This window comes from Maritimimonas sp. 2210JD6-3, assembly GCF_056591795.1.
Genome location: NZ_JBWQOJ010000010.1, coordinates 1 through 57,671 on the forward strand (window position 1 = coordinate 1; position 57,671 = coordinate 57,671).

Below are 57,671 nucleotides of genomic sequence, written 5' to 3' on the forward strand. Positions count from 1 at the left end.
CTAATCCTTCATTGTAAGCCATTATGTGAGGGTAAAGTTAGTAAATACATTAAAATAAAAACCCGAGAAATTTTTCTCGGGTTTTACTAAAATTTAAGAAGAATGATTACTTTTTATCATACTCTCCTGCATTAACTACCGTCCATTGATCAAATGGTTTGAAGTACTTTTTAATTGCTTTATTTACTTTATCAACAGTTAATGAAGTAACTTGAGCTTCAATATTCTTATGGAAACTCATATCTCTATCATAAAATATATTGTTATTAATCAAAGAAGATAATTCATTGTCTTTGGCCCTAGACACGCTTTGCGCTTGTACCCATCCTTTAACTGCATTATCTAATTCTTCTTGCGTAATTCCGTCTTTAATAAAACGTGCAATTTCTTCTTTAAATCCTAACTCAACTTTATCATAATTATCAGGATTGTAAATTGCATAAATTGAAATTGTTGAATTTGAATCTTTTTTATCACTATCAACACCAACATTGGCACCTGCACCATAACTTACTCCATCTTTTTGACGTAAGCGAGTGGCAACTCTAGAATTTAAAAATCCACCACCAAAAATTGAGCCAGCTATTTGCATAGCAGCATAATCCTCATCAGATTGACTTAATTTAAAGCTTAAAATACCAACGGTAAACGCATTCTTTTTATCTGGTGTATTAATTTTCTCATTCGCTACTTTATTAGCGCTGTGCGGATTGCTAATTTGTGTGAATGGTAATTTAGAAATATATCCTGTAAAAGATTTTTCAAAAAAGTCTTTTAACTTTTCACTGTCGAAATTACCTATGGCTACAATCGAAGCATTGTTTGAGATACCATAGAATTTCTTATAGTACTCTTTTAATTTTTCTACCGTTAATGCTTTAATGTCTGCAATACGTTCGTCTGTAGTCATAGAGTATAACGGATGCCCCTTTTTATATTTTTGATTCAATTCACCTATACGTCTAGAGGCAATAAATGTAGGTTCAGATTTTTGCTGTTCGATCCCAGCCAATCTTTGCGTTTTTAATTTTTCTAGTTCTTCGGCATTAAAAACAGGATTTTTAAGCATATCAACCATCAATTCTAACGTAGGCATAAGATTCTCTTCAGTAGAACTAACTCTGGCAAAGACTTTCCCATTACTTCCGCTAAAAGAAATAGATGACTTAAGTTTGCTCAATTCATCTTGAATTTGTTGTCTGGTTTTTGAAGTTGTACCTTTATTTAACATACTAGCTACAAAACCAGGAGTAACACCTATATTCATCAGGTCTTTAACATTACCGTTACGCAATGCAAAATTGATATTTACGGTTTTCCCTCTATTATCTTTCCTGATGAATCCATACTTAATTCCGTTATTGAGTTTTCCCTTTTCTAATCGCTGCTCAATATTATCATAAGTAACATCAAAAACTTCACCAGTACCTAAATCCTTTTTGCCTTTATATGCCTTTACTAAGTCTGCTACTCCTTTTGTATGCTCTATGGCAACTCTTTCTGGGTTTTTTGTAGGGATAAATTGTCCTACTGTTCTGTTTGTAGGAATCAAGTATTTCTTGGCAGCAGCATTAACTTGATCAAGCGTTGCTGCTTCAATACGATCTCTGTGAATGTAAGCTAAACGCCAATCTCCAGCACCAATAAATTCACTCATATAGGTAGCAAGAAAACCAGAATTTCTACTCATCTGATCTATCTGTTTAGTAATATTTGCTTTAGCTCTGTCTAACTCTTCTTTTGTAATGGGATTCGTTTTTACATCATCTAAAACTTTTCTTAATGTTTTCTGCGCTTCTTCTAGTGATTTATCAGAAGGCACATCTACATTAATATATAAAAAACCAGGCTCTTTCGTAAAAGGACTAAATGACCATAGAGAAGAAGCTTTTTTACTTTCAATTAAAGCTTTGTATAATCTACCTGAAGGAGCATTTGTTAAAACTTCTTCTACAATTGCTAGTGCCGAATAATCGGGATGAGAACCAGCAGGTGTATGATATAAAGACGATACTACTTGCAAATCACCAGTTCTACTTAAGTTCACCCATTTTTCACCATCTTGTGCAGGCTCTTCTGTATGTGAATCACGAATTGGAGTATTAGGATTCTTAAGTTTACCGAATTTATCTTCTATAAGTTTTAAAGTTTTAGGTATATCAAATTTACCCGTAACCATTAAAACCGCGTTGTCTGGTCGATAATATTTTTTATAAAAAGCCTTTAAGTTATCTATCGGAACTCGTTCTATATCAGAGCGATTACCTATTGTTGATTGCCCGTAATTATGCCATAAGAATGCTGTGCTAATAACGTTTTGCATCAATACACTTGTTGGATTATTTTCACCAGACTCAAATTCATTTCTAACCACTGTAAACTCAGAATCGAGATCTTTTTTAGCTATATAAGAATTTAACATTCTATCTGCTTCTAAATCTAATGCCCATTCTAAATTCTCGTCAGTAGCATTAAAAGTTTCATAATAATTTGTGCGATCATACCAAGTCGTACCATTGGGTCTCGAACCGTGGTTTGTAAGCTCTTCAGGTATGTTAGGATGATTAGGAGTGCCTTTAAATACTAAGTGTTCTAGTAAATGTGCCATTCCTTTTTCACCATAGCCTTCATGTCTAGAACCTACCTTGTAAGTAATATTAACGGTAATAGTTTGAGAAGAATTATCTGGAAATAATAAAACTTTCAATCCGTTAGGAAGTACGTATTCTGTAATACCTTCAACAGAGGCGGTTTGTTTTATTTGTGCGTTAATAGTAAATGACAAACAAAAAGCAGCAATTAATAGAAAACTACTGAGTAAACATTTTTTCATTTGATGTGTTTTTAATTGAAGCTCAAAAATATGAAAAATTGAAGTAACTAACTAGTCTTGATAGTATTTTTTTCCCTTTAAAAAGTAACTCGAAACTATACTTTTAGCATAATAAAAATTCTCGAGTCTATTTGATTGCTCTTTTCTTTTTTTAAGATATTTTGACAAGTTATGATAAAAAGCAAAATGTGCTCGCAGAATAGCAAAAGTATGTATTGGTTGTAAATTCAATAGAAATTTAAATGCAGCTAAACCATCGAATAATAATCGTATAAAAATAGTGCTAATTAACTTTTGCTTAGGTAAGTTTTTTACTAACATATATAAACTATTCCTAAAATTAAGGTATGTTTTTTTAGGATTAATACTACTTAACGTGGCGCCTCCTACATGATATACCGTTGCATCACCAACATACAGTATTCGCTGACCCAAGTTTTGAATACGCCAACAAAGATCTACTTCTTCTTGATGTGCAAAGAAATCTTCATCAAATCCGTTTAGCATATGAAATATTTCAGAACGGATAAAAAAGCAAGCTCCCGAAGCCCAAAAAATATCTTTAACATCATTGTACTGACCTTTATCAGTCTCAATAGTATCAAAAATTCGTCCGCGGCAATACAAATAACCATATGAATCTATAAAACCACCTGCTGCACCAGCGTATTCGAATTTAGATTTGTCTTTAAAATCTAAAATTTTTGGTTGTATGGCTGCAATAGTTCGCTCTTGCTCTAATTGTTCTATAATTGGTTTTAACCAATTTTGAGTTACATCAATATCTGAATTTACCAGTGCATATATATCAGCTTCAATATGCTGTAAAGCATCATTATACCCCTTGGCATAGCCACCATTTTCTGTATTTTGAATAATCGTTACTTCAGGAAAATGTTTCTTTACAAATTCAACCGAATCATCATCAGAATTATTATCTGCTACATATACATCTGCTAAATCGATACTATGTTCGATAATATTAGGTAAAAATTGTTCTAATAATTTCTTACCATTCCAATTTAATATAACAATGGCTATTTTCATGTATGATAACTAGGTAATTTCTTTAAAAAATTATAACACTTGTTTGTATGGTCTAACGTACAAAAATAATGATCTAAACCATTGGTTACCATTAAGAATTGTGCCTTTAAATTAAGATTGTATTGAGCAATTTGATCGAAAGTTTCTTGTGTTATTTTTACTTTTGGTGATTTACACTCAATAATGATTTCTGGGAATCCTTTTTTATTAAAAATAAGTATGTCAAATCTTTTTCTTAACCCATTGACTACTAATTGTTTCTCTACAGCTATGATAGATTTTGGATATTTTTTTTCTTCAATTAGAAAGTGCAACACATGTTGTCGTACCCATTCTTCTGGCGATAAAACCACATACTTTTTTCGAATAAAATCAAAAATTAACGTCTTATTTTCGCTACTTTTGAGCTTGAATTTGTATGCAGGAAAATTGAGTGCTTGCATGCTGCAAAAATGATATTTTTTTCTTAGTTGTGGACAAAATCAACCAAATAGTTTCTGAAATTCAACAGGGAAATATAGCGCCCATTTATTTTTTAATGGGAGAAGAACCTTATTATATCGACAAAATTGCTGATTATATTGAAAATAATATCCTTAGTGAGGAAGAGAAAGAATTTAATCAGGTGACGTTATACGGGCGCGATGTTAGTATTGATGCTATAGTATCGCAGGCAAAACGTTTTCCTATGATGGCAGAACGTCAAGTAATACTTGTAAAAGAGGCGCAAGAGCTATCTAGAACTATAGAAAATTTAGTAGTATATGCAGAAAACCCTCAGCCTGCGACTGTTTTAGTACTTTGTTATAAGTATAAAACTTTAGACAAACGAAAAAAACTTACGAAAGTTATTGCAAAAAATGGGGTTTTATTTGAAAGTAAAAAATTATATGAAAATCAAGTAGGAGATTGGATACGTAGAATTTTAAGTGGTAAGAAATATCAAATAGAACCTAAAGCAGCACTTATGTTGGTTGAATATTTAGGTACAGATCTTGCCAAGATCAATAATGAATTAGAAAAGCTCATCATCGTTTTGGATGATGAGAGATTAATCACTCCCAAACATATAGAAGACAATATCGGTATTAGCAAAGACTATAATAATTTTGAATTGCGTAAAGCAGTAGGAGAGCGACAAATCGTAAAAGCAAATCAGATTATTACTTATTTTGCCCAAAACCCTAAAAGTAATCCGTTAGTAATGACTATTTCACTACTCAATAGTTTTTTTACACAATTGTTTATGTATCATGGATTAAAAGATAAATCGAAAGGATCGGTTTCAAAAGCGCTACGCATTAACCCATATTTTGTGAACGATTATCAGAATGCAGCTCGTAATTATCCCATGCGAAAGGTTTCTCAAATAATTTCTTTATTGCGTGATGCAGATATGAAGAGTAAAGGAGTGGGAGCGTATAACTTAAATTCTGCAGATATATTAAAGGAGTTACTTTTTAAAATGATGCACTAATTTACAATATCGCTATCAACTTTTATAGTGAATTTTATTTTTGTTCCTAGACCTTCCTTAGATTCAACTGCTATACTACCGTGGTTCTCAGATACAATTTTCTTTACTATAGATAATCCAATACCCGTGCTTTTTACTTCTTCGTTAGTATTTATTTTTGTAAATAATTTAAAGATTTTCTCATGATATAAAGGATTGATCCCAGAACCATTGTCTTCTACAGTAAAGTAATAGTAGTCTTTTGATTTTGAAAATGATATATTTAAAATTATTTTTTCTTTATCGTTATGTTTTATTGAATTCTGTATTAAGTTATGAAAAACATGCTCTAATTCTATTTTATTAGCATAAATTTCATTTTTACCTTTTGGTAGTTTAAATATGCACTCTTTTTTTGTATCTATTAACACAATTATATCGTTTAATAAATCATTTAAATTAAAGATTTCTTTTGTTTTATTTCCTTTTACTATTTGAGAATAATCTAAAAGACCATCTATCATAGCTCCCATTTTTAGACCTCTTTCTTTTAATAAACTAAGATGATTTTGTGTTTCTTTATTAACGGTCTCATTTAGATCATCTTGTATAAATGAAATTAAAGCATTCATCGATACTAAAGGCGACTTTAGATCGTGTGCAATAATATGGTTGAAATTGTCTAATTCTGAATTACTGTTTTCTAAATGCTCTAAATTTTCTTTTAGTTTTGAGTTCATTTTTAATAGCTCTTCAGATTGTAAAGAGATTTCTTTACGTTGTTTAATCTCTAAGCTTCTCGCTTCTTCAAGATCATGAAATGAACTTGAAAACCGCATCATTAAGAGCATAGATAATAGCAAGAAAACAAATACATACCCCAAGTTTACATACATCAGCCCTTGATCGTTATCAAAAAATACAAACACATGAATACAAAAAACGATTAGACCCAATATGATCGTGAATAGAGCTAAAATTGATTTATGTTTACTTATAATGGAGGTTCTAATAATCACAAAAATCATGTATAGTAAACATATTGTCATAAAATAAACAAATGGGATGAGCATTTTTGTAAAGATTTTAGAAGGTAAAAACAGCACAGCAATTAATGATACCAGAAAACTAAATTCTATTATTTTAATGAATGTTTTATGCGTGTAATCTGAGAATATTTTACTAAAGAAAAGGCACCCAGAAGCAGCTCCTAAAAACAATGTTATGTATTCAATTCTAACTAATAACGTCCAGCTAATATTAGGAAGAATAATGGCAAATGGTGCATAGGTATCACTTAACGCTCTATATGACCAGCTTAAACAGAAAATGGCAAAATATAGCACTGCGATATCTTTGTTCCAATAGAATAAAAAGAACAATAAAAAAAGGCTACCAATAAAACTCAAACTACCAATAAAAATCATATCTGATATAGTTTGATTTTTACTTTTATTGAGAAGATATTCAGTTGTAGCAATTATTGGAGGTTCTACCAAACCTCCTTTATTATGATAATAATTAGAAACGTGAATAACAATCTCAAAATCAGTTTCGTTTGTATCTAGCGGAATTATTTTAGCAAACCTTCTATGAAATGCTTTTTTTTGAGACTTGCTAACCGTTCCAATCTCGTGTATCAATTTTTTATTAACCCAAATTTTAGCGGCAGAATAAATAGGTGGAATATATAGGGATAGATTTTGTTGCGTTTTTGGAAGCGAAAATAACATTCTATACGTGGCATAACCGAATGAAGGAAAATTTTCTCCATTAGATATTTCATACTCGGTCCAGCTATTTATGGAAACATCCAAATACTTTTGATCTGACCTAAAATTAGAAGGTTTGATAAGATCTTTCCAATAAAACATCCATCCTTTTTCAAGTTTTATTTCTGTATTTTTTTTAAAAATAATTTCTTTAAAATCAGTATATATAGAATCCGACTTTTCTTGCCGAATGCCATACAAAAGATGAGTAAAAACCATAAACATTATTAAACATAATATGGTTTTTATATCTCTAGAACTGTAAAATTTAGATTTAATCATATGCTAGACATCAACACAAACATTTACTTTTTAATACATAGATAGCTTCAGGTTAAAAATGGTATCATTTAATACATAGGAATATTTTTAACATAAATAGAAATATAAAATAATAGCTTATTCATTAAGATCGTTTGTAAGTGCTTGGTATATTAAGAAAAATAGATTTTTTGATTTTTGCTGTAATATAATTAAAAACTCTTGTTTTTTTACTTTATTGCTAACTGTGGACTAATTGTACCATTATCAACTCGGCTTAAGTTGCATAAATAGTAATTATGGCTATGTAACAAGGTAAAACGGGTACACTAAAATATACCTAATTAAAAAGCTATGATTGAACTATTAAATACACATGATACTTCGTATTAGTTTTTGCCAACTATCGATAGCTCCGCATTTTTTTTGGTCCGTACCAAAGCCAAAAGCCAGTTATCGTAAATATGAAAAGTGCGATACTCATTATAGAAGTGTAAAATAGTTTAAAATATCCATCGGTCTCTAGATAGTTATCTATAATCGAACCGTCATGAATATTTTCTATAACATCAGAGTAACGTTTGCCAACATTTAGAACTTTACCAGTTGCACCATCTAATTGTACTCCATAACGTCCCTTTTTATAAATAAACTTAACGGTTCCACGCTGTTTACGAATGTCTATTCTACCTAATTCAAGAGATATACTAGGGTCAATTTTGTTTAGAATAGTCCTGTTTGCAATACTATACAAACTATCAATGGGTAAGAAATCCTTTAATTCTGTTGAAGTACCAGTATATGTTTTTGGCAATAATAGTTCATTGCTATTTTTTTTCCATCCTAATAGAAACCCTGTTATTGCAACGATAAAAAAGAAAACAAATAATAAAACTCCTGTAGTTCTATGAATTTTTCTGAAAATGCGAAGTATTTTAGCTTGTTCTTGTCTTTTTGATCTCGCTGGCATGAATGAATTTAGTAATTTCGAGCACCAAATATAGCACTTCCGACACGAATCATAGTACTTCCGTTTTCAATAGCAATTTTATAATCACCACTCATACCAATAGACAATGTTTTGAGTTCTGAATTTTGAATAGTAAGCTTTTTAAAGAAGGTATTTAAACGAGAAAATTCTTTATTAATTTGCTCCTCATTTTTGGTAAAACTCGCCATGCCCATGAAACCAACTATCTTTATATTTTCTAAATCTTCTAATTCTTTTGAATGCAAGATAGTTTCGATTTCAGAAAAGGAAAGTCCGAATTTTGTTTCTTCTTGTGCTATTTTAGCTTGCAACAAACAATTAATAACACGATCATGCTTTTTGGCCTGTTTGTTAATTTCTTTAAGTGTGGTAAATTTATCTATTCCATGAATCAAACTAACAAAATGTGCCATATATTTCACCTTGTTACTTTGCAAATGCCCAATCATATGCCATTCAATATCTTTAGGAAGTTGATCGTACTTCGTTACCATTTCTTGAATTTTATTCTCTCCAAAAATTCGTTGACCAGCATTGTAAGCTTCTTGAATAGTTTCCACAGGTTTCGTTTTTGATACTGCAACGAGCGTTACCTGTTTTGGTAAATCAGCTTTTATACGCTTTAAATTATTGGCAATCATTTTGCTAACTATTCACTATTTGAAATTAAAATTCATACATCGTCAAACCACTTCTTAGTTTGGGTTCAATATAGGTGCTTTTTGGCGGCATCTTTAAATTTGCATCTGCTATCGCTTTCATTTGTTCTACGGTGGCAGGAACCATACCAAAAGCAACAGCAAATTTACCTGAATCTACTTTGTTCTTCAAACTAAATATATCGTTCTTTGAATGTGCATAGTCAATTCTCGAACTGTTGTGTAAGTTTTCAATACCTAGAATAGGTTTTAGAATGGTTCTATATAATACATCAGCATCAAGATCACTTAAAGCATTTTTAAAGTTAAATATTGATTTCCGTAAGTATAATGAATAATATTCACCATCTAAATACATGCTAAAATGATGTTTTTTAGATGGCTTGTAAAATTGTTGTCCTTTATTATCGATACGATACATAGCATCTAATTTGATTAACAACTCTTCTTTTGATAAACCATTTAAATCTTTAATCAATCTATTGAATTCTGAAATCTTTAAATGGCTTTCTGGAATTAGATAACTCATAAAATAATTATACGGTTCCTCACCAGTATGGTTTTTATTTTCAGATTGTAATTGGCTCGCTAAAAGACAAGAAGATGAAGAACGATGGTGGCCATCAGCTATGTATAACGAATTTATTTCCGCGAAAGCGTTACAAATAGATTCTATATCAACAACATCAGATACAACCCATAAAAAATGTGATTGTTTATCTGTAGTAGTGAATTCGTATTCTGGTCGCTTTGCCTTGTATTTCTCTATAATGGTTTCAATAGTAGTATTGTCGGGATAGGTGAGTAGTACAGGTTCGGCATTAAAGCCTACAGTTTTTAGATAATTTTGAAATAATAGCTCTCTATTTTTTATAGTGCCTTCGTGTTTTTTTATAATATTATTAGTATAGTCGTTTACACTTGTTGCAGCTATAATTCCACAGAAAACAGCTTCATCAACTATTTTCTTATAAATATAAAAAGCTGGTTTATCGTCTTTTTTTAAAATCTTATTCTCTTTAAATTCAATAAACCTATTATGTACTAATTTAAATCGTTCTTCTCCTGATACTTGTTGATGGTATTTATACCCAGGATTTATTATATGTAAAAACGTGTAGGGATTAAAATCTAATTTAGCTCCTAATTCTGCTGGTGTATAAGCTTCATAAGATTTAGAAGACACAAGAGCCACCTTATCTCTTGTGGCTCTAACTGCTTTAAAAGGCTTAACAATAGCCATTTTATTTTAATATAGCTATGATTTGCTCTGCTAATTCAGTACCTATTCTGTCTTGAGCTTCATTGGTAGCAGCGCCAATATGCGGTGTTAATGACAAATTAGGATTCATTAACAACTGAATTTCTGGTGTTGGTTCTTTTTCAAACACATCTAATGCCGCATACGATATTTTACCTGAATCAATAGCATTTACCAAGGCAACCTCATCGATAACACCACCACGTGCTGCATTTACTATGCCAGCACCATCTTTCATCATATCAAATTCTTGCTTAGAAATAACATATTCTTTTTGTGCAGGAACATGTAATGAGATAAAATCAGATTGTTGTAATAATTCTTCTTTCGAAATAGTTTCTATATCAAAATTTACAGATTGCCCATTATAAAATTCTAACTTTAGAGTTGCATTTTCAATAAATGGATCATATGCTTTTACATTCATACCAATTCCTAAAGCGATCTTAGCCGTAGCTTGACCTATTCTACCAAAACCCAGAATTCCTAAAGTCTTTCCTTTTAATTCAACACCTTTAGCATATGCTTTTTTTAGGTCTTTAAATTTAGAATCTCCTTCTAAAGGCATTTCTCTATTCGAATTATGTAAAAAACGTACCATACCAAATAGATGCGCAAACACCAATTCAGCAACAGAATGAGACGATGCAGCTGGAGTATTTATGACGTGGATGCCTTTACTACGTGCATAGTCAACATCAATATTGTCCATACCAACACCACCACGACCAATTATTTTTATAGACGCACAAGCATCAATAATGTCTTTACGCACTTTAGTTGCACTTCTTACTAATAACACAGTGATGTTATTTTCGTTAATATAGTTAATCAACTGTTCTTGAGCTACTTTAGTGGTTATCACTTCAAAACCTGCTGCTTCTAATGCTTCAACACCTGAAGTTGCTACACCATCATTTGCTAATACTTTCATTCTATTTTATTTATTAAAATTTTGCATTACATTAACTAACACTTCCACACTTTCTAGTGGTAATGCATTATACATACTTGCTCTATAGCCTCCAACAGATCGATGACCATTTAATCCATTAATTCCTGCAAGCTTACAAGCTTGATCAAAACTTTCTTTTAAAGATTCGTCTGTTAAATTAAATGTTGCATTCATTTTTGATCTAGAGCTTTTCTCAGCAATCCCAATAAAAAATTCATTAGAATCGATTTCATTATAAAGTAATTCAGCTTTTTTATTATTCTCTTTTTCAATAGCTGGTATTCCGCCAAGGTTCTTTAACCATTCTAAGGTTAACATTGAAGTGTACACTGCAAATACTGAAGGTGTATTAAACATACTATCTTTACCGATATGAACTTGATAATCGAGCATTGATGGAATATTCCTTCCTGTTTTTCCTAAAATTTCGTCTTTAACAATGACTAAAGTTGTACCAGCAGGTCCCATATTTTTTTGGGCTCCTGCATAAATAAGGTCAAACTGTGAAAAATCTAATACGCGAGAAAAAATATCAGAACTCATATCGCAAACAATAGGAGCGTCAACTTTTGGGAAAGAACCCATTTGAGTACCAAAAATGGTATTATTACTCGTACAGTGAAAATAATCGATGTTTGAAGAAATAGAATATTCTTTTGGAATGTAATTATAGTTTTTATCTTTCGAAGAAGCCACTATTTCTATAGTGCCAAGCATTTTAGCTTCTTTTATTGATTTAGAACTCCATGTTCCTGTATCTAAATAAGCTGCTTTTCCGTTTTTACTTAGTAAATTGTAAGGCACCATTAAAAATTCTAAACTGGCGCCACCTTGTAAAAAGAGTACTGAATATCCTTTATCTTTTAAGTCAAGTAGTTCAAGAACTAATGCTCTGGCATTTTCCATTACATCTACAAAAGCTTTGCTTCTGTGTGAAATTTCAATTAAGGATAGATTATCATCGTTAAAATTTAAAACAGCTTGTGAAGCCTTTTTTAAAACCTCTTGTGGTAAGATACATGGACCTGCGCTAAAATTATGTTTTTTCACAAATAAAATGCTTAAAAATTAAAGCACAAAGTTGATTAAATTATTATAAATAATTACTACTAATTCCTAAAAAATACCTAACAATTATTGACAAATTGTTAATATAAAATACTATTTGGGCTGTAGAACAATACAAGGAATAATCATTTCTTCTAACGAAATGCCACCATGTTGATATGTATTCTTATAATACTTTACAAAATGATTGTAATTATTAGGATACGCAAAAAAATAATCTTCTTTCGCAAATACAAAAGAACTACTCATGTTAATAGAAGGTAACATGATATCTTTAGGGTTTTTAACAGCATACACTTCTTTATCTTCGTACGTCAAACTTCTACCTGTTTTATATCGTAAGTTTGAACTTATATTTTTATCACCAACAACTCTTGATGGTTTCTTTGTATTTATAGTACCATGATCTGTTGTAATGATTAGTTTTAAACCAAGTCGTTGTGCTTTTTGAATTATTTCTAATAGTGGAGAATTCTTAAACCAACTAAGTGTTAAAGATCTATATGCTTTATCATCACTAGCCAACTCTTTAATCATCTCCATTTCTGTACGCGAATGCGAAAGCATATCTACAAAATTGTAAACAACCACGGTTAAGTCATTGTCTTTTGTGCCAGAAAAATTAGCAGCTAACTCTTTACCGTTAGGCATATTCGTTATTTTATAAAACTCATGTTTTATATCTAAATGCAGTCTCTTAATTTGCTCAGTTAAAAACTCATTTTCAAATAAATTTTTACCTCCTTCATCAGTGTCGTTTCTCCAGTATTCTCTATGTTTTTGCTCCATTTCTAATGGTGTAAGACCCGAAAATATAGCATTTCGAGCATATTGAGTAGCAGTAGGTAGAATACTATAAAAACTTGTTTCTTTTTCCTTTTTATAATAATTATTTATAATAGGTTCTAGCACTCTTAATTGGTCATAACGCAAATTATCGATAACCACCAATAAGGTACCTTGCGCTTTAGATAGTTGTGGGACAATAATTTCTTTAAATAAATCTTGAGATAAAATAGGTTTTTCTTCACCCTGCTGAAACCAACTTTCATAATTTTTCTCGATGAATTTAAAGAACTGAGAATTTGCCTCATCTTTCTGGCTCTCAAGAATCTCAATCATACCAGGGTCATCGATAGATTCTAACTCTATTTCCCAATGCACTAATTTTTTATAGAGATCTGCCCACTCATCAAACGTATTCACCATAGCCATATCCATAGCAATCTTTCTAAACTCTTGCTGATAATTTGAAGTCGTTTTTTCAGATACCAAACGTGTATTGTCAAGTGTTTTCTTAAGTGTTAATAATATTTGGTTGGGATTAACAGGTTTTATTAAATAGTCAGCAATCTTAGCCCCGATAGCTTCCTCCATAATATACTCTTCCTCGCTTTTAGTAATCATCACTACAGGCATATTTGGTGATTTTGTTTTTATCTGACTTAAGGTTTCAATACCCGATAAACCAGGCATATTTTCATCTAAAAAAACGATGTCGAAATTTTCGTCATCAATAGTTTCGACAGCTTCAGCTCCATTATTACAAGTTGATACATTATAATTCTTTTTTTCTAAAAAAAGTAAATGTGGTTTGAGTAACTCAATTTCATCATCAACCCATAGAATTTTTGTTGTAGGCATGTGCTTGAATAATATTAAATTATTAGGTTATTTTTGTGTAAACAATAATACACATTTTTGAAAAAGCTCAAAATTTTTAACGATCCAATTTACGGATTTATTCCTATCCACAATAGATTACTTTTTAACATTATTGAACATGCTTATTTCCAGCGTTTAAGACGAATTACCCAAATGGGATTATCATATTTAGTATATCCTGGCGTCAATCACACCCGCTTTGAACATGCCCTTGGCTGTATGTATTTAATGCAAAAGGCAATTGAAGTATTGAAATTTAAGAAAATAAAAATCACTAAAAAAGAAAGTGAAGCTTTACAAATAGCAATTCTATTACATGATATTGGTCATGGTCCCTTTTCACACACCTTAGAACACAGTATTGTTTCTGAGATTCACCATGAAGCCATTTCATTGAAATTTATGGAAGCTCTAAATGATGAGTTTGATGGGCAACTTTCGTTAGCAATAGCAATGTTTAAAGGTGAATATGAACGATCTTTTTTTAATCAATTAATTACAAGTCAACTCGATATAGATAGATTAGATTACCTAAAGCGAGATAGTTTTTATAGTGGTGTGACAGAAGGTAACATTAATTCAGAACGACTTATTACCATGCTCGACGTTGTTGATGATAACTTGGTAATAGACAAAAAGGGTATCTATTCGGTAGAAAAATTTATAGTTGCTCGAAGACTTATGTATTGGATGGTCTATTTGCATAAAACAAGTTTAGCAGCAGAAAATATTCTCGTTAATATTTTAAAGCGAGCAAAAGAATTAAGTGTAAACGATCCAAAAATTTCTTTGAGTAGTAATCTAAATTATTTTTTGACTAAAGAAATTAATAGTCAAAATTTCAATAATGAAACGCTACATACTTTTTCTAAACTAGACGATTATGATATTATTAGCGCTATAAAAGATTGGGTAAACCATAAAGATTATATCTTATCAAATCTTTGTAAATCAATAATTAATAGAAATTTACCTAAAGTAATTATACAGTCAGAAAAATTTTCTAACGCATTTATACAGAATAAGAGAGAAAAGGTTAAATTAAAATTAAATATTACTCAAAATAAAGACATCGATTACTTTACAGACTCTGGTATTATTATGAATCAGGCATACAGCAAAGAAAAGTATCCAATAAACATTAAGTACAAGAAAAACACTATAATAGATTTAGCAATGGCATCAGATCATTTAAACATAGATGCATTGACAAACCCAGTTCATAAATATTACATTTATTATCCTAAGTAAAAGCAAGTAAATTTTACCTTATTTTTTATACTTTTGTGAGAATGAAATTTACAGCAAAACAAATCTCTGACATTTTAGATGGTGACGTAGTGGGTAACGAAAATGAAGAAGTCTCTAAGCTCTCTAAAATAGAAGAAGGTGAAAAAGGCTCTCTTACTTTTTTATCAAATCCGAAATACACTCCTTTTTTATATACAACCAACGCTTCGGTGACAATTGTTAACAAGTCATTTATTCCTGAAAAAGATATTACGACCACTCTGATAAAAGTAGATGATTCGTATAAAGCTTTTTCTAAGCTTTTAGCTTTTTATAACGAAGTAAAGAACAATAAAACAGGTATAGAAAATCCTAACTATAGAAGCAAATCTTCAAGCTTAGGAGAAAACATCTACCTAGGTGCTTTTAGCTATATTGGTGATAATGTTGTAGTTGGTAACAATGTAAAAATTTACCCAAATGTCTATATTGGTGACAATGTAAACATTGGTGACAATACTGTTGTTTTTGCTGGGGCAAAAATCTACTCAGAGTCTCAGATTGGCAAAAGGTGCACTATACATTCGGGTGTAATTATTGGTTGTGACGGATTTGGTTTCGTGCCGAATGATAATGGCAGTTATGATAAAATACCTCAAACAGGTAATGTAATTATTGAAGACCAAGTCGATATAGGCTCTGGTACGACTATCGATAGAGCCACATTAGGCTCAACTATTATTAGAAAAGGCGTAAAGCTTGATAATCAAATACAAATAGCGCATAATGTAGAAGTTGGTGAAAATACAGTTATTGCTGCTCAAACTGGTATCGCTGGCTCAACTAAAATTGGTAAAAATTGTCAAATAGGAGGACAGGTAGGTATTGTAGGACATATTACCATAGGTGATAATGTTCGCATACAAGCACAGTCTGGTATTGGAAGAAATTTAAAAGATAATGAAGCTGTACAAGGGAGCCCAGCTTTACCGTATTCAGATTATAATAAATCATATGTTTATTTTAAAAACTTACCGAAGCTTTCTGATAAAGTTCGAGAATTAGAAAAAAAAATAAATGAACAAACTAAAGTTCAATGAGTACAAAACAAAAAACTATTGAAAAAGAAGTTACCTTATCTGGTGTAGGATTACATACAGGTAAAGATGTATCAATGACATTTAAACCTGCCCCAGAAAATTATGGTTATGCTTTTGTAAGAACCGACCTTGAGGGTAACCCAGTAATCGAGGCGAAAGCAGATTATGTTACTGATACACAGCGAGGTACAAATATTGAGAAAAATGGTGTCAAAATTCATACTTCAGAACACGTTTTAGCTGCAGTTGTAGGTTTAAATATTGATAATATTATAATTGAATTAGATGCACCAGAGCCTCCAATTATGGATGGTTCGTCAAAATTCTTTATTAAAGCTTTAGAAAATGCTGGTATCAAGGAACAAAATGCACCTGTTGATGAATTTGTCGTTAAAGATATTATATCTTATAAAGACGAAAATACGGGTAGTGAAATCATATTGATGCCTTCAGACAAATATGAGGTTACTACGATGGTTGATTTCGGTACCAAAGTTTTAGGAACTCAAAATGCAACCTTAACCAATGTATCTGATTTTAAAAATGAAATTGCAGATGCACGCACCTTTAGTTTTTTGCATGAAATAGAGATGTTACTTGACAATAATCTTATTAAAGGAGGTGATTTGAATAATGCCATTGTTTATGTAGATAAAAAATTATCTAATGAAACAATGGAAAAACTAAGAATTGCTTTTAAGAAAGAAGATGTAAAGGTAAAACCCAATGGTATTTTAGATAATTTGACTTTACATTGGCCGAATGAAGCTGCTCGTCACAAATTACTTGATGTAATAGGCGACTTAGCTTTAATAGGCACAAAAATAAGGGGCAAAGTCATCGCCAACAAACCAGGGCATTTTGTAAATACGCAATTCGCGAAGAAACTTCAAAAGATAATTAAGCAAGAACGACGTAATTATGTGCCAGAAGTAGATTTACATGCCAAACCCGTAAAAGACATCAATCAAATTATGGAAATGTTACCACACAGACCTCCATTTTTATTGGTTGATAAAATTTTAGAGCTTTCAGATCAGCATGTTATTGGTCTTAAGAATGTAACGATGAACGAACCATTTTTTGTAGGCCATTTTCCAGGAGCACCTGTAATGCCTGGTGTTTTGCAGATAGAAGCTATGGCACAAACGGGAGGCATATTGGTGCTGAGTACTGTACCCGACCCTGAGAATTACTTAACTTATCTTCTAAAAATAGATAATGTTCGCTATAAGCATCAGGTTGTACCTGGCGACACCTTAATTTTTAAGTTAGACCTTATATCACCTATTCGTCGTGGAATATGTCAGATGCAAGCACATACCTATGCAAATGGTAGATTGGTTTCAGAAGCCGAGATTATGGCTCAAATAGTAAAAGTTAAAGATAGTTAGATGAATCAGCCATTAGCATATGTACATCCAGACGCAAAAATTGCTAGAAACGTAGTTATTGAACCTTTTGCAACGATTCATAGTAATGTAAAAATAGGTTCTGGTACTTGGATAGGGTCAAATGTTACCATTATGGAAGGAGCTCGTATTGGTAAGAACTGTAGAATATTTCCAGGAGCAGTGATTTCTGCAATCCCGCAAGATTTAAAATATGATGACGAAGATACTATAGTAGAAATAGGAGATAATGTTACGATAAGAGAATTTGTGACCATAAATAGGGGTACTAGTGACCGTATGAAAACGGTAATTGGTAACAACTGCTTAATAATGGCCTATTGTCATGTTGCTCATGATTGTATTGTAGGAGATAATTGTATTTTTTCAAATAATTCAACTTTAGCTGGGCATGTTACAGTTGGAGACAATGTGGTTTTGGCTGGTATGGTAGCTGTGCATCAATTTGCATCTGTAGGTAGTCATGCATTTGTTACCGGAGGTTCTTTAGTGAGAAAAGATGTTCCTCCTTATGTGAAAGCAGCACGCGAACCTTTATCGTACGTAGGTATTAATTCGGTGGGATTGAGAAGAAGAGGCTTTGAAACAGAAAAGATAAGAGAAATTCAGAATATTTATAGAATACTGTATCAAAAAAATTATAACAATTCTCAAGCAGCCGCAATTATTGAAGCAGAAATGGAAGCGACTACAGAGCGAGATGAAATATTAGAGTTTATCAAAAACTCTCAAAGAGGTATAATGAAAGGATATTTTAAATCAAGTTAATTTAATGGCAACAACATCAGATATAAGAAAAGGACTGTGCATAAAATACAACAATGACACGTATAAAATAATTGAATTTCAGCATGTAAAACCGGGCAAAGGCCCAGCTTTTGTAAGAACAAAATTAAAGAGTTTAACAACAGGAAAGGTTATTGACAATACGTTTTCGGCAGGACATAAAATTGAAGAAGTAAGAGTTGAAACTCGTAAATATCAGTATTTATATAATGATGGCGACACGTATCATTTTATGAATAATAGTGATTACACTCAAATTCAGTTGCAAAAAGACCTATTAGACGCTTCAGATTTAATGAAAGAGGGGGAGATAGTGACAGTAATTGTAAGAGCCGAAGATGAAATACCATTATCGGTCGATATGCCAGTTAGTGTGGTGTTAGAGGTAACGCATACAGAACCAGGTGTAAAAGGAAATACGGCTACCAATGCAACAAAACCTGCTACTGTTGAAACGGGAGCACGAGTAAACGTTCCGTTATTTATTAACGAGGGTGATAAAATAAAAATAGAAACCGAAAAAGGTACTTATCAAGAACGTATAAAAGAATAATTTTTAATGAAATTTTCTAAAACTTATACTTTAAAAGAAATTTCTCAAATTATTGATATACAGTATATTGGTGATGATAATTTTCCTGTTACTGGCATGAACGAAATACATGTAGTTGAGCCTGGTGATATTGTATTTGTTGACCATCCAAAATATTATGATAAGGCACTAGAATCTGCTGCAACGATCATACTTATTAATAAAAAAGTTAAATGCCCAGAAGGTAAAGCACTCTTAATTTCTGAAGATCCTTTTCGTGATTTTAATAAGTTAACTAAACATTTTAGACCTTTCACTTCTTCCAATGTAATGATTGCTGATTCTGCTACTATTGGTAAAAGAACTGTAATTCAACCCAATGTCTTTGTAGGTAATAATGTCACCATAGGTAATAATTGCTTAATTCATCCCAATGTTACTATTTATGACAATGTAGTAATAGGCGATAATGTTGTAATTCATGCTGGTACCGTTTTAGGAGCAGACGCTTTTTACTATAAAAATCGTCCAGAAGGTTTTGATCAATTGCTCTCTTCAGGTAGAGTAGTAGTAGAAGATAATGTACATATTGGAGCTTCTTGTACTATTGATAAAGGCGTAACTGGAGATACAAAGATAGGTAATGATACTAAAATTGATAATCAGGTACAAATAGCACATGATACTGTTATTGGTAAAAAGTGCTTGATTGCTTCGCATGTTGGAATTGCAGGATGTACTATCATAGAAGATGAAGTAACTCTATGGGGGCAAGTGGGAGTAATTAGTGGAATTACCATTGGAAGGAAGGCGGTTGTGTTAGCGCAATCTGGTGTAAGTAAATCACTAAATGGAGGTAAAACATATTTTGGTTCTCCTGCAGAAGAGGCTCGAAAAAAGTATAGAGAATTAGCGGGAATTAAAGTACTACCAGAAATTATCGAGAAAATAAATAATATGTCATAAAAGGTTTTGCAATAGATTTTAATAAATTAATTTTGCACATCATAAAACAGAAAATAAATTAAAATATAAATTCATAATGAGTGTTTTAGTAGATAAAAATTCAAAAATAATAGTTCAAGGTTTTACTGGTAGTGAAGGTACTTTTCATGCAGGTCAAATGATTGAGTATGGCACAAATGTAGTAGGTGGTGTTACGCCTGGAAAAGGAGGACAGTCTCATCTTGATAAACCCGTTTATAACACTGTAGTTGAAGCTGTTGAAAAAGCTGAGGCAAATACAAGTATTATTTTTGTACCACCAGCTTTTGCAGCTGATGCAATTATGGAAGCAGCTGATGCAGGTATTAAAGTTATTATCTGTATTACTGAAGGAATTCCAGTGGCAGATATGGTTAAAGTTAAAGCTTACATTGCCGATAGAGATTGTAGATTAGTAGGGCCTAACTGCCCAGGCGTTATCACTCCAGAGGAAGCAAAGGTAGGTATTATGCCAGGTTTTGTATTCAAAAAAGGAAATGTAGGTATCGTTTCTAAATCAGGTACACTAACGTATGAAGCTGCTGATCAAGTTGTAAAACAAGGATTAGGTATTACTACGGCTATTGGTATTGGTGGTGATCCAATAATTGGTACAACAACCAAAGAAGCCGTTGAAATGCTTATGAATGATGATGATACAGATTGTATTGTCATGATTGGTGAAATAGGTGGGCAATTAGAAGCAGATGCTGCTAAATGGATAAAAGCAGATGGTAATAGAAAACCTGTTGTTGGTTTTATTGCGGGTCAAACAGCACCAGCGGGAAGAACCATGGGGCATGCGGGTGCTATTGTTGGTGGCAAAGACGATACAGCACAAGCAAAAATGGAAATTTTAGCCGAAAATGGAATTCATGTAGTAAGTTCTCCTGCAGAAATAGGGAAGAAAGTAGCCGAAGTACTAGGCTAATTCAATCCAGATTGAATTTGAAAAAAATAAAGCCTGTCGTTTGACAGGTTTTTTTCGTTAACTAGTAAAACTAAAAAAGGATCAAGTCTTAATCTTTTCATTTTTCATTTAAAAAGTCTGTTATGGCATTGAGGAAATCAAATCCATTTTCTTCATTTTCTTTTAGTATGTATTGGACACTAATACCGTTTTTATGATTTTATACTATTAAGTTATCCATATTTGACAATGATTTATTTAGAAAAGTTTGTATTTATAAGTCATTTTTAACAAAATCTAAAATTAATATAATCTATTCAGCATAACTATTTTAGTATATTTGAAATGAAATTTAACTAACTAAAGAAATGAAATTACTTGAAAATAAAACAGCTCTTATAACAGGCGCAACAAGAGGTATCGGTAAAGGTATTGTTGAAGTATTTGCACAACATGGTGCAAATGTAGCTTTTACCTATAATTCTTCAGTAGAAGCTGCTAATGAATTAGAAACATCTTTAAAAAATCATGGAGTAAAAGCAAAAGGATATCAATCAAACGCTGCTGAGTTTGAAGCGGCACAAGAGCTTGCTAAAAATGTTATCGAAGAATTTGGTGCTATAGATGTTTTAATTAATAATGCTGGAATTACTAAAGACAATCTGCTTATGCGTATTAGTGAGGAAGATTTTGATAAAGTGATTCAAGTCAATTTAAAATCAGTTTTCAATCTTACTAAGGCTGTTATTAGACCAATGATGAAACAGCGATCAGGCTCAATTATTAATATGAGTTCAGTCGTTGGTGTTAAAGGAAATGCTGGCCAATCAAATTATGCTGCTTCGAAAGCGGGTATTTTAGGATTTACAAAATCAGTGGCACTAGAATTAGGTTCAAGAAACTTACGCTGTAATGCGATAGCACCAGGCTTTATAGAAACTGAAATGACGGGTGCCTTACCTGAAGAAACTGTAAAAACTTGGAGAGAGGCCATTCCGCTTAAAAGAGGAGGAACGCCAGAAGATATTGCTAATGCATGTGTTTTCCTAGCTTCAGACATGTCAGCTTATATTACTGGGCAAACATTGAATGTTGACGGAGGAATGCTAACCTAATCTATATTGGAAACGAGTACATACTTATATATACTCTTAGCTGCAATTGTTTCTTTAGCAATTGCAGTTTTTCAATATTTTTATAAGGTAAAAAGTAGATCTAAAACTGATATTCTTCTTACTTTTTTACGTTTTTTAAGCATTTTTATACTGCTGGTATTGCTTATTAACCCTAAAATTAAAACTACTAAGCTCGAAATTGAAAAACCGCAATTGGTGGTAGCTGTTGATAATTCGCAGTCAATAAAACATCTTGAACAAGAAGCTAAGATTGGTGCTATATTAGAATCAATAAAAGCTAATGACAACTTAAAAGATAAGTTTGATATCTCCTATTTTATATTTGATGACGGAATACAGCAAAAAGACACGATATCTTTAGATGCAAGTGTTACAAATATATCTAAATCACTAACTGAATTAAATGAATTATATAAAGATAATACGAATATACTTCTAATCACCGATGGTAACCATACTAAGGGTAATGATTATACATATTTCAAATCTAAAAATAAAATACATCCAGTTATAGTAGGTGATACTGTTCAACATGAAGACTTAAAAATTACCAATCTAAATGTAAATAGATATAGTTTTCTAAATAATACTTTTCCTGTTGAATTATTTGCGAACTATAACGGTGATCGTACTATTAATACAACACTTACAGTATTTAAAGGTAGCACCCCCGTATTTAAAAAAAATGTTCAATTATCTCCACAAAATAATTCAGAAAAAATTGCCTTCAAACTATCTGCAAATGCTGTAGGGTTACATAGGTATAGCGCCCAGTTAACAAAAATAGCAAATGAAAAGAATAGTATAAATAATCAAAAAAGTTTTAGTCTTGAAGTTATTGATGAACAAGCAAAAATTGCTGTGGTAAGTGCTATATTACATCCAGACTTAGGTGCTTTAAAGCGTGCTATAGAGAGCAACAAACAACGTTCGGTAGAAATTATTAAACCTTCTCAAATAAAAGACGTTACAAACTATCAATTATGCATCGTATATCAGCCAAATAACACCTTTAAATCAGTTTTTGAAAATATTACAGATGTAAATGCTAATTACATCACGATTACTGGAACGCAAACAGATTGGAATTTCTTAAATAACGCTCAAAGCAATTTTAGAAAAAGTGTAATTAATCAGGATGAAGAATATTTTGCCGTTAAAAATCCTAGTTTTACACCTTTTGTTATTGATGATCTTAATTTTACAAATCTACCTCCTTTAAACTCAAAATTTGGAGATTTAACTTTTTCAGCATCTAATGATGTTTTACTTTTTCAATCGATCAATGGTATTCAAACCAACAAACCTTTATTAGCAACATACATTAATAATGATAGGAGGGGAGCTTTATTGGATGGTGAAGGCTTATGGAAATGGAGAGTATATGAGCATGCACAAAATAATGCCAATTATGAATTCGATGCTTTTATTAATAAATTAGTTCAGTACTTGACTGTAAAAAAGAACTTAGATCGGTTAAATTTAGTATTCGAACCAATTCTATATAAAAATGATGCTTTTGTCGTTAATGCAACTTATTTTGATAATAATTATGAAATCGATAATCGTGCTAAACTCAATCTTTCTGTTAGAAACACCACAACGAATGAAGTTAAAAACTATCCTTTTAGATTAGCGCAAGAACAGTATATAAGCGCTACATCTAATCTACAGGAAGGTGAATATTCGTTTACGGTTTCTGATGGAAAAGGTGTTAAAAAAAGTGGTTCTTTTTCAGTACTTGATTATAATATTGAACAACAATTTACATACGCCAACGTAAAAGCTCTTAAAAATTTAGCCGAAATCTCTAATGGTAAGGCATATCATATTTCAAATTATGAATCACTTTTAAATACACTTGATAATGATGATACTATCAAATCAATTCAAAAAAGTGTAATACAACAACAATCGTTACTAGATTGGAAATGGCTATTAGGTATGATAGCAATTTTATTGAGTCTTGAATGGTTTATAAGAAAGTATTACGGTAAGATATAATAAAGTTTTACCTTTGAGATTAATTAACAAATAAAAAATTATGAGTAATAGACCCGAGTTCAATTTCCCAAAATTAGGATTGCCAATTATTATTATAGGAATATTAGCAGTTATTTTATTCACAAAATCTGCCGTAACGATAGGATCAGGTCAAGCAGGTGTTTTATATAAAACATTTGCTGATGGTGTTGTAACAGACAAAACTTATGGAGAAGGATTTCATATTGTAGCGCCTTGGAATGATATGCATATATATGAAGTAAGACAACAAGAGCTATTTGAAAAAATGAAAGTATTATCTTCAAACGGATTAGAAATTCAAATTGACGCTTCTGCCTGGTATCAACCTGTATATGAAGATCTAGGAAATCTACACCAAAGCTTAGGAGAAAATTATTTACAACGCGTAATACAGCCCGCTATTCGAAGTGCTGCGAGAAGTGTTGTAGGGCGTTATACGCCAGAACAATTATATTCTAGTAAAAGGGATGCAATTCAAGATGAAATTTTTACAGAGACAAAAAAAATACTTGAGAAACAATATGTACAGCTAAACGAGGTTTTAGTACGTGATGTTACGTTACCACCGACTATAAAAGAAGCTATTGAACGTAAATTAAAGCAAGAACAAGAATCTTTAGAATATGAGTTTAGATTGGTAACCGCAGCGAAAGAGGCTGAAAAAGTTATCATTGAGGCGCAAGGTAAGGCAGATGCAAATAGAATTTTAAGTGCTTCTTTAACGGATAAGATTTTAAGAGATAAAGGTATTGAAGCTACCTTAGAACTCTCAAAATCTCCAAATTCTAAAGTTGTAGTTGTGGGTAGTGGAGGAGATGGTTTGCCACTTATTCTAGGTAATAATTAAAAAATAAGATAAATTTTGAAATTAAAAGAGCTCATATTTTGTGAGCTCTTTTAATTTTCTTTTTGGTTATTAACGCGAACTCTATCTTTTTGAACTTTACCTTTTTTCAAAGCATTATAACTTTCATAGCATTCTAACACGGCCTCTATAACTTGTAAATCACTTGCTTTACGAATAAACCGACTTGAGTAATTACATTCTTTCAAAAGATCATTTAAATCTTTACGACTCATGTCCATATAATCTAACAGAATTTCTCTGCTAAATTTCTCTTCCATAATATCACGTAATTGATCTTCTTGTTTTAATTTTTTAAGCTTACGAAGTTCTTTAGGTCTTTTTCCTAATTTATTATACCAAAAATCTATCGGATTATAAACGGCATTCACAACACCTCCATAATCCTGAGCCGTTGGTCGACCAATTTCGTACGCTTGTGGTAATCCATCAATTTGAATACGATTAAATCTATCCATTTTTACGCTGGCAGCATCCACAACCAAAACTCCAATAAGTCTATGTGCTTTCACAGTTACCTCGTTAATGTTTACAGTTTTTTCATGTATAGAAATAACTAATTCATTACCCTTTAAGAGATCTTTTGTTACCTTTAGTTTTATCGATTGAAAGCCAACATAAGATATATAAACCGTATCATTTGCTTTTGCAGGAATCTCAAAAAAACCTTCTCTATTGGTCGTAGTACCTACCACAGAGTTTAAATTAAGTATATGGGCGCTTTGCAAGGGTTTCTCATCTGTTACACTAATAATTTTACCGCGCAACTGTTTTAGAGAATCAACAGTTTTTACTTGTGCTATCATAGTAACACAAGTAAAGGCTATTACTAGAATACTAAGTATTTTTTTTGGCATGAGCAATGATACTAATAATTCACTAATAATTTGTTAAAATAATACAAAAAGGATACCATATATTATTAGTGTCAAAAACAAAGAGTAACTTACAAAAAGTGCGCACGAGAAGACTCGAACTTCCACGACCTAAACGGTCACTAGCCCCTCAAGCTAGCGCGTCTACCAATTCCGCCACGTGCGCAAAAAAGCATTTTAAACTAAAAAAGTTAAGCAAATTTGCTTAACTTTTTATTACGTAAAGTGACCTGGCTGGGGCTCGAACCCAGGACCCTCTCCTTAAAAGGGAGATGCTCTACCAACTGAGCTACCAGGTCATTCAAATTTCGGATGCAAAGATACTATCAAATATTAATTAAACAAGTAAATCATTAATATTTTTTTATGCGATATTTGACCTCATTTTTACAAAGCTATAAATCAAATTTTTATGCAAATAATATTAATGGGATATATGGGAAGTGGTAAAACTACCATTGGTAAATATCTAGCAGAAAAAGCAACTCTAAACTATTTAGATTTAGATCATTTTATAGAACAAAAAGAAGGTAAATCAATTGAAAATATATTTAATGATAAAGGTGAAATCTATTTTAGAAAAATCGAAAATAAATATCTAAAAGAACTCTTCAATACACAAAATGACTTTGTGCTTTCTGTAGGTGGAGGCACACCTTGTTATGCAAATAACATTGAAATTATCATTAAAAACGAATATTCAATCTATTTAAAGGGAAACATTAATACACTTTACCATAGGTTAATAAGATCAAAAACACCAAGACCCCTCTTAGAAAACATACGAGAAGAAGATTTAAAAGAATTTATTGGTAAACATATATTTGAAAGAAGTAACTATTATGAACAAGCCAATATTATAATTACTATAGATGAAAAAAATATTGAAGAAATTGTAGATGAAATTAGCTTAAAAATACAGTAGCTTCTTTTTGCGAAAAGTCAACTGTAACGTGTTCTTGCATAGAAGTTGATAAGCTAATACCTTTAAAATCTGCTTTTACTGGATATTTTTTATGATTTCTATTGACCAAAACAGCCGTTTTAAATTTTATAAGCGGCACATCTAAAAAATGACGAATAGCATACATTAACGTGGTTCCAGAATTAAGTACATCATCCACTAAAACCAATGACTTATTTTTATAGTCAGTTACATCTAGAGAAGTCGTGACAGTTTTTAACGGGTTCTTTTTATCTAACGCTACTTTACAAAGTGTAACTTTTAAATCAGAAATATGCTCTAAAACTGTTTTTAGTTTTTTTGCTAATACATAACCATTCGTGGCAATACCAGCGATAATTACCTCTTTTTGCGTAGAGTTATTTTCATAAATCTGAAAAGCAATACGTTTTATTTTATGTTTGATTTCTTGGTCTGTTAAAATAACCGATTTATTCATCATGAAAATTAATTACCATCAAATATATTGAATTATCAATCTAAATCTGTATAATCTTCTAAATCTCTTCGATCTTTTTTTGTAGGACGACCTGCACCTTTTTTTCTGTAGTAATCTTGAGAAAGTTTTAATAGATCTTGATTTTGAAAAGCCTCTTTGGGTGTGGTATCTTTTCTATAGATATCTACGAGTTTTGCACCCACACGGTTTGGGGGGGTATCTAAAACTTTTAACTGATAATTTATTTGATTCTTACGGATCATAATCTTCTCACCAACATATACCTCACGAGCAGGTTTTACAATTAGATCGTTAATACGCACTTGCCCTTTCTTACAAGCAATTGCAGCTTGATTTCTCGTTTTAAAGTAACGTATGGCCCATAAATATTTATCAATTCTCATACGGCTAAAATAAAAAACTCGCCGTTAAGCGAGTTTTTAAAAAATATTTTGATACAATTATTTATTTTCAAAGAAACTTTCATCAATATACATTTCGTTTTCAAACTTTAACTCCAATGGTTTAACCCTTTTTGAAATTACATCTTTATGTGCTTTAAAACTTGACTTTGTTGCACCTCCTCTTATATCATCTAAAGCAGCTTTTAAAACGACTTCATTTTCATCACCAAAAGGTAAAATATTATCCCAAAATTGGTACTCTTTAACTTCTATATTTGGGTCAAATCCTTGAGTGTAATCACTTTGACCTAATTTATTGTAAATCTGAAACACTATAGGTTGCATTGCGTTTTTATGACTAACATTAGCATTTTGAGAACTGGTATAATCTGAAGAGGGAGAATCATACAAAGTAATAGATCCTACATTCTTACCAAATGTAGTTGTTCCAATAGTTTTTACGGTCATGAAAGGGCGAAGACCATTTATAATCATTTCGCTAGCTGAAGCTGTACTGCTGGAAGTTAAAACATAAAGTGTACTCAACCCAGAAATTCTATTAATACTTTGTTCTCCTGTTTTTGCCCCATCAGAATTATATACATTTAAAGTATTTTCAAATTCATAATCACTATTTTGATTTGCATGCTTTGAATTAAATGTTAAACTGGCAAATCTGTCGTTACCTGCTGCGGCATTAATCATACTTGCCAAATACGCTGAAGTTCGAACAGAACCACCTCCATTAATTCTTAAATCTAAAACTAACTCTTGCACTCCAGCTGCCTTTAATTCTCCGAATGCTTCATTCAATTCATCATTATATGAAGATCTAAATCCATTATAAACTAAATATCCGACTTTTTTTCCTCCAATATTATCAAATACTTTTGTGAAATATACAGGATTATCAGCAACCACAGCTGCTGTAATAGTTTTATCTCCTTTTTCAGTTACTCCATTTTTTTCAACAAAAGACAAAGTAACAGTTTCATTAGAAAGTTTTCCAACTGTTGCACTATAATTATCTGAGTTTAATTTGATCCCATCTATTGCATTAAAAATATCACCACGTTTTATTCCTGCATTATCCGCTGGCGAATCTGGTGAAACATACCTTACATAAAAAATTATAGACCCTTCTGAGTTAATTTGAACGGCTTGTAATCTAAAGCCAAAAGATTTAGTAATACCTTGAAAAGCTTGTTGTTGCTCTACATAATCCTTTATAAACCATGAAAATCTATCTGTATTACCAGCATTAAATAATAAACTTTCAAATAAATCTTTAGGTTCGGAATAACCGTTTAGATATGTATAATAATCATTTTGCACATCATCTTTAGAATCTGCTAAATTTGGTACTTGTCCTTGCCAATTGTACCATGAATTCATGGCTTTCCATGTAAAATTATTTATTGGGTTGTCTAAAGTAACATTAACCTGAGTTGGATCAGGTGTGGGAGTTGGTTCAACATCGTCATTACTACTACATGCAGATAAAAATAAAGTAAAGGCTAGTATAGCCCATAACGCTTTCTTCATAATTCTTTTAGTTATAATTAATATATAATTTGTCGCAAGTTAAAAAAAAAACTTGCTCTTTTGTAACAAAGTTATGACTTGGTCGTCGTAAAGTTGTATTTGTATATTTAATACACAACAATCAAACCAAACTCAATGAAGCAGTCAGAATTTTTACATACTGTTTTACCATTTAAAGATAAAGTCTATAGGCTTGCAAAGCGCCTATTGGTTTCTAATGATGAAGCCGAAGACGCAACACAAGAATTATACTTAAAGCTTTGGAAAAATAAAAAGAAACTGAAAGGGTATAAAAATGTAGAAGCTTTTGCCATGACTATGACTAAAAACTATTGTCTTGATCAGTTAAAAGCGAAAAGATCGAATAATTTAACGCTTGTACATAGTAATTACAAAGATACTACAGTTTCATTACAGCGTAAAGTAGAATTAGATGATAGCGTATCTAAAGTACATGAACTGATGACAAGGTTACCTGAAAAACAACGTATGATCATGCAACTTAGAGATATTGAAAACTATGAATTTGAAGAAATTGGCAAGATTCTTGACTTACAACCTACAGCAGTGCGCGTTGCATTGTCAAGAGCCAGAAAAGTAATACGAGAACAACTCATAAAACAACATAACTATGGAATTAGCTAACATAGAGCAGTTACTAGAAAAGTATGAAAATGCTGAGACTACACTACAAGAAGAAGCTATCTTAAAAGACTATTTTTCTCAAGAAGATATAGCAGAGCACTTGCATGAATATAAAGCATTATTCAATTATTTTGACATGAGTGGAAATGAACGGTTTACGAAAACCATTCCACTAAAACCTAAGGCAAACTTTTGGTGGTTATCTGTCGCGGCATCGGTTCTTTTAGTTTTTAGTGTGTATTTCTATGATGCTACATCGAGAAGCAATATTTCTGATCAAGAACGAAGAGAAGCAGAATTGGCTTATTTAGAAACAAAAAAAGCCTTTAATATGATTTCTGAAAACTTAAATAAAGGAAATCAAGTTGCACTTAAAGGATTAAATCAATTTGATAAAGCACACAATAAAGTGTTTAAATAATTTTTAAAAATTAAAAAAATGAATACAATTATAAATAAAATAGAAAAGATGAATATTAAGAAATTTTTACTACTCGTAATGATTGCAGCATTACCACTCACCGCATTTTCGCAATCAATATTTGATAAATTCGAGGATATGGAAGATGTTTCATTAGTAAAAGTAAACAAAAGTACTTTTAAGCTATTAGGAAAAGTCTCGGGTGATACTCCAGAAGCCAAAGAATATATTGAACTTGTAAATAGCCTTGATAATTTACGTGTTTTAGCTACTGAAAGTACTAGTATAGCTGCCGAAATGAAAGCTAAAGTAAACCAATATTTAAAATCTACAAAGCTTTCAGAATTAATGCGTATAAAGGATAAAGAAGGGAATGTAAAGATATATATTAAAGAAGGTAAAGATGCCGATCATGTAAGTGAGCTTTTTATGTTTGTTGAAGGTATTAGTAAGCATATGGGAGGAGAAGAACGTAAGCCAGAAGCTGTAATTATGACCATTACTGGCGATATCGATTTAAACAAGATATCTAAACTCACAAAAGAAATGAACATTCAAGGTAGTGAACATTTAAAGAATGTTAAAAAGAAGAATTAAGATGAAAAAATTCACATCATATATTACAAGCTTTATTATCTTATTGATAATTTCAGCATCATGTGCTGGAAGTGAGGCTTCTTTACAGAAATATTATATAGATAATCAAGATAATAAGAACTTTTTATCTGTAGATATTCCTGCGAGTATTATATCTCTTAAAGAAAACGTGTCGCCAGAAGCTGAAGAGGCATACAAATCATTAAAGAAATTAAATGTTTTAGCATTTAAAAAGAACGGGAGTAATGAAGCAGAATATCAGGTAGAACGCAAAAAAGTAAAAGAGATACTTAAAAATACGCGATATACCGAGTTAATGCGCGTGAATGATAAAGGTAGAAGTTTTGTTTTAAAATATAAAGGAGATGAGAATACTGTAAATTTTGACGAAGTGGTATTATACGCATCAGATAAAAAGCAAGGTTTTGCCTTAGTACGTATATTAGGAGAGAATATGACACCAGAAAAGTTTATGAAACTCACTAACGAGATAAAAGATATAGATATGGGAAATGAGAGTTTAAAAGAATTTAATGTATTTCTAAAAAATAATGAAAGTAAGATATATCTCAATACAAAATAAATTAATATAATTCATAAATAAAAAATCCCGCAAATAGTGAGCGGGATTTTTTATGGAATATAATTCTCAAAAGTTCCATCATTATAGAATATAATGATTCTATCTATTTCTTTAATTTCAGGAAACTGAGTAGTTTCTTGTTTAGCAGAAATAGGAACAGAGTTTTGTAGTTGGTTAACATTCTTTGACGGAAAGTCTCCCTTACCGTTTAATAGCCAATATAACTCAACATCGTTAAACCGATCTAAGACCTTCATCACAAAGTCTAAACTTGGTTTATTTCTACCAGAAAGTAGATGAGAAATACTTGAGCGTTGTACACCAATTTCATCGGCAAAATTTGCTGAACTCAGCTGGTAGAACTTCATAATGGTTTTTAATCTAGAAGAAAAATCAGCACTATTTATCATACATAATTTTGATTACAAATGTAAATTAAAATTTTAAAAAAGAATAGATATCGTATATAAAACACGATATTTTTTATAAACTTATACTTAACTTAAAATATAATATTTTATTGATTATTAAATAATTAAAAACAAATAAATATTTTTAATGAAAATAATGCAAATTATAAATCTTTAAATTTCTAGCTAGACAACTAAAATGTTTACAAATGTAAATTTAACTTTATTTACATTTGCATTGTGATAAAAATTGAATCTAAAAAAATAGCACAGCAATATTCTTCGATAAAAGAACGATCTCTATACGGGCGTTATATTACATTAACTGAAATTCAACCTTTACTTTTTAAATTAAAGGCAAAGAAAATTGGTGAGTCGGTTAATAAAAAAAACGTGTATCGTTATCAAATTGGCACAGGTACTACCCATGTATTAGTTTGGTCTCAGATGCATGGCAATGAAAGCACGGGCACAAAAGCACTTTTCGACTTCATAAACTTTATTGCTAATCCTGGAACTTTAAAAGATTTGACAGACCAAATATGTAAAAAGTGCACTATAGCCTTTATCCCTATTTTAAATCCTGATGGAGCCGAGAAATATACACGATTAAACGCAAATGAAGTGGATTTAAATCGTGACGCAGTTGACCTATCACAACCTGAAAGCAAGTTATTGCGTCATACCTTAGAGAGTTTTAATCCCAAATATTGCTTTAATCTGCATGATCAAAGAACAATTTTTTCTGTTGGTGATTCAAAAGAAACCGCAACCTTATCTTTTTTAGCTCCATCGGTGAATAAAGAACGTACACTTACTAAAAGCCGAAAAGAAACCATGCGTGTTATTGTTGCTATTAATAACTTTATGCAAAATATTATATCTGGCAATATAGGGCGTTATAGTGACGAGTTTTACCCAAATGCTACAGGAGATAACTTTGAAAAACTTGGGCATCATACTGTGCTAATAGAATCAGGGCATCAAAAAGAAGATTACTTGCGTGAAAATGTTCGCTATTATACTTTTTTAAGTTTATTGCAAGGCTTAAATTATATAAGCTCAGAGAAAAAGAATATCGATCATCATCAATATTTTAACATTCCAAACAACACCGAATATTATTTAGACAAAATCTATAAAAATATATTCATAGAATCTAATAATGAAAGGGTAGATGTTGGGTTTGTTTATAAGGAAATTCTTGAGAACGGAACTATCACTTTTAAACCTGAAATAAAATATATTCAAAACTTGTCAAACTATAATGCAGATATTATAGAGGACAAAAGTGACTTATCTTTTTCTGATTACTCACAGCTAAAACGTTTTCTTAAAAATATGAGTTAAATTTTTGGGTTTTCATCAAAAAAAGCAAGATTTTTGCATAAAATCCCCAAATACAAAAGAAATATGGCGAAGTTCAAATTAGACGAAATTGATCACCAAATCTTAGATATTCTTATAGAAAATGCAAGAACTCCTTTTACAGATATAGCGAAAAAATTGTTAGTATCGGCTGGCACCATACATGTTAGGGTCAAAAAAATGGAAGATGAAGGTGTTATTAAAGGCTCTACACTAACTGTTGATTATGATAAAATGGGATATACCTTTATTGCTTATGTTGGACTGTTACTTGAAAATTCTTCTTTAACTAATAGAGTTATTGAGCAACTTCATAAAATACCTGAAGTAACCGTAGCACATTTAACAACCGGAAAGTTTACTATATTTTGTAAAGTGAGAGCAAAAAATACGAAACATGCTAAAGATATCATTTTTGATATTGATAATATTACAGGGGTTCAGCGTACAGAAACATCGATATCATTAGAAGAAGTTATTAATGATAAAAAAAGATTGATGCATCAAATATTTAACGATTATATCGTTTAGCTCATTGCAAAAAAAAGTAAATGATTAAAACTTCTATATTTTTATACAGAAGTTTTTTTTATATCTCAATTTAAGCAATCAAAATTTAGTTACTTTTGAAATTGCTTATATTATTTTAGATGCATTTCAATTCAAAAAAATTAACTAACCAAACTCTTCTCGATCTTTATAAAAAAATGCTGATACCTCGTATGATCGAGGAAAAGATGCTGATATTATTACGCCAAGGAAAAATCTCTAAATGGTTTAGTGGTATTGGTCAAGAAGCTATTGCTGTTGGTGTTACTTCTGCTTTAGAAAATGATGAATACATATTACCGATGCACCGCAATTTAGGGGTATTTACTACAAGAGAGATTCCTATGTATCGATTATTTGCGCAGTGGCAAGGCAAAGCGAGTGGCTTTACTAAAGGTAGAGATCGTAGCTTTCATTTTGGTACCCAAGAATACAATATTGTAGGTATGATATCGCATTTAGGACCACAATTTGGGATTGCTGATGGTATTGCACTAGCCAATAAACTAAAAAATAATAACAAGGTTTGTGCAGTTTTCACAGGGGAAGGCGGTACAAGTGAAGGAGATATTCATGAAGCATTAAATGTAGCCTCCGTATGGAATTTACCAGTTATTTTTTGTGTTGAAAATAATGGTTATGGTCTATCAACACCTACAAAAGAGCAATACAATTGTAAAGACTTAGCTGACAGAGCTTTAGGATATGGCATGGAATCTCATATTATTGATGGTAATAATATTCTAGAGGTATATATAAAAGTGGATGAAATTGCTAAAAGCCTGCGAAAAAAACCTAGACCTGTATTTATTGAGTTTAAAACCTTTAGAATGCGTGGCCATGAAGAGGCTAGTGGCACTAAATATGTTCCGCAAGAACTAATAGATGCTTGGGCAACAAAAGATCCTTTAGAAAATTATCAAGAATTTTTACGTAACAAAAAGATTCTAAGTAAAGAAAATGAGGTAACACTAAAGGAGCAACTAACACATGAAATTAATGAACATTGGAAAAAAGCTATTGAGGAAGAGGAAATAGTATCAACTGTAGAATTTGAATTAAATGACACTTACAAATACTTTGATTATAAAGGAGTTGAATTAAATTCAAAAACAAAAAATATTCGTTTTATAGATGCCATTTCTAATGGATTGAAACAAGCAATGCAACGTCATGATAACTTAGTAATTATGGGTCAAGATATAGCTGAGTATGGAGGCGTCTTTAAAATTACTGAAGGTTTTGCTGAAGAATTTGGAACAGATAGAGTACGAAATACACCTATTTGTGAATCTGCTATTGTCTCTACGGCGTATGGATTGTCTATTAATGGTATGAAGGCGATTGTTGAAATGCAATTTGCAGATTTTGTAAGTTCTGGATTTAATCCTATTGTGAACTTATTAGCAAAATCACATTATCGTTGGGGTCAACAAGCCGATGTGGTCGTTAGAATGCCATGTGGAGCAGGAGTAGGGGCTGGACCATTTCATAGTCAAACGAATGAAGCCTGGTTTACGAAAACTCCAGGGATAAAAGTTGTTTATCCTGCATTTCCGTATGATGCTAAAGGATTGTTAGCTACTGCCATTCAAGATCCTAATCCAGTACTGTTTTTTGAACATAAAGCATTGTATAGAAGTATCCGTCAAGACGTTCCAACTGATTATTATACGCTTCCATTTGGTAAGGCATCAGTATTAAAACAAGGTAATGCTATTAGTATTATAGCTTTTGGAGCTGCAGTACATTGGGCTTTAGAAATGGTAGTAGAAAAATCCGTTTCAGCCGATGTGATTGATCTCCGTTCTTTGCAACCACTTGATACAGAAGCTATTTATACATCCGTAAAGAAAACAGGAAAAGTTCTAATTGTTCAAGAAGACTCTATGTTTGGTGGTATTGCCAGTGATATTTCGGCATTAATTATGGAAAATTGTTTTGAATATTTAGACGCTCCTGTACGACGAGTTGCAAGTTTAGAAACACCAATACCTTTTCAAAAAGAACTAGAAAATCAATATTTGGCTAAAAATAGGTTAGAAAAAGAGCTTGATAAACTTATTGCTTACTAGTTAGTTTTTTATAACATAAAGAATACCTCCTAATAAATGTTTTAAAAAAAGTGTATCGGTATATGCTTCTTTTGTGTGCCCAAGACCAGTGTAGAACATTCTACCACCATCATATTCTTGAACCCAAGAAATAGGGTGATAGTTTCCATTTTCTCCTCCTTTATAACTTGATTCATCTAAGGTAGCTAACACTGTAAGACCAATACTTATATTTTTATAATTATACCATTCGTCAAAATGCTGCCAAGGATTAGGAAGTTCAGCTGTTGCAGGATGCTTTATAGTACTTACTTGTACGGAAGCTGTTTGTTGTTTGGGGTGCGATTTGAAATAAGCACCAACTAATTTGCCATACCATGACCAATCATATTCGGTATCGGCTGCAGCATGCACACCAACAAAACCACCACCGTTTTGTATATATTTTTTAAAAGCTTCTTCTTGTTTTTTATTAAATATATCTCCAGTTGTATTTAAAAATAGCACTGCTTTAAATTGTTTTAAACTATCGTTTATAAATACTTTTGCATTTTCGGTGGCCAAGACATCAAAACTATTTTCCTTACCAAGTTTCTTTATAGCTTCAATACCAATTTCAATAGAGGCATGACGATAACCTTCAGTTTTAGAAAAGATCAACACTTTATCATTTTGCGAAAAGGCAAGCGAAGATATAATAAGTGCTAACGATGCTAATAGTATAGGAGTAAATTTCAAAATAAGAGCTCTAAATCAACAAAAATACTAAAGTTTCTTTTCTAGGCAGCTCTTAGCATTAAAAAAATAGAGAATGCTACAGTTGAACCAAAGAATCTGACAGTTCAGTTCATTTTTCATTAGAATGGTATAACAATATGATAAGTTTGTTATTAAATAATAATACATCAATAATAATTACATGAAAACTCGATACTCATTTCTAGTCATCTTTTTTATTTTTACAATTTTACTTGTATCATCTTCAAAACTACATGCTCAAGAGATCATTACAGCTTCAAAATGGCAGGAAGATTTAAAATATTTACAAAATACAGTTCATAAAGATTTTCCTTTTTTATTTAAAAAAATAAGTGCTGCCGATTTTGATAGTGAAGTAGCCAAATTACATGCTGAAATGCCTTCATTAGAAACTCATGAATTACCAGTTGCTATGGCTCGAATTGTTTCTTTATTTAAATATGGGCATACACAGATTCCATTTAGTACCATAGCCAAAAACGGAATCTTACCTATAAATTTTTATCATTTTAATGATGGCATTTATATTGAAGGAACTGTAGAACAGCATGTAAGTGCACTGGGAGCGAAAGTTCTTAAAATAGGAGATATACCAATTGATAAAGCTCTAGAACTTATTAAGCCTGTGGTTCCAGTTGAAAATGATCAATATTTTAAAGCCTATGGACTTCGGTTCTTAGCGTCTCCTGATGTACTACATACACAAGGTGTGATTTTGAAAAGGTCGAATACCGTGAAATTTACCTTAGAGAAAGAAGGAAGAACTTTTGATTATACATTTTCGAAAATTGCATTACAAGAGAAACCTAAAAGTTTCAATTTTACCTTGACAACAGACAAATGGGTATCTGCAAGAAATACCAATAAAATACCATTATATTTAAAGTATTTGGGTGAAAGGGACTATTATTTTGAACAATTACCTAACAGCAACACAGTCTATGTACGTCAAAGTTCTGTTTTTAACGATGATCGTATTGAAACATTATCAGTATTTTATACACGTTTATTTGAATATATAGATACAAATAGCATAGATAAACTTATTTATGACGTACGACTAAATGGTGGGGGAAATAATTATAATAATATGCCTTTAATAAAAGGAATTATGGCAAGACCTAAGATCAATAAAAGAGGTAATTTCTTTTTTATAATAGGTCGTGATACATTTTCGGCATGTCAAAATTTAACGAACGAAATCAACAGATATACAGAGGCAATTTTGGTAGGTGAACCTACATCAGAGAATGTGAATTTTTATGGAGATACAAAACCTATACGATTGCCAAATAGTAAATTAACAGCATATTTATCATTTGCTTGGTGGCAAGATTATCCGCAATGGGAGAATAGTGATGCAACGGTACCAAATATTGCAGCAGATATGAGTTATGCAGATTATAAGACAAACAAAGATCCAGTGTTAGAGGCTGCATTAAATTATAAAGAGGATGGATTCATTTTAGATCCGATGCAACATTTAACAGAGTTATTTATTGCTGGAAAGTATGAACAATTAAAGATAGATGGTGCAAAAATTGCACATGATAAAGCTTATAGATATTATGACTTTCAAACAGAATTTGATCGCGCTGCACAACATTTACTACAAGGTGGTAATACCGAAGGAGGGCTTTTTATTTTAGAAATGATTGTAGAAAATTTTCCAAATTCGGTAGTACCACTATACAAGTTAGCTTTTGCTCAAGAAAATGCGAAACTTCAAGAAAAAGCAATACGAAATTATCAAAAAATTATAAGGATAGATACCAAGGGTTCTATGGCAAGAGCAGCTATATTAAGGCTTAGAGCTCTTGAAAAAAAATAGCCCTTTAAAAAGAGGCGTAGTTATTGATTTATACTAACATGCTTATTAATACGTTATTAATGAAACCATTAGCTATTAACCCTACAAATCATTTAGCTATGAAAGTACATGAATTTAATTGTCCGTATTGTTTTAATGAAATATCTACTTGGGTAGAAACAGATAAATTACGACAGCAATTCATTGAAGATTGTTTCGAGTGTCGTAATCCTTTAGAAATGGTCATAGATTGTGCTTATGGCTTAATTGATAAAGTTATGATTAATCCCATAGCGCAGTAGTTAAAGCGTTTCTTTGACTGTAATAGAGTTACTAGGATATGAGTAGTTAAAACCCGTTGTGCATTATGATTTAAACTAAAAAAGTTGTTCATTTTACTGATAATCTGTAAATTGTTTTCACCACTAAACATTAAATATTAACAACCTAAATGCAAATTACGAAAGAATATTGGAAGTATTTTAACCTTTTTGAGAGTTGCAATATAAAGCTCTCAACACCAATGAGAGTCAGCCAATACAACCACAAAAAACAACCCTTTGCTTTTAGAAAATCAAGAAAGCGGATAGAGACGCTGTTCTCGTAACTATGTGACCAGTTCATGATAAGACGTAACTATGCAAGTCCTTTGAAGGTTTTAAAACAAGAATACTATCCAAAATAACTGCACTGACAACAATTCAATACATCAACAGGTTTATCTTTGGAAGAAACATCAACAATATAAAAATAAACATTATTTAAAATGCACAACGGGTTAGTTAAAATAGTTTATTTAACATAATGTAAATTATAGTACAAATGTCAATATTTGTTGTTTATGTGTTGTATGCCATTTGATAGCTATAATTCCATATTATGTAAAATATCCCAGAAATATCTGTTTTCATAAGAATAATTGGAACTTGGGCCATTAAACTTTTTTAATCGGTACGCTGCGCTACGTTAATGCATTTGTATCTATAATTTGCCATTATGTAAAATTGCCGCGCGCAAACGCTTATTGTTGAAATAAAATCAAATTGTTTTCACAATTTATTTTATACACAATTCTCAGCCGCTTTGCCCACGCCAAAAAAAGCAAATGCTTTTAGCTTCGTATTAAGCATTCGTCTAGAATTGAATATTCTGTAGTAAAAAAATCTCATTAACATTTATGCAAGCTTTAAGCAAGAGTATAAAATTACTCTGCGAGATAATTTCTATACACTTGCTCACATTCTGCTTCAAAAGAAACTTTTTAACCTTGTCGTTTAATATTATGTAAAATAGAAATTAAGCTTTGGAGTTGTTAATTTCTATCTTTTGCCTTGATGCAAAAGAAACAAAAAATCAAGGCTGCATATAATTTTGGAAACAATGTACGGCTCGTTTCGCTATATTTTAGAAAACATTTGAACGCTTTAGATTGTTCAGAACTTCAATTAAAAAAACGAGAACTCAATATAATTAAGTTCTCGCCCTCTAAAATATTACGCTCCTCTCTCCTATTGTTTTAGCCAAAATTTTATGAGGCCAATCTTAAATAGATTATAAAATTATTATTCTTTGAATTTATACTTTTTTATCCAAAACAATCCAGTAATAACTTGTGCAAATTCCATCAACTTAAATCAATTTAAAAATTTCAATATTATTAATTAAACTTTTTCAAACTTTAAACCAGTAATGCCTTTATTTTCTAACTCACTTTTCAGCTTTTCAGAAACAAAATATCCTACCCCACCACGAATTTCATTTATAGCAAAAAAATGATCGCTACCATCTTTTCTTATCTGTAATTTCTGTATCATTAGCTGATAAGGATACCCCATTTTATTAATTCTTTCTATTTCTTTTTTTAAATCTAAAGATGATTTTATATCTAGCTTTTCACCTCTTTCAAAATAGCTTGTTATTAAGCATATATCAGAATCATCATAATCTATATTCTTATGACTAAATGTAATAGGGTTTAGAATCCAATAATTAACATAGATATTTCCTGTTAATTTAACCTTACTTTCAAATAGCTGAAAATTATCTCTTTCAAATTCTTGTAGTATTTCTTTAAGCTTTTTACTTATTATTAATTTCGAAGCATACCCCATTGCAGGAGAACTCAAACAATCAGTAAGTTTGGCTTTTTTATTTAATATTCCAATCGGTATTTTTGGAATAAAATCTATCCTCTTATAATTAATATTATCAATAAAGATAGGATCTTCAAGAGGATCACAATCATAGATAGCTTCCTCAATTTGAGGGTATTGACCTATTACTTTTAAGTCTATATTATCTAATATTCGGTAATAGTCCATAATTAAAAAATCAAATCATTTAAATGAGTATTAGGGTTATTTTGTATAATATTCCCTACGTTATCAATAATATCAAGTAGTCTGTTATATGTGTCTTCAGGGCTTAAGCTTGAGGGTATATTATCTAATAAATTTCTAATTCTCCCATCATATATAGAATGATTGGGCTGATTTCTCCAACTAGCGACTGGTATACCGTTTAATACTTCGTCAATATGGAAGGGGTTATCAGCGAATCTTGCAGCCTTTTGAATTGTACGATGAGTTCTAAGATTCCTTGATAATACATGATGCGCTTGTTTAGTTGCATCTCCTGTAATACCTAATGCGGCTCTCAATCTTGAACTATTATAACTACCAAAGTCAACAACACCATTGACTACATTAAATGTATATCTAGTATTTTTACCATTTACCACAAGTACTTTACCCCATGTTAAAATGTCGGATGGGATAAATTTTACTAATTTAAATGCTTTGCTACCTGGTACAACGCTTATAACCAAGAAGCCCGCTGCTTGCCATCTACTCACTTCATTTCCATCTAAATCTTTTCCTGAAATAATAACCATTATATCTTCAACTGGTAATACATAACGACCTATAATTTTGGCAAATTCTTGACCTCCTAGTGCAAACATTAATTCCAGTTCCTTAGCTAAACTTGGTATTTTTGGTAGAATGAAATTTGACCATTCGTTAGTGTCAGCAGGCTTTATATACCAAAAAGAATCTTCAGAGACCTCACTTATCATTGAAGCACTTAATGAACCATCATTATTTAAGTTTAAAGGTATAGGACTAGAAACGACATAAGAACCATCTTCTAGTAAGTAATGATTATATTGATCATTCTGTTGATAGAAATGCGTATATTTTAAATTTGGTCGACCAGCAACGAAACCTGTTTCTTGTTTCCACTGAGGGTTTTCAGTCAACATTTCAAGTTTTAACTGTGCAGCAACAAAGTCTTGAGTTTCCTCAGTATTTTGATACTCCATAAAATATCCGATCATAGTGCTTGTTACATCTGATCTTCTATTCAAAAAGTTTAGCTCAGCTAGCGTTAATTTATTGTTCATTAAATATTCTAGTTTTACCACTCCTCTAGAATAATTAACACCAGTTGCACTACCATCAGGATAAGGACATCCTGGGCAGTTTTCATCATTTTTTGCGTCAGTTGGCTTCGGTGCTGGATCATCACATTCAATTATTAAAAATGGAGCCAAACACATATCCATTATGTAGCTGTTAGGATATGGACAAGGAGATGTTGGTATATATTCTACCCACCATTGACAATTACCACCACCTGAACCACTACCAGAAGAACTTCCTCCGCTACTACCTCCTGAACCACTTCCCGATGTACCTCCAGAAGATCCTCCAGTACCTGAGCCGCTACCTCCTGAACCGCCTCCATTAGAACCACCTCCAGTACCGTCAACAGTTGGTTCTTCACAAGGGATAGGATCTCCATATTGATCATATTCTTCTTGACAGTCATTTTTAAAGAAATAATCAGATTCGAAATAGTCTGTATATTTATGAATACCCACTTTTCCTTTAAACGCGCTAAAACTAAAATCACTAGCTATATAATCTGGTAAATTTTCTTCATCGCATTTATACTTTAGGACATAAGGTGTTTTTAATTGTCCGTCCGAGGTTTTACCAACAATAAGATTATAAAAAGTTCCCAAAGGCGTATCGGGTAAAGTAAACCTAAATGAATAATTTGTCCTATCTAATGAGTCTATTGTCTCTAAGATATTATCTAAATCGAAAGCCGTTCCATTTTCTTTAGACTTTTTAAAAAAATCATTATTACTTTCAGAATCTAAAAATTCTTTTACATCATAAATTTCTGATATTTTAACACTTCTTAAGCGAATATTACTTTTTACTTGTTGATCTTGTTCGAAATCAATAAGTTTTTCTTTTTCACAAGTAGAAAAGAATGTTATTAAAGATAACAAAGCAAAAAGTCTGAGATAGTTTTTCATAGTGGTAAAGTTATTATTTGGTTTTAAACAATTCTGTTTTTTTTAATAGAATCTCAAAATAATAAATACTTCTTTATTTTTTTAAGGGGAAAATTCCCCTTTTTAAAGAGGGTTTTTCCCTTTTTTATTCACAAAAAAAGTAGAAACAGATAGTTCTTTTGCCATTCTACACACATTCCCTTACTCTCCTACTGTCGTTTCGGGTAAAGAGTGTTTCATTAACTTTTTGAAAGAAGCTTTTTAGAAGAGATTTTTTCGAAGAAAACTACGTTAGCATTCTTTGCTTTTCCAAAGCAAAGTAACATAACGCAGAACATTATAGTACAAATGTTCATTATGTTGTTTAAGCCTTTGTTTCCATTTGATAGCTATAATGTAGTATTATGTAAAATATCCCAGAAGCATTCGATTTCATAAGAATAATTAGAACTTGGGTCATTAAACTATTAAGCGGTTTGCTTCGCAGAGTTTTTTAAAACATTATGTATCTATAATTAGCCGTTATGTAAAATAGCCGCTACCAAGCGCTTGATTGTTTTATAAAATCAAATTGCTTTGGCAATTTATTTTACACACAATTATCCAACGCTTGCCAACGCCAAAATAAAAGCTAACCTTTTTGCTCTTATTAAAAATCGTGTATTCGATAAATGTACGTAATAAAAAATTTTACTAGATTCTCGTAAGCTTGCCACAAGAGCATAAAATTACTCTGCGAGATAATTTCTATGCACTTGTTATATTTAGAACTCCAATTAATCCTTTTTTTCGTGTTTCCATTATCTTTTGCCTTGATGCAAAAGAAACAAAAAATCAAGGCTGCATAAACTTTTGGAAACAATTAACGGCTCATTCGCTATATTTTAGGAAACATTCTAACTGGTTAACATTGTTTTGAAATCCATTGTATAATTGAAACTCTTTAGAAACTGTCTTACTAAACCCCTAAAATATGGACGCTCATTTCTCCTATTGTTTTAACCAAAATTTTATGAGGCCAAGTTTAACATCGAGATTCTATTTTACATAATATTAAACATCAACTTGAATTTCAATTGCATTCTCAACTCTTATCTCATTATATAATTTGACATCTTTATTAATCTATAGCAGTATAATACTTTGTTAATTGATTTAAGAGATTTACCCTTACAGTATCTCTTTTTGAATAGATATCTACCTTTGCGTTAGCACACTTGCTATGTTTTTATTCTATTAAAATTTTCAACTTTAATGTTTTCAATTGTTTAATTAATAATACCTTGTTGTATAGCATATTTCACCAAGCCTACCATATTTTTAGTGCCTATTTTTCGCATTAGGTTTTTTCGATGAACTTCAACAGTATTAAATGCAATAAATAATTCATCTGCTATTTCTTGTGTGTTTTTTTCTTGAGAAATCAACCGAAGTACTTCTTTCTCTCTACTGCTTAATTTTACAAGCTCTTTTTCTACTTTTATCGGATTAAACAAACTATCAGCCATAATTTTTTTGACTTCTTCAGTATAATAATTTTCTCCTTCATATACTTGTGTAATAGCTTTTAAGAGTTCTGCTTTGCCAGTATTTTTTAAAATATAGCCATTAACTCCTGCTTTTATAGCTTTAAATATAATATCTCCTTTAGCATGAGAACTTACAGTAATAATTTTTATTGTATCGAATTTTTCTTTTAAAAACTTGGTAAGTTCAATACCATCAAATTCTGGCATATCAATATCTGTAATTATAACATCAGGGTTGAAATTGTTCAATAATTTTAATGCTTCTACTCCGTTTTTTGCGGTTGCAATTACTTCAATAAAAGAAACATCATTAAAAATAGATTGGATACCTTCTAAAAACATTTTATGATCGTCAACAATAAATAATCTAATCTTTTTCTGCATTGTTTTGTGTTGGAATATTAATAGTAATGGTACTTCCTCTCCCTTTTGATGAATCAATTTCTAAAGCCCCTTTTAAAGTAGTTACGCGTGAAGAAATGTTTTGTAAACCAATTCCTGAAGATATTATACTTTTATTAAATCCGAGACCATTATCTTCTACTAAGATATTTAAAAAATTATCATGAGCAGTGATGTTTATTATGGCTTCAGAAGCTTTAGAATGCTTGGTGATATTCGTCATTAATTCTTGTAGAACCTTATAAATTTCTACTTGAATTGTGGCATCAGTATTATTGATTTCTTCAATAGGAAAAACATCAAATTCAATATGTAATTTTTTTGTTTTATATAAATTTATTAAGCTATATAAACGTTGAGTAAAATTTTGTTGTTCAGCTTCTTTAGGTAATAGATTGTGAGAAATTTGACGAACCTCATTATAGGTGTCATCAATATTTGAAATAATCGTTTTTATTTTATCAGAATCACTTTCAATATTGGTCAGTTTTACTTTAATAGCAGCTAAGTTTCCACTAATGCTATCATGTAAATCTTTAGCTATTCTTTTTCGTTCATTATTTTGACCCTCTAAATGAGATTGTATGGTTTTTACTTTTTGGGCTTCTATTAGGGTATTTACTTTTTCATTGGTTAATTTCTTTTGAGTTTTTGACCATTTTTTATATAAAACAAATAATAGAATCATTAATAAAAATAAGAAGAGCAACCCAGCGATTAACCATTTATTTTGTTTTTCTTTTAACTGTAGGTGTTTTTCTTGAGCTTTTATTTTAAACTCATTTAATTCGTTGAGGTGTTTTAATTCGTATACATCAACTAAACTTCTTTTTTTAATATCATCAAAAGAGCTTATTATTTCGTTTAATTTTATGTCGTATTCTTTTTTAAGATTTGGTTTGTTTATTTCTTTATAATATTTAGAAAAGTTATAATATAATTGTTCTTTACGCATGTAGGAACCATTTTTTTCAATTAAAGGCTTTGCCTTTTCAAGAAAAGAAATTACTGAATCATTTTTTTTATTTATAAAGGCTATCTCCGCTAATGATAAATAGATTCTCCCTATATTATAAAAATCATCATTTTTTAAATAATATGATTTAGCTTCTAGTATTAATTTTTTTGCAGTTGCTACCTCCTTTTTTTTAATGTATACATCAGCTTTGTTTAACTCATTATTATGAAAATTCGATTTTGATTCTCTTCCTTTGTAATACGTATTTGCTTTTTCAAAATAATATAAAGAGCTGTCTAATTTATTTTTATATAGAAAAACATCTCCTAATCCTGTATAACTAGTATGCTTGATATATTCCGTTTTTTGTGGTATTTGTAAGGCTTTTCGAAACATCTCTTCTGCTTTGGCAAAATTTTTAGAATACCAATAGGTGTATCCTAAATGGTAATATAATTTACTTCTTAAATCAGGTCTTTTTCCATTCAAATTTACCAGAGCATTGTATAGTGTTTTAATGGCTTTGTCATAATCTCCTGTCTTTTTATCAACTGCAATGATACCCAATACATTGCGCATATAATGCGATGGATATTGACTTATCTGATTAGGTTCATTTTCAAAAAAAACAATAGCTTTTTTAAAATAAATAGTTGCTGAGTCTAGTTTTTCAAGTTTTGTGTATAATTTTCCTATTTCATAAAACCCAGAATTTGCAAGGTTTTTTAGGTAAGGCCTAGTTTTCATAAAATCAACAACTTTCTTGTTAATTGCAATGATTGAATCATATTGTTTATTCTCATAATATCTTTCTATAGACGAACCTATTATAGAATCTGTTATTTTTCTGTCTTCCTTATTAAGTTCAATAAAAGATGTATTTTTTTCATTTTTACAACTCAAACTGATTGCCATTAATAAAAAGAATAAATAAAAGACAAGTCTGTTTTTATTGATATGAAAATATTTTTTATTCATAACTATCATGTTGGGTATAAGTGATAAGGCGATTCTTTATCAGAAAAACTAAAAATGACTTACCATTGTTTAAAACTAGTATACCATTTGTAATTACAAAGAAAAGAAAATGATTATTGAAATCAATAACGGAAAACCACTAATATAAAATACCTGAAAACCGTTAGGTATTAATCAATCTTACGTATCACTTTTGTAATCTAATTTAAAATATACAAATTATGAAAAAATTAATCTATGCAACCTTGTTATTGTGTGTCTCTTTTTTAACTTCTTGTGGTTCTGACGATGATGACCCGCGTTTAAATTACCCTAAAAAAGCAGATATTGAGTTTATAGTTACTTCAACTAATGAAACAATTTTATCTAAAATTGAAACTGTTATAACTAGCGGAGTTAATCAGAATAGTAGTACTGATTTAGATATTACAACCTTTTCACATAGTAATAGTCATTTACCATTTAAAAAAGTTCATATACAACAGGATATTGAATTTATGAACCAATTAGGATTGTCATATCAAGACGAATCTATTGTATCTCTTAATGATGTTTTCGAACCCTATTCTGTTGAGTTATCAATAAAAGTGGATGGGAGCATTGTGGCGAGTGAGTCTTTTTCAATAGAAGAAGATGATCAGTTAGTAAATCTAAATTTTTCTTTTACAGAATAAAAACTAAAAAATTGAAACAAGCCTTAATAATTTTTACAATTTGTATATCATGTATACAAACATTTGCTCAAAACGCTAGTGTAGAGAAATCTATTTTTGGAGTTCAAACAGGATTTTTGGGTGTTTGGGTACATAATGAAGCAAAATTATCCAACCAATTTGCTCTTAGAACTGAGATAGGTTTAGATACAGGAATTCAAGGAAGCGATTATTATAATGACACCAATTTCATACTAACTCCAACAATTACTTTAGAACCAAGATGGTATTATAATCTTGATAAAAGAGTCAAAAAATCGAGAAGCATAAAAGGAAATAGTGGTAATTTTTTAAGTATTAAAACAAGTTATCATCCAGATTGGTTTGTAATCTCTAATAAAAATAATATTTTAGTAACTCCAGATATTTCCATTATTCCAACTTGGGGAATTAGAAGAACAATTGGAGATCATTTTACTTATGAAACTGGACTAGGATTAGGTTTTGTACGATATTTTCCTGATAACCCAGAAATATATGAGAAAGTAAACGATGTTGCTTTAAACCTTCATATTAGAATAGGATATTCATTTTAAAAAACTTAAATATGAAAGCACTAAAATCAAAATTAATTTTAGTTACTTTTTTAGTACCATTTTTATTTGCCTTTCAATGCTCAGATGATGATTTACCAGGTGATGTAGTTGAAAATTTAAATCTTATTAGTATTGAAAATAATCAAACACTATTTTCTGTGGGTGAGTATATTTTTATAACAACTACAATACATAATGAACAAATTACTGATAATGGGAATACCATAAAACTTAAAGATTATTTTTTACCTAATGAAATATCTCTAAATTATAATTTGACTCTAAAAAAACGAAATTCTGATGGCTCAATTGAAGATGTTTTTATTGAAAATGTGCAAGAAATTGGGGGTAGTGTTTTTTATGAAAGCCAAAACCAAGTTTTTACAATTTCTAGTACATATAATGAGACAAGCAACACATTCACGAGTAAAATAGGGGTTGAATTATTAGATGACGGCACTTATTTTTTAGATGGAGGATATGTTAATACTAATTTTCACTATATAGTTATGGATCTTAATGGTGTAAATGGACATTTACAACTTAAAACTTCAATATTGAACTCTAATGATAGAGGTATTTATGAATTTGTAGTTGAATAAAACAATGCTAGTTTCAACATCGCATAAAAAATATATTGGTGTATTTGTAGATTTGTTATTATATTAATCAACTTAAAAAGAACTTTAAATTTTATCTATAAAAATAGAAACATTTCTATTAATAAATTCCATTCCACACACATTATGCTTCCCTCCTATGTCGTCGCATAAAAAGTGTTCCATTAACATTGCAGAAGAAAGTTTTAGAATAAATTTTTTCAATAAACTGTAGTAACAATTTTCGCTTTTAACCAAAGCTCAAGTTACATAACGCAGAACATTATAGTACAAATACATAGTAATTTGCGTATAGCCGTATTTCAGGCTATTTATACATAATTATAGATATAACTTCTTTAGAATTATATCGTCAATAATTATGTTCAAGTAAATTACGGCTAAGAATCTTTGTAGTTTAATTTGATAGCTATAATTGTTATTATGTCTGCGCTACATTTCATTTCGCTTGGCCTCGCCAATGCTGCTCGGCTAAATAGATTCGCACCAGCCATGCTTTTCTTTACGTTATTCAAGACAATCCTCCGTAAATTTTAAAATATGCGATTCTCAGAGACTCCAGCATTCTGCTATTTGTATCTATAATTTGGCATTATGTAAAATTGCCGTCTACAAACGCTCGATTGTTTATTTAAAATATAATTGCTGATGCAATCATTTTTAAATTTCAATTTTCCATCGCTTGCAGCCACCAAAAAAAAAGCAAATGCTTTTAGGTTCTTTTTAAACATTCGTTTAACATTGAAGATTCTACAAGAAAAATCTCATAGGCTTTGTACAAAACTTACGCAACAGAACAAATTTGCTTTGCAAATTCTGTTCACTTGCTCATATTACTCTGCTAATTCAAGCATTCTTTCTTTAGCTTTTCGATATTATGTTAAATAGAAACTCGATGATTTAAGGTTTTAACACCTTTCTTTTGCCTTGATGCAAAAGAAACAAAAGATCAAGGCTGCATAAAACTTTGGAAACTATGTACGGTTCGCTCCATTATATTTTAGAAATCGCAGCGTATTGTATTGAAATTTTGTGATTTAATTATCAGTTAATTAGCACAAAAATTTGCTGCTATCAAGGCTAAAATATAGCCATTCCTCTCACCTATAGTTTTCGCCAACGTTTTATGAGGCCGTGTTGAATATCGATGGCTAAAAGGTTATTGCATTTATGTTATCTGCCCCAAACCAACTAGAAAGGGTATCTAGAGAGTTTGAAGATAATTCTTGTGTAAATAAAACAGCTAATCTCTTTTTAGGACGTGAACAACATACATAAAACAAGTTTCTATTTCGTTCGTAAGCACTTTCTCTACCAGAAGGAATCGCTGTATTATGCCAAGTTAAAAATTCATCCCAATTATAGTGATTCCACCCTCTACCTGATATTACAAGTACATTGTTAAATTCTTTACCTTTTACTCCATGCTTAGTAGAAAAAGGAGTATTTTTATTTAAATATTCGAACAAATTAATTACTTCTTCATAGTTTACGTATTTTAACTTTTCAATTTTTGAAATGAAAGATTTATCTTCTTCTGGAACTTCTTCCAATTGTTTTATTCTGTCAAATTTTGATTCCTTTTCTTCAACTTTTGGCGATAATCTTGGACGAGCTGTTGTTTTCAGAAGCGCAAGTACTTCCCCTATTGTTCCTGATTTTCTAACTTTAATTAATTGGTTTAAATTAGAATTCCAAGTTGATTTATCGTTTTGACTACTCAGTTTAATTGTTTTAGAGTTTAACGCAGAAAACATTTCTCCATACTCTTTATTGTTAAAAGCTCTACAGACAGGTTCTAAGACTTCGATGAAAAACCTTATATAATGATCATTCATTTTTAAATAATCATCTGAATCTCTAAAAACTGATGCTAGATTTCTATATCCTTGTTCTTCAGCTAAAACATTATTTGTTAACATTAATATTTTAGTGTTTTCAAAATCAAATATCCAACCTGCCTCAGTCAAAATTTCTTTTACTTTTTGTACACTTTCTTTTGATAATTCAACTGGTAAATCTCCGCTCCAATGACTTCCAGTTCTCCTGGTTCCAGAAAAATTATTTGTATGAAAGACAACTATTTCCCCTTCAGAGTTTGGGTCTTTCTCGTTTTGAGGAAGCTCAGGCCTCATTCTATTTAACAACCCAACTATGTTTTTTTCAGATCTGAAATTAGCATTTTTTCCAATTTCAATAATATTTTCATCTTCAATTAGACCGCAGACATTGGAACCATATATTTTTTGCCAATGGTCACCAAATAACCCAATCATGACGTCATAATCAGAATTTATTAATTGACTCACAATTGAATCTGCTAAGTCTGTATTAGTATCTTGATATTCATCAATTAAGATTATAGGAAATCTATTAGTCAATAACCTTTTAAATTTATCCTTTGTTAAAAGATGTACCATAATTTTTATTACATCATCATGATGCAACAAAATTTCATTTTCTGTTGCCTTAGGATATCCTAAATCATACTTAACCAATTGATCGTTTAAACCACCTACTTCTTCAACTCTTTCTGCCCATTTTTCACTAATTGAGGGAATGAATTCACGAATATTTTTTTGAAAACCACTTATAAAACTCCAACTAAATGCGTGTATAGTATCTGCATAAATAACAGGATTGTTATCAACTCTATCTTCTATTTCTTCCTTTGCGGTATTCGTATATGTTATACAGGCTATTCTTTGATTTTTTCTAAGAAACAAAACTTCTTTTTTGTCAATTAAGTATTGTAACGCTTTGATTAATGAATAAGTTTTCCCTGCTCCTGCTCCTGCTTCTAATCTAAAGCATTGGTTTTCATCAATTGCTTGATAGAGTTTTGTTAATGCTTCTTCTGATGCTATTTCCGCTGGGCTTTTACTATTAGTCGCCATTTTCTTCAGTATTTTGATTTGCAAGAATATTTTCTGACAACCAATTAAGACCTTCTTTTATGTATAAAGGGATATTCCATTCAGTTTTCTCTAATGCATATTCCAAGGCAAAATTCGCCTTTTTATTTTTCAATTTTTCTGCTTGCCCATAAGCTTCACTTTCAATAGCACTTTTGTCGTTTTGAGTAATCCCAAAAAGTGTTTTATTTGCTATCATAAATGCATCTTCAAAACTTCTTCCACAAGGATTATGTTCTCCTTCTGATATTTGATAGGAAATCCTCCTAGATTCTATTTCTTTTTCTGTAAAAGTCTTTTGTTGAATTTGATTCAAAATTGATGGTTCAGTATCTGAAGTTGGATCTGATAAGTTATCAAACCATTTTTTTAGCCCAGAGTTGCTTGTGTCATTGCCATTTGAAACAATACAAGCAGTTCTATTATTATTAGTGTCGATTGAATCTAGATCAGTGATAATCAATGTTTTTAAATTCAAAAAATCTAAAAACTTATAGAAATGGTGCGCATAAGCACCTCCAACTTCTAAAACTGTCAAATACTGACTACTCAATTTATTTTCTAAGTCGCTATCTATTTTTTTTATAAAGCTTGGCATTAAAATTCTTTCTGTTGCTCCTTCAATTAAAACTGCTTTATCAGCAAAAAATAAATCCGATTTCGTAAGGGTCAAATATTTATAAATAAATTCTTTGTCCTCATTATCTTCTTCGGCTTTAAATGCTTCTTTCAAATCTTTCACTTCAGTTTCTGTTAAATTGCCATCATTTTTTGTCAGAAAGTAACGAATAGTGTCAAAATCAGCTTCGTTAGCAATATGCGTAGAATGAGTGCTTACAACAAACTGTACTGGCCACTGAACGCCATTGTTTAAATCCTTTGAAAATGTATCTGCAATACTATAAAGTTTAGAAATAAAAACCTCTTGCATTTGAGGGTGTAAATGAGCTTCAGGTTCTTCAATAAAAACAAGATGATTCTTTATTAATATTGGATTGGATTGGTATTTTCTGAAGTATTCGAAAAGTTTAAAAAGAATAAATATTAGATTTCTTGAACCAAGACCGTTATAAGTTTCTGGCAAAGTTATTCCATCAGATTTATCATATAAAATTTTAGTATTACTTTCTACTATTGTTTCAGCATTAAATGTTGTTTTTGTTGTAAGATTAGGGTCTGATAAACCTGGATATCCAAATATTTCTAAAGTCGGTAAGAGAGCATCTATTTTTTCTTTTAAGTCTTTATCAACTACATCTTGAATTTTATCAACTTCATCTTTTAGCGCTTTAGATTTTTGCTTCATATCTTCTGAAGCATTTTCGTGTGAAGCGCTTTTAAAAATACTACTCAAGACTTTCCCTAGTACATCTTTTTCATTTTGAGTAATATCATCTAGACCTCTTTGAGCATTAATGAAATCTACACCAATAAGTTCTAATAATTTACTCTGATCGACTTTAGTAATATTAGTATCATCAGTTGGATCAACAGTAGTAATCTCTGTTGCAAAAAACTTTAAGATTCTTTCTCTTATTACACTCAAAAAATCTGAATGATTTGGATCATCTAAATCATAAAAGAATGCTTTTATCTTACCATCCTTTAACTGGTAGCTAATATTGATAATGGCTTCTGTATTACTTTCGTCAAGATCAATAATAAATTCACTTAACACTCCATAATCAGTTTTATCATCATCATAATCAACAACCAATTGCAATTCAATTTTGGGTAATAAATCTCTAATTATATCTTCCTCTTCGCCTGCCAATTTACGTGTAAGGGCTTGACGAAAATTATCAATAGCAGAAATGCTGAAATCCTCTAATTTGAATTTTTGAGAATTAGATTCTGAAAAAAACCGTCTAAATATTTCCGTAAGGGAAGTTTTTCCTGAATTATTTCGCCCAACAATAACTGTAGATTTATTATCAAATGATAATTCTATTTCTTTTAATAATCTAAAATTATTGATCCTTACTTTTTTTATAACCATAATAACTAAATTTTAATAATTATTAACCGACTTGGAAATTTGATAAATTGAAAACAGTTGAGCTATCAATATTTGAATTCTCTCTGTTTATCTTATCAATATCGAATTGTACCAAATCCAATATATAATCCGCTAGTTCATCTTTAAAATGAGGGTTATCATTATTAATATGTAACTTTCGATTTACAGATGATATAAATAAATCAGTTGCTTGGATATAATGATTATCTTCAGAGTTAACAGCTTCAAAATCTCCTAAGTATAAATTCTCAATTTTCTGACTTAGTATTCTTTCTTTCACATTTTCAAGTTTTAAAATATCGCTGCCTTTCTCTTCTTGGTCCAACCAAACTTGTAAGATTCTTGGTAATGGTGCTCGCCCAGTAGCATTTTCGTGATCAATGCCCTTGTTAATTAAATGAAATGTGAGATCCGTTATTGCCTTACCAATATCCTTAAAACCTTTATTTTGAATAATAATAACTTTGAATCCAATAGTAGGGTTAAGAGAAAGAAATTTTAGAAAAAAGTTTTTATACTCCTCGACTTTATTTCTTTTTACTTGGGAGAAATGAAATTCATAATTAATATTATTATCTTCCTTCCATTTAGTTAATATTTGACTAGTTTTAAAAGTTGAAATCCCTCCATCTATAACCCATAAGCCACCAACGGATAAAAAGTTTTGATTTTTACCTGTTTCATCAATAAAAACCGAATATACTGGCAGATTCGCAGGCTTATCCTCCGTTGCTTCAATTTTCTTTTGTTCTTCTAATACTCCACGATATTTTTTCACGGTATCATCCGCCTGAAAAAGACGATACTCATTTTGAATCTTTGCTCTAGCTCTAATTAATGAACTCATTCGAGACAATGCTTTCATCTGATCTTTTGTAATACTTTTTGTATCAAACTTCTCAGACTCGAAAGCCATCCAATAACTCCATGCTAACTCAATATCAGAATTTCTAGCACCTGTATAGGAGTTTAAAATATATGCTACTTTTTCTCTAGTAGTTGTTAAATTTCCACTTATTACATTACTTAATAACTCTAGTCTTTCTTTTTTAAGTTGAAGATTTTTTTCTTCATCTTCATTATTATTTTCGAAGTCAAACCCTAATTGATTCTCTTCATTCATTTCTATTTCTTTTTTAGACAACTTCGAAAGGTAATAATCCAGCTCCAATCAATCAAGAGGAAAAACACCCTAAATTTTACGGGAAAAATCCGCATAAAAAAGGGGAAATTTCCCCTTGAAATCAATTTAAAACTATTCTATTTTTAGCTAAAATACTTCTCAGCCATGAATAATAATAATAAGAAGAAGAAGAAGAATGAACCCAAGGGGTTCGACATTTCTTCTTCTTTTCAGGATAATTTAGAGTTAGGAAATGAATTTGTGAAATCGCCAAAAACTTTTTTGGAAACATTAGGCCTTACATTTGAGGATATCACTTGCCCATCTATTGTACATGAAGCATTCGCACGAGGTGAAGAATTTAAAGAAAGATTGAATTGCCAAAGTTTTGAACTATCCAATTCAAGGGATAATGAGGCCTATTTAAAACATGCAACAAAGCTCGCTGAACAATGTTTTGGTGATGACTTTGAAGCAGAATTGATCCCTTTTGGTGTAAGATTTAAAGAACGCATTAAGATAGAAAATAAAATAAGCAATTTGACTAATGGTACTGGCGCTGGCACTGGATCGGGTACTGGTACTATAACCTTTTGCGACGGAGATGCGGATGCGGATTCTTAATTTTTTATTTATCAATACTCAAGTGTTTATGAACCAATGGCAAATGAAAAGAATAAGTTTACTTTAATAATAAGTCAAAGTCCAGATCCTCATATTGAAAAAATCATTTCAATTTTGAATGAGAAAAACAAGAACTTATTATTTATTGATAGATATAAATTCTCGAATTATGTTTCAATTTCTTATTTAAATAAAAATCCTTCGGTTTTATTTAAAGATGAAAATGGGTTACAAGTGGACTCCAAAAAAATAAATAAGATATGGTGGAGGTTAAAACCTCTTATGTTTTTCGAATTTTCTGGAGCAAAACCCCAACCCTTTGTTCAATTTAGACAAAAAGAATGGCTAACTGTTTTGAGATCTTTACATGAAATTATTCCTAATGCTGTGTGGGTGAATTCTCCAGAAGCTCATAGTAAAGCATCAAATAAACCTTTTCAACTTTCACTTGCAAAACAAATAGGTCTACAAATACCTAAGACTATTATATCTAATAACGCTGAACGAATCTTAAATTACTTCAATAAAGAAGAGAAACTAATCTACAAAACTCTAAACGCTTTTATGCAGCCTCCGGACTTCATAGTTTTTACAAATGAAGTGTCACGAGACATTATCATGAAGAATTCCGTCGAAATTTCATTAGCTCCATGCATTTTTCAAGAAATGATTATTAAAAAGTTTGAACTTAGAGTTACAATTGTTAAAGACAAATTTTTTACCGCTAAAATTAGATCACAAGAATCAGAAGAAACTAAATTAGACTGGCGAAAAGATCAGTTTAATCCAATTTATGAAAGTATTGATCTGGATTATAAATTGAAAGATAAATTATTAATTCTACACAAAAAACTAGGTCTAATTTATGGTGCCTATGACTTGATAATTGACAAAAATAATGAACCAATATTTCTAGAATGTAACCCTGGTGGCCAATGGCTATGGATTGAGAACCATTTAGGGCTACCTATTTCTGAAACTATTGCCGAAGCTTTAGTTTAAATAATTCTCAGAATTGTAAAAAGTAAGAAAATGAGTTTAAGAGAAGAAAATAATATAGCATGGACCAGAAAACATGATTTCATTAATGAACCACACATACAAAATGCCGAAAAGGTCCTATACCCAGAAACCCTCGAAGACCTTATTCAAATTTGTTCAAACAGTAGTGACTTTAATAGTCTTAAAGCAAGTGGTAGTCATTGGTCTCTATCTAAAACGGCAGTTAGTGATGAGTCTTTCATTGAGACCAATGATCCAAGGAATTCGAAAACTCCAATGGGGAGAACCCTTAGAGAAGTAATTCCTTATTGTCTAAGTAGAGAATTTACTAATTACATGGCTTCTAATGGTCATAATATTGATAAATACAACAGTGAAATAAGTACTTCTCCCAATAACCATAATGGATTTTATTTATATCACGTAGAAGCTGGTAAGAGAATTTATCAATTGTATTCTGAACTAGATTATGGCGATGAAAACTTTAATGATAGTTTAGCTAATTATATATACTATAATTATCAATTTGATAATTCTACACAGCGAAATGACTCATATTTTGGTCCTTGGTCTCTTCACACAATGGGCTCTGCAGGTGGGCAAACAGTTTTTGGTGCGATAAATACTGGAACACATGGAGCAGATATATACCTACCACCTCTAGCTGATTGCGTACAAGCAATTCATTTGGTTGGTGATGGAGGCAAACAGTATTGGATAGAACGAGAGAATTTGAAGATTATTGGTGCAATTGATGAATTTGATCCAAATACTAAATTAACCGATGATCAGGCCCTTCAAAATTTATACGGCTCAAAATCAGAATTTACAATTATTCGAGATGATGATATGTTTAATTCTGTCCTTGTTTCTTGTGGACGTTTTGGCATTGTTTACTCAGTGGTTATATCCGCAGTAAGACAATTTAATTTAAATAGGATAAGATATCATAGAGTTGGCGATCCAGAAAATGGTCCTTTATGTACATGGGATTGGGTAAAAGGTGAACTATCAAATAGAGATTCATCTATATTTACAATTGGAAATCTTAGAGCCAGATATTTACAAATTGCGGTCAACATTACAAAAATAAATGATTTCACTGATAATGTATGTGGAATAACCAAAATGAGTATTATCCCACCAACTGATCCCCAAAATCCTCCCGGTAGGAATAAAAGAAGAGGAAACTTAATTGAGTCGTATAATGATAGAATTAAAAGTCCATTATTCGAATATGCTGGTAAATCAACTCCATATAGTGGGCCTCCTGGTTCCGACGGTGGTATATTAGGAAGTACATTAAATAATGCCTGTACTTATGACAACTTCTTAATTGGTATTTTGGATGGGGTTATATCTGAGTATGATGATTTTGTAATCGCCGGAGCGGCATCTGGACCAATTATAAGTGCGGTAGCCATGCCTGGCCCTATACAAGCTGTTGCGACTACCGCAGCAGGTTTTCTTGCTTTTTTAGCAATTATTTTAGCCATAGTAAAGGCAATAGTTGAATCATTAAGAGGTACTTCTTTTACAAGAGGTGAAGCGGTAGATATATTAAGAGACGC

Annotated in this window: 50 protein-coding genes, 2 tRNA genes and 1 pseudogene (1 of these 53 running past the window's edge); 28 read left to right on the forward strand and 25 right to left on the reverse strand. The window is 30.9% G+C overall.

The genetic code is table 11. The annotated features are described in order from the left end of the window. Window positions 1-106: 106 nt before the first annotated feature. From AC1EUY_RS06350 to AC1EUY_RS06360, 3 genes are read right to left on the reverse strand one after another with little or no spacing between them, the layout of a single operon-like run. Window positions 107-2,833 carry a M16 family metallopeptidase gene (locus AC1EUY_RS06350; protein WP_480194672.1) on the reverse strand — a complete coding sequence of 909 codons (2,727 nt, stop codon included), beginning with the start codon at window positions 2,831-2,833 and terminating at the stop codon, window positions 107-109. Between the two features lie 51 nt (window positions 2,834-2,884). After that, window positions 2,885-3,880, reverse strand: coding sequence for a glycosyltransferase family 2 protein (locus AC1EUY_RS06355; protein ID WP_480194673.1), 996 nt, complete (start codon window positions 3,878-3,880; stop codon window positions 2,885-2,887). Next, a complete protein-coding gene (locus tag AC1EUY_RS06360; RefSeq protein WP_480194674.1) occupies window positions 3,877-4,323 on the reverse strand; it encodes a type I restriction enzyme HsdR N-terminal domain-containing protein in 447 nt (148 codons plus the stop codon). Before AC1EUY_RS06360 ends, AC1EUY_RS06355 begins: the two co-directional genes overlap by 4 nt. Before the next feature lie 29 nt (window positions 4,324-4,352). Here AC1EUY_RS06360 and holA point away from each other — a divergent pair, with 29 nt between their 5' ends. Then, window positions 4,353-5,357 carry a DNA polymerase III subunit delta gene (holA, locus tag AC1EUY_RS06365; RefSeq protein ID WP_480194675.1) on the forward strand — a complete coding sequence of 335 codons (1,005 nt, stop codon included), beginning with the start codon at window positions 4,353-4,355 and terminating at the stop codon, window positions 5,355-5,357. Here the strand turns inward: holA and AC1EUY_RS06370 are convergent. From AC1EUY_RS06370 to porX, 7 genes are all read right to left on the reverse strand, one after another. After that, the gene (locus tag AC1EUY_RS06370; protein ID WP_480194676.1) at window positions 5,354-7,327 is read right to left on the reverse strand and encodes an ATP-binding protein; all 1,974 of its coding nucleotides are present in this window, start codon (window positions 7,325-7,327) and stop codon (window positions 5,354-5,356) included. The genes holA and AC1EUY_RS06370 overlap by 4 nt on opposite strands. A gap of 445 nt (window positions 7,328-7,772) precedes the next feature. Then, window positions 7,773-8,339 (reverse strand): PepSY domain-containing protein, encoded by a 567-nt coding sequence (locus tag AC1EUY_RS06375; protein ID WP_480194677.1) that lies wholly within the window; start codon window positions 8,337-8,339, stop codon window positions 7,773-7,775. 8 nt (window positions 8,340-8,347) lie between these two features. Next, entirely contained in the window at window positions 8,348-9,001 is a 654-nt protein-coding gene (locus tag AC1EUY_RS06380; protein WP_480194678.1) for a YggS family pyridoxal phosphate-dependent enzyme, read from the reverse strand. Between the two features lie 25 nt (window positions 9,002-9,026). Continuing rightward, window positions 9,027-10,262, reverse strand: coding sequence for a DUF1015 domain-containing protein (locus AC1EUY_RS06385; protein ID WP_480194679.1), 1,236 nt, complete (start codon window positions 10,260-10,262; stop codon window positions 9,027-9,029). Window position 10,263: 1 nt separating this feature from the next. Next, the gene (locus AC1EUY_RS06390) at window positions 10,264-11,214 is read right to left on the reverse strand and encodes a D-2-hydroxyacid dehydrogenase (RefSeq protein ID WP_480194680.1); all 951 of its coding nucleotides are present in this window, start codon (window positions 11,212-11,214) and stop codon (window positions 10,264-10,266) included. A gap of 6 nt (window positions 11,215-11,220) precedes the next feature. Next, on the reverse strand, window positions 11,221-12,285 hold the full coding sequence (gene serC, locus AC1EUY_RS06395) for a 3-phosphoserine/phosphohydroxythreonine transaminase (RefSeq protein ID WP_480194681.1): 1,065 nt from the start codon (window positions 12,283-12,285) through the stop codon (window positions 11,221-11,223). A 111-nt stretch (window positions 12,286-12,396) separates the two neighbouring features. Then, on the reverse strand, window positions 12,397-13,947 hold the full coding sequence (gene porX / locus AC1EUY_RS06400) for a T9SS response regulator signal transducer PorX (RefSeq protein WP_480194682.1): 1,551 nt from the start codon (window positions 13,945-13,947) through the stop codon (window positions 12,397-12,399). Window positions 13,948-14,004: 57 nt separating this feature from the next. Between porX and AC1EUY_RS06405 the strand changes: the two genes are divergently transcribed. The 10 genes from AC1EUY_RS06405 to AC1EUY_RS06450 all read left to right on the forward strand — a co-directional run bounded on the left by AC1EUY_RS06405 (window position 14,005) and on the right by AC1EUY_RS06450 (window position 24,930). Then, window positions 14,005-15,219 (forward strand): HD domain-containing protein, encoded by a 1,215-nt coding sequence (locus tag AC1EUY_RS06405; RefSeq protein ID WP_480194683.1) that lies wholly within the window; start codon window positions 14,005-14,007, stop codon window positions 15,217-15,219. Between the two features lie 41 nt (window positions 15,220-15,260). After that, window positions 15,261-16,298, forward strand: coding sequence for a UDP-3-O-(3-hydroxymyristoyl)glucosamine N-acyltransferase (lpxD, locus tag AC1EUY_RS06410; RefSeq protein WP_480194684.1), 1,038 nt, complete (start codon window positions 15,261-15,263; stop codon window positions 16,296-16,298). After that, window positions 16,295-17,692: a bifunctional UDP-3-O-[3-hydroxymyristoyl] N-acetylglucosamine deacetylase/3-hydroxyacyl-ACP dehydratase gene (locus tag AC1EUY_RS06415; RefSeq protein WP_480194685.1), complete on the forward strand. Its 1,398-nt coding sequence runs from the start codon at window positions 16,295-16,297 to the stop codon at window positions 17,690-17,692. Before lpxD ends, AC1EUY_RS06415 begins: the two co-directional genes overlap by 4 nt. Next, on the forward strand, window positions 17,693-18,478 hold the full coding sequence (gene lpxA, locus AC1EUY_RS06420) for an acyl-ACP--UDP-N-acetylglucosamine O-acyltransferase (protein WP_480194686.1): 786 nt from the start codon (window positions 17,693-17,695) through the stop codon (window positions 18,476-18,478). A 4-nt stretch (window positions 18,479-18,482) separates the two neighbouring features. Beyond that, a complete protein-coding gene (gene efp, locus AC1EUY_RS06425) occupies window positions 18,483-19,049 on the forward strand; it encodes an elongation factor P (protein ID WP_480194687.1) in 567 nt (188 codons plus the stop codon). A 6-nt stretch (window positions 19,050-19,055) separates the two neighbouring features. Next, a complete protein-coding gene (locus tag AC1EUY_RS06430) occupies window positions 19,056-19,994 on the forward strand; it encodes a UDP-3-O-(3-hydroxymyristoyl)glucosamine N-acyltransferase (RefSeq protein ID WP_480194688.1) in 939 nt (312 codons plus the stop codon). Window positions 19,995-20,070: 76 nt separating this feature from the next. Next, window positions 20,071-20,943, forward strand: coding sequence for a succinate--CoA ligase subunit alpha (gene sucD / locus AC1EUY_RS06435; RefSeq protein ID WP_480194689.1), 873 nt, complete (start codon window positions 20,071-20,073; stop codon window positions 20,941-20,943). 347 nt (window positions 20,944-21,290) lie between these two features. Then, window positions 21,291-22,037 (forward strand): 3-oxoacyl-[acyl-carrier-protein] reductase, encoded by a 747-nt coding sequence (gene fabG / locus AC1EUY_RS06440; protein WP_480194690.1) that lies wholly within the window; start codon window positions 21,291-21,293, stop codon window positions 22,035-22,037. 6 nt (window positions 22,038-22,043) lie between these two features. Then, window positions 22,044-24,062 carry a VWA domain-containing protein gene (locus tag AC1EUY_RS06445; RefSeq protein ID WP_480194691.1) on the forward strand — a complete coding sequence of 673 codons (2,019 nt, stop codon included), beginning with the start codon at window positions 22,044-22,046 and terminating at the stop codon, window positions 24,060-24,062. A gap of 40 nt (window positions 24,063-24,102) precedes the next feature. After that, window positions 24,103-24,930, forward strand: coding sequence for a prohibitin family protein (locus tag AC1EUY_RS06450; RefSeq protein ID WP_480194692.1), 828 nt, complete (start codon window positions 24,103-24,105; stop codon window positions 24,928-24,930). Between the two features lie 50 nt (window positions 24,931-24,980). On the opposite strand, the gene AC1EUY_RS06455 is transcribed toward AC1EUY_RS06450, so the two are convergent. From AC1EUY_RS06455 to AC1EUY_RS06465, 3 genes are all read right to left on the reverse strand, one after another. Further along, complete coding sequence (locus AC1EUY_RS06455; protein ID WP_480194693.1) at window positions 24,981-25,754, reverse strand: carboxypeptidase-like regulatory domain-containing protein; 774 nt, start codon at window positions 25,752-25,754, stop codon at window positions 24,981-24,983. Between the two features lie 150 nt (window positions 25,755-25,904). Further along, window positions 25,905-25,989 (reverse strand) — tRNA-Leu (locus AC1EUY_RS06460). A gap of 60 nt (window positions 25,990-26,049) precedes the next feature. Further along, window positions 26,050-26,122, reverse strand: a tRNA-Lys gene (locus tag AC1EUY_RS06465). 113 nt (window positions 26,123-26,235) lie between these two features. Here AC1EUY_RS06465 and AC1EUY_RS06470 point away from each other — a divergent pair. Further along, window positions 26,236-26,748 (forward strand): shikimate kinase, encoded by a 513-nt coding sequence (locus tag AC1EUY_RS06470; RefSeq protein WP_480194694.1) that lies wholly within the window; start codon window positions 26,236-26,238, stop codon window positions 26,746-26,748. On the opposite strand, the gene AC1EUY_RS06475 is transcribed toward AC1EUY_RS06470, so the two are convergent. The 3 genes from AC1EUY_RS06475 to AC1EUY_RS06485 are packed head-to-tail and all read right to left on the reverse strand — an operon-like array spanning window position 26,729 to window position 29,175. Continuing rightward, window positions 26,729-27,226, reverse strand: a complete 498-nt coding sequence (locus tag AC1EUY_RS06475) for a phosphoribosyltransferase family protein (RefSeq protein ID WP_480194741.1) — start codon at window positions 27,224-27,226, stop codon at window positions 26,729-26,731. The two genes, AC1EUY_RS06470 and AC1EUY_RS06475, sit on opposite strands and share 20 nt — an antisense overlap. A gap of 35 nt (window positions 27,227-27,261) precedes the next feature. Beyond that, the gene (locus AC1EUY_RS06480; protein WP_480194695.1) at window positions 27,262-27,630 is read right to left on the reverse strand and encodes an RNA-binding S4 domain-containing protein; all 369 of its coding nucleotides are present in this window, start codon (window positions 27,628-27,630) and stop codon (window positions 27,262-27,264) included. A 57-nt stretch (window positions 27,631-27,687) separates the two neighbouring features. Next, window positions 27,688-29,175 carry a S41 family peptidase gene (locus AC1EUY_RS06485; RefSeq protein WP_480194696.1) on the reverse strand — a complete coding sequence of 496 codons (1,488 nt, stop codon included), beginning with the start codon at window positions 29,173-29,175 and terminating at the stop codon, window positions 27,688-27,690. A 135-nt stretch (window positions 29,176-29,310) separates the two neighbouring features. On the opposite strand from AC1EUY_RS06485, the gene AC1EUY_RS06490 reads away from it, so the two are divergent. The 4 genes from AC1EUY_RS06490 to AC1EUY_RS06505 are packed head-to-tail and all read left to right on the forward strand — an operon-like array spanning window position 29,311 to window position 31,421. After that, a complete protein-coding gene (locus tag AC1EUY_RS06490) occupies window positions 29,311-29,820 on the forward strand; it encodes an RNA polymerase sigma factor (protein WP_480194697.1) in 510 nt (169 codons plus the stop codon). Continuing rightward, complete coding sequence (locus tag AC1EUY_RS06495) at window positions 29,807-30,241, forward strand: hypothetical protein (RefSeq protein WP_480194698.1); 435 nt, start codon at window positions 29,807-29,809, stop codon at window positions 30,239-30,241. Before AC1EUY_RS06490 ends, AC1EUY_RS06495 begins: the two co-directional genes overlap by 14 nt. A gap of 18 nt (window positions 30,242-30,259) precedes the next feature. After that, the gene (locus tag AC1EUY_RS06500) at window positions 30,260-30,838 is read left to right on the forward strand and encodes a DUF4252 domain-containing protein (RefSeq protein ID WP_480194699.1); all 579 of its coding nucleotides are present in this window, start codon (window positions 30,260-30,262) and stop codon (window positions 30,836-30,838) included. A 1-nt stretch (window position 30,839) separates the two neighbouring features. Then, on the forward strand, window positions 30,840-31,421 hold the full coding sequence (locus AC1EUY_RS06505) for a DUF4252 domain-containing protein (RefSeq protein ID WP_480194700.1): 582 nt from the start codon (window positions 30,840-30,842) through the stop codon (window positions 31,419-31,421). Window positions 31,422-31,471: 50 nt separating this feature from the next. On the opposite strand, the gene AC1EUY_RS06510 is transcribed toward AC1EUY_RS06505, so the two are convergent. Continuing rightward, window positions 31,472-31,831 carry a helix-turn-helix domain-containing protein gene (locus AC1EUY_RS06510; RefSeq protein WP_480194701.1) on the reverse strand — a complete coding sequence of 120 codons (360 nt, stop codon included), beginning with the start codon at window positions 31,829-31,831 and terminating at the stop codon, window positions 31,472-31,474. Window positions 31,832-32,071: 240 nt separating this feature from the next. Here AC1EUY_RS06510 and AC1EUY_RS06515 point away from each other — a divergent pair, with 240 nt between their 5' ends. The 3 genes from AC1EUY_RS06515 (at window position 32,072) to AC1EUY_RS06525 (ending at window position 35,823) form a co-directional block, all read left to right on the forward strand. Beyond that, complete coding sequence (locus AC1EUY_RS06515) at window positions 32,072-33,181, forward strand: M14 family zinc carboxypeptidase (RefSeq protein ID WP_480194702.1); 1,110 nt, start codon at window positions 32,072-32,074, stop codon at window positions 33,179-33,181. A gap of 63 nt (window positions 33,182-33,244) precedes the next feature. Continuing rightward, window positions 33,245-33,730 carry an Lrp/AsnC family transcriptional regulator gene (locus AC1EUY_RS06520; protein ID WP_480194703.1) on the forward strand — a complete coding sequence of 162 codons (486 nt, stop codon included), beginning with the start codon at window positions 33,245-33,247 and terminating at the stop codon, window positions 33,728-33,730. Between the two features lie 119 nt (window positions 33,731-33,849). Next, window positions 33,850-35,823: an alpha-ketoacid dehydrogenase subunit alpha/beta gene (locus tag AC1EUY_RS06525; protein WP_480194704.1), complete on the forward strand. Its 1,974-nt coding sequence runs from the start codon at window positions 33,850-33,852 to the stop codon at window positions 35,821-35,823. Here the strand turns inward: AC1EUY_RS06525 and AC1EUY_RS06530 are convergent, their stop codons facing one another. After that, window positions 35,824-36,540: a ThuA domain-containing protein gene (locus tag AC1EUY_RS06530; protein WP_480194705.1), complete on the reverse strand. Its 717-nt coding sequence runs from the start codon at window positions 36,538-36,540 to the stop codon at window positions 35,824-35,826. Window positions 36,541-36,721: 181 nt separating this feature from the next. Between AC1EUY_RS06530 and AC1EUY_RS06535 the strand changes: the two genes are divergently transcribed. The 3 genes and pseudogenes from AC1EUY_RS06535 to AC1EUY_RS06545 form a co-directional block, all read left to right on the forward strand. After that, window positions 36,722-38,392 carry a tetratricopeptide repeat protein gene (locus AC1EUY_RS06535; RefSeq protein WP_480194706.1) on the forward strand — a complete coding sequence of 557 codons (1,671 nt, stop codon included), beginning with the start codon at window positions 36,722-36,724 and terminating at the stop codon, window positions 38,390-38,392. A gap of 59 nt (window positions 38,393-38,451) precedes the next feature. Then, window positions 38,452-38,673, forward strand: coding sequence for a zinc ribbon domain-containing protein (locus AC1EUY_RS06540; protein WP_480194707.1), 222 nt, complete (start codon window positions 38,452-38,454; stop codon window positions 38,671-38,673). Window positions 38,674-38,855: 182 nt separating this feature from the next. After that, a pseudogene (locus tag AC1EUY_RS06545) lies at window positions 38,856-39,136 on the forward strand (transposase); the annotation flags it as partial. An 896-nt stretch (window positions 39,137-40,032) separates the two neighbouring features. Here AC1EUY_RS06545 and AC1EUY_RS06550 read toward each other — a convergent pair. From AC1EUY_RS06550 to AC1EUY_RS06565, 4 genes are all read right to left on the reverse strand, one after another. Continuing rightward, a complete protein-coding gene (locus AC1EUY_RS06550; RefSeq protein ID WP_480194708.1) occupies window positions 40,033-40,692 on the reverse strand; it encodes an imm11 family protein in 660 nt (219 codons plus the stop codon). A 2-nt stretch (window positions 40,693-40,694) separates the two neighbouring features. Continuing rightward, entirely contained in the window at window positions 40,695-42,701 is a 2,007-nt protein-coding gene (locus AC1EUY_RS06555) for an AHH domain-containing protein (protein WP_480194709.1), read from the reverse strand. A gap of 1,247 nt (window positions 42,702-43,948) precedes the next feature. Next, the gene (locus AC1EUY_RS06560) at window positions 43,949-44,593 is read right to left on the reverse strand and encodes a response regulator (RefSeq protein ID WP_480194710.1); all 645 of its coding nucleotides are present in this window, start codon (window positions 44,591-44,593) and stop codon (window positions 43,949-43,951) included. Next, on the reverse strand, window positions 44,577-46,547 hold the full coding sequence (locus tag AC1EUY_RS06565) for a tetratricopeptide repeat-containing sensor histidine kinase (RefSeq protein WP_480194711.1): 1,971 nt from the start codon (window positions 46,545-46,547) through the stop codon (window positions 44,577-44,579). Before AC1EUY_RS06565 ends, AC1EUY_RS06560 begins: the two co-directional genes overlap by 17 nt. 221 nt (window positions 46,548-46,768) lie before the next feature. Between AC1EUY_RS06565 and AC1EUY_RS06570 the strand changes: the two genes are divergently transcribed. Genes AC1EUY_RS06570 through AC1EUY_RS06580 form a run of 3 tightly spaced genes read left to right on the forward strand, consistent with a single transcriptional unit; the run spans window position 46,769 to window position 48,398 of the window. Beyond that, window positions 46,769-47,221 carry a hypothetical protein gene (locus AC1EUY_RS06570; RefSeq protein WP_480194712.1) on the forward strand — a complete coding sequence of 151 codons (453 nt, stop codon included), beginning with the start codon at window positions 46,769-46,771 and terminating at the stop codon, window positions 47,219-47,221. An 11-nt stretch (window positions 47,222-47,232) separates the two neighbouring features. Continuing rightward, window positions 47,233-47,796 carry a hypothetical protein gene (locus tag AC1EUY_RS06575; RefSeq protein ID WP_480194713.1) on the forward strand — a complete coding sequence of 188 codons (564 nt, stop codon included), beginning with the start codon at window positions 47,233-47,235 and terminating at the stop codon, window positions 47,794-47,796. A gap of 11 nt (window positions 47,797-47,807) precedes the next feature. Beyond that, window positions 47,808-48,398 (forward strand): hypothetical protein, encoded by a 591-nt coding sequence (locus AC1EUY_RS06580; protein WP_480194714.1) that lies wholly within the window; start codon window positions 47,808-47,810, stop codon window positions 48,396-48,398. Window positions 48,399-49,567: 1,169 nt separating this feature from the next. Here AC1EUY_RS06580 and AC1EUY_RS06585 read toward each other — a convergent pair. From AC1EUY_RS06585 to AC1EUY_RS06595, 3 genes are read right to left on the reverse strand one after another with little or no spacing between them, the layout of a single operon-like run. Beyond that, window positions 49,568-51,313: a UvrD-helicase domain-containing protein gene (locus tag AC1EUY_RS06585; protein ID WP_480194715.1), complete on the reverse strand. Its 1,746-nt coding sequence runs from the start codon at window positions 51,311-51,313 to the stop codon at window positions 49,568-49,570. Continuing rightward, window positions 51,303-53,330, reverse strand: coding sequence for an ATP-dependent nuclease (locus AC1EUY_RS06590; RefSeq protein ID WP_480194716.1), 2,028 nt, complete (start codon window positions 53,328-53,330; stop codon window positions 51,303-51,305). Before AC1EUY_RS06590 ends, AC1EUY_RS06585 begins: the two co-directional genes overlap by 11 nt. Before the next feature lie 22 nt (window positions 53,331-53,352). Beyond that, complete coding sequence (locus AC1EUY_RS06595; RefSeq protein WP_480194717.1) at window positions 53,353-54,474, reverse strand: DUF3800 domain-containing protein; 1,122 nt, start codon at window positions 54,472-54,474, stop codon at window positions 53,353-53,355. A 165-nt stretch (window positions 54,475-54,639) separates the two neighbouring features. Here AC1EUY_RS06595 and AC1EUY_RS06600 point away from each other — a divergent pair, with 165 nt between their 5' ends. The 3 genes in view from AC1EUY_RS06600 to AC1EUY_RS06610 are tightly spaced (at most 36 nt apart) and all read left to right on the forward strand, a layout consistent with a single transcriptional unit that may run on beyond the window. After that, window positions 54,640-55,098, forward strand: a complete 459-nt coding sequence (locus tag AC1EUY_RS06600) for a hypothetical protein (protein ID WP_480194718.1) — start codon at window positions 54,640-54,642, stop codon at window positions 55,096-55,098. Between the two features lie 36 nt (window positions 55,099-55,134). Further along, a complete protein-coding gene (locus AC1EUY_RS06605) occupies window positions 55,135-56,100 on the forward strand; it encodes an MvdC/MvdD family ATP grasp protein (RefSeq protein ID WP_480194719.1) in 966 nt (321 codons plus the stop codon). 30 nt (window positions 56,101-56,130) lie between these two features. Continuing rightward, window positions 56,131-57,671, forward strand: the 5' portion of a protein-coding gene (locus AC1EUY_RS06610; protein WP_480194720.1) for a hypothetical protein. 613 nt of this gene lie beyond the right edge of the window; only the first 1,541 of its 2,154 coding nucleotides appear in the window; its start codon is at window positions 56,131-56,133; its stop codon lies off the right edge, out of view.

Bases quoted from the DNA above. Each gene is read 5' to 3' on its own strand.
- AC1EUY_RS06350 (WP_480194672.1), bottom strand. From the start codon at position 2,833: ATGAAAAAATGTTTACTCAGTAGTTTTCTATTAATTGCTGCTTTTTGT.
- AC1EUY_RS06355 (WP_480194673.1), bottom strand. From the start codon at position 3,880: ATGAAAATAGCCATTGTTATATTAAATTGGAATGGTAAGAAATTATTA.
- AC1EUY_RS06360 (WP_480194674.1), bottom strand. From the start codon at position 4,323: ATGCAAGCACTCAATTTTCCTGCATACAAATTCAAGCTCAAAAGTAGC.
- AC1EUY_RS06370 (WP_480194676.1), bottom strand. From the start codon at position 7,327: ATGGTTTTTACTCATCTTTTGTATGGCATTCGGCAAGAAAAGTCGGAT.
- AC1EUY_RS06375 (WP_480194677.1), bottom strand. From the start codon at position 8,339: ATGCCAGCGAGATCAAAAAGACAAGAACAAGCTAAAATACTTCGCATT.
- AC1EUY_RS06380 (WP_480194678.1), bottom strand. From the start codon at position 9,001: ATGATTGCCAATAATTTAAAGCGTATAAAAGCTGATTTACCAAAACAG.
- AC1EUY_RS06385 (WP_480194679.1), bottom strand. From the start codon at position 10,262: ATGGCTATTGTTAAGCCTTTTAAAGCAGTTAGAGCCACAAGAGATAAG.
- AC1EUY_RS06390 (WP_480194680.1), bottom strand. From the start codon at position 11,214: ATGAAAGTATTAGCAAATGATGGTGTAGCAACTTCAGGTGTTGAAGCA.
- porX (WP_480194682.1), bottom strand. From the start codon at position 13,947: ATGCCTACAACAAAAATTCTATGGGTTGATGATGAAATTGAGTTACTC.
- lpxD (WP_480194684.1), top strand. From the start codon at position 15,261: ATGAAATTTACAGCAAAACAAATCTCTGACATTTTAGATGGTGACGTA.
- AC1EUY_RS06415 (WP_480194685.1), top strand. From the start codon at position 16,295: ATGAGTACAAAACAAAAAACTATTGAAAAAGAAGTTACCTTATCTGGT.
- lpxA (WP_480194686.1), top strand. From the start codon at position 17,693: ATGAATCAGCCATTAGCATATGTACATCCAGACGCAAAAATTGCTAGA.
- efp (WP_480194687.1), top strand. From the start codon at position 18,483: ATGGCAACAACATCAGATATAAGAAAAGGACTGTGCATAAAATACAAC.
- AC1EUY_RS06430 (WP_480194688.1), top strand. From the start codon at position 19,056: ATGAAATTTTCTAAAACTTATACTTTAAAAGAAATTTCTCAAATTATT.
- sucD (WP_480194689.1), top strand. From the start codon at position 20,071: ATGAGTGTTTTAGTAGATAAAAATTCAAAAATAATAGTTCAAGGTTTT.
- fabG (WP_480194690.1), top strand. From the start codon at position 21,291: ATGAAATTACTTGAAAATAAAACAGCTCTTATAACAGGCGCAACAAGA.
- AC1EUY_RS06450 (WP_480194692.1), top strand. From the start codon at position 24,103: ATGAGTAATAGACCCGAGTTCAATTTCCCAAAATTAGGATTGCCAATT.
- AC1EUY_RS06455 (WP_480194693.1), bottom strand. From the start codon at position 25,754: ATGATAGCACAAGTAAAAACTGTTGATTCTCTAAAACAGTTGCGCGGT.
- AC1EUY_RS06470 (WP_480194694.1), top strand. From the start codon at position 26,236: ATGCAAATAATATTAATGGGATATATGGGAAGTGGTAAAACTACCATT.
- AC1EUY_RS06475 (WP_480194741.1), bottom strand. From the start codon at position 27,226: ATGAATAAATCGGTTATTTTAACAGACCAAGAAATCAAACATAAAATA.
- AC1EUY_RS06480 (WP_480194695.1), bottom strand. From the start codon at position 27,630: ATGAGAATTGATAAATATTTATGGGCCATACGTTACTTTAAAACGAGA.
- AC1EUY_RS06485 (WP_480194696.1), bottom strand. From the start codon at position 29,175: ATGAAGAAAGCGTTATGGGCTATACTAGCCTTTACTTTATTTTTATCT.
- AC1EUY_RS06490 (WP_480194697.1), top strand. From the start codon at position 29,311: ATGAAGCAGTCAGAATTTTTACATACTGTTTTACCATTTAAAGATAAA.
- AC1EUY_RS06495 (WP_480194698.1), top strand. From the start codon at position 29,807: ATGGAATTAGCTAACATAGAGCAGTTACTAGAAAAGTATGAAAATGCT.
- AC1EUY_RS06500 (WP_480194699.1), top strand. From the start codon at position 30,260: ATGAATACAATTATAAATAAAATAGAAAAGATGAATATTAAGAAATTT.
- AC1EUY_RS06505 (WP_480194700.1), top strand. From the start codon at position 30,840: ATGAAAAAATTCACATCATATATTACAAGCTTTATTATCTTATTGATA.
- AC1EUY_RS06510 (WP_480194701.1), bottom strand. From the start codon at position 31,831: ATGATAAATAGTGCTGATTTTTCTTCTAGATTAAAAACCATTATGAAG.
- AC1EUY_RS06520 (WP_480194703.1), top strand. From the start codon at position 33,245: ATGGCGAAGTTCAAATTAGACGAAATTGATCACCAAATCTTAGATATT.
- AC1EUY_RS06525 (WP_480194704.1), top strand. From the start codon at position 33,850: ATGCATTTCAATTCAAAAAAATTAACTAACCAAACTCTTCTCGATCTT.
- AC1EUY_RS06535 (WP_480194706.1), top strand. From the start codon at position 36,722: ATGAAAACTCGATACTCATTTCTAGTCATCTTTTTTATTTTTACAATT.
- AC1EUY_RS06540 (WP_480194707.1), top strand. From the start codon at position 38,452: ATGAAACCATTAGCTATTAACCCTACAAATCATTTAGCTATGAAAGTA.
- AC1EUY_RS06550 (WP_480194708.1), bottom strand. From the start codon at position 40,692: ATGGACTATTACCGAATATTAGATAATATAGACTTAAAAGTAATAGGT.
- AC1EUY_RS06555 (WP_480194709.1), bottom strand. From the start codon at position 42,701: ATGAAAAACTATCTCAGACTTTTTGCTTTGTTATCTTTAATAACATTC.
- AC1EUY_RS06560 (WP_480194710.1), bottom strand. From the start codon at position 44,593: ATGCAGAAAAAGATTAGATTATTTATTGTTGACGATCATAAAATGTTT.
- AC1EUY_RS06565 (WP_480194711.1), bottom strand. From the start codon at position 46,547: ATGAATAAAAAATATTTTCATATCAATAAAAACAGACTTGTCTTTTAT.
- AC1EUY_RS06570 (WP_480194712.1), top strand. From the start codon at position 46,769: ATGAAAAAATTAATCTATGCAACCTTGTTATTGTGTGTCTCTTTTTTA.
- AC1EUY_RS06580 (WP_480194714.1), top strand. From the start codon at position 47,808: ATGAAAGCACTAAAATCAAAATTAATTTTAGTTACTTTTTTAGTACCA.
- AC1EUY_RS06585 (WP_480194715.1), bottom strand. From the start codon at position 51,313: ATGGCGACTAATAGTAAAAGCCCAGCGGAAATAGCATCAGAAGAAGCA.
- AC1EUY_RS06590 (WP_480194716.1), bottom strand. From the start codon at position 53,330: ATGGTTATAAAAAAAGTAAGGATCAATAATTTTAGATTATTAAAAGAA.
- AC1EUY_RS06595 (WP_480194717.1), bottom strand. From the start codon at position 54,474: ATGAATGAAGAGAATCAATTAGGGTTTGACTTCGAAAATAATAATGAA.
- AC1EUY_RS06600 (WP_480194718.1), top strand. From the start codon at position 54,640: ATGAATAATAATAATAAGAAGAAGAAGAAGAATGAACCCAAGGGGTTC.
- AC1EUY_RS06605 (WP_480194719.1), top strand. From the start codon at position 55,135: ATGGCAAATGAAAAGAATAAGTTTACTTTAATAATAAGTCAAAGTCCA.